Origin of the sequence: Kitasatospora sp. NPDC088134 (genome assembly GCF_044741705.1) — a bacterium.
Lineage (GTDB): Bacteria > Actinomycetota > Actinomycetes > Streptomycetales > Streptomycetaceae > Kitasatospora.
On sequence record NZ_JBIUTD010000024.1, the window covers coordinates 15587 to 70202 of the forward strand.

General features: G+C 74.5%; 57 protein-coding genes and 1 pseudogene (1 of these 58 only partly in view). 34 read left to right on the forward strand and 24 right to left on the reverse strand.

The window, feature by feature from the left end; genetic code table 11:
• Positions 1 to 226: 226 nt before the first annotated feature.
• A complete protein-coding gene (locus ACIOHG_RS28900) occupies positions 227 to 745 on the forward strand; it encodes a hypothetical protein (protein ID WP_400954769.1) in 519 nt (172 codons plus the stop codon).
• A 182-nt stretch (positions 746 to 927) separates the two neighbouring features.
• On the opposite strand, the gene ACIOHG_RS28905 is transcribed toward ACIOHG_RS28900, so the two are convergent.
• Complete coding sequence (locus ACIOHG_RS28905) at positions 928 to 1434, reverse strand: DUF6328 family protein (protein WP_400954771.1); 507 nt, start codon at positions 1432 to 1434, stop codon at positions 928 to 930.
• Positions 1435 to 1616: 182 nt separating this feature from the next.
• Here ACIOHG_RS28905 and ACIOHG_RS28910 point away from each other — a divergent pair, with 182 nt between their 5' ends.
• Genes ACIOHG_RS28910 through ACIOHG_RS28920 form a run of 3 tightly spaced genes read left to right on the forward strand, consistent with a single transcriptional unit; the run spans position 1617 to position 2814 of the window.
• A complete protein-coding gene (locus ACIOHG_RS28910; protein ID WP_400954773.1) occupies positions 1617 to 2300 on the forward strand; it encodes an HAD family hydrolase in 684 nt (227 codons plus the stop codon).
• A gap of 5 nt (positions 2301 to 2305) precedes the next feature.
• Entirely contained in the window at positions 2306 to 2512 is a 207-nt protein-coding gene (locus ACIOHG_RS28915; RefSeq protein ID WP_400954775.1) for a hypothetical protein, read from the forward strand.
• Positions 2509 to 2814: a hypothetical protein gene (locus tag ACIOHG_RS28920; RefSeq protein ID WP_400954776.1), complete on the forward strand. Its 306-nt coding sequence runs from the start codon at positions 2509 to 2511 to the stop codon at positions 2812 to 2814. The genes ACIOHG_RS28915 and ACIOHG_RS28920 overlap by 4 nt, the downstream gene beginning before the upstream one ends.
• 71 nt (positions 2815 to 2885) lie before the next feature.
• On the opposite strand, the gene ACIOHG_RS28925 is transcribed toward ACIOHG_RS28920, so the two are convergent.
• The gene (locus ACIOHG_RS28925; protein ID WP_400954777.1) at positions 2886 to 3971 is read right to left on the reverse strand and encodes an AI-2E family transporter; all 1086 of its coding nucleotides are present in this window, start codon (positions 3969 to 3971) and stop codon (positions 2886 to 2888) included.
• 445 nt (positions 3972 to 4416) lie between these two features.
• Here ACIOHG_RS28925 and ddaH point away from each other — a divergent pair, with 445 nt between their 5' ends.
• From ddaH to ACIOHG_RS28960, 7 genes are read left to right on the forward strand one after another with little or no spacing between them, the layout of a single operon-like run.
• The gene (gene ddaH, locus ACIOHG_RS28930) at positions 4417 to 5346 is read left to right on the forward strand and encodes a dimethylargininase (protein WP_400954779.1); all 930 of its coding nucleotides are present in this window, start codon (positions 4417 to 4419) and stop codon (positions 5344 to 5346) included.
• A complete protein-coding gene (locus ACIOHG_RS28935) occupies positions 5346 to 6509 on the forward strand; it encodes an iron-containing redox enzyme family protein (protein WP_400954781.1) in 1164 nt (387 codons plus the stop codon). The genes ddaH and ACIOHG_RS28935 overlap by 1 nt, the downstream gene beginning before the upstream one ends.
• A complete protein-coding gene (locus ACIOHG_RS28940) occupies positions 6506 to 7015 on the forward strand; it encodes a flavin reductase family protein (protein ID WP_400954782.1) in 510 nt (169 codons plus the stop codon). The genes ACIOHG_RS28935 and ACIOHG_RS28940 overlap by 4 nt, the downstream gene beginning before the upstream one ends.
• A complete protein-coding gene (locus ACIOHG_RS28945; RefSeq protein WP_400954783.1) occupies positions 7012 to 8499 on the forward strand; it encodes a YbdK family carboxylate-amine ligase in 1488 nt (495 codons plus the stop codon). The genes ACIOHG_RS28940 and ACIOHG_RS28945 overlap by 4 nt, the downstream gene beginning before the upstream one ends.
• Positions 8397 to 8984, forward strand: coding sequence for a HemK2/MTQ2 family protein methyltransferase (locus ACIOHG_RS28950; protein WP_400954952.1), 588 nt, complete (start codon positions 8397 to 8399; stop codon positions 8982 to 8984). The genes ACIOHG_RS28945 and ACIOHG_RS28950 overlap by 103 nt, the downstream gene beginning before the upstream one ends.
• A complete protein-coding gene (locus ACIOHG_RS28955; protein WP_400954785.1) occupies positions 8971 to 9336 on the forward strand; it encodes a CDGSH iron-sulfur domain-containing protein in 366 nt (121 codons plus the stop codon). The genes ACIOHG_RS28950 and ACIOHG_RS28955 overlap by 14 nt, the downstream gene beginning before the upstream one ends.
• 21 nt (positions 9337 to 9357) lie before the next feature.
• A complete protein-coding gene (locus tag ACIOHG_RS28960) occupies positions 9358 to 9585 on the forward strand; it encodes a DUF6213 family protein (RefSeq protein WP_400954788.1) in 228 nt (75 codons plus the stop codon).
• Between the two features lie 178 nt (positions 9586 to 9763).
• On the opposite strand, the gene ACIOHG_RS28965 is transcribed toward ACIOHG_RS28960, so the two are convergent.
• Together ACIOHG_RS28965 and ACIOHG_RS28970 are read right to left on the reverse strand one after the other, a co-directional pair.
• Positions 9764 to 9949 (reverse strand): hypothetical protein, encoded by a 186-nt coding sequence (locus ACIOHG_RS28965; RefSeq protein ID WP_400954791.1) that lies wholly within the window; start codon positions 9947 to 9949, stop codon positions 9764 to 9766.
• A gap of 38 nt (positions 9950 to 9987) precedes the next feature.
• Complete coding sequence (locus tag ACIOHG_RS28970; protein ID WP_400954793.1) at positions 9988 to 10188, reverse strand: hypothetical protein; 201 nt, start codon at positions 10186 to 10188, stop codon at positions 9988 to 9990.
• Positions 10189 to 10399: 211 nt separating this feature from the next.
• Here ACIOHG_RS28970 and ACIOHG_RS28975 point away from each other — a divergent pair, with 211 nt between their 5' ends.
• The 3 genes from ACIOHG_RS28975 (at position 10400) to ACIOHG_RS28985 (ending at position 13068) form a co-directional block, all read left to right on the forward strand.
• Positions 10400 to 10771, forward strand: coding sequence for a ClpX C4-type zinc finger protein (locus ACIOHG_RS28975; RefSeq protein WP_400954794.1), 372 nt, complete (start codon positions 10400 to 10402; stop codon positions 10769 to 10771).
• Between the two features lie 286 nt (positions 10772 to 11057).
• Positions 11058 to 11756: a GNAT family N-acetyltransferase gene (locus ACIOHG_RS28980; protein WP_400954797.1), complete on the forward strand. Its 699-nt coding sequence runs from the start codon at positions 11058 to 11060 to the stop codon at positions 11754 to 11756.
• Between the two features lie 79 nt (positions 11757 to 11835).
• Positions 11836 to 13068, forward strand: coding sequence for a hypothetical protein (locus ACIOHG_RS28985; protein ID WP_400954798.1), 1233 nt, complete (start codon positions 11836 to 11838; stop codon positions 13066 to 13068).
• Between the two features lie 46 nt (positions 13069 to 13114).
• Here the strand turns inward: ACIOHG_RS28985 and ACIOHG_RS28990 are convergent, their stop codons facing one another.
• Positions 13115 to 13444, reverse strand: coding sequence for a hypothetical protein (locus ACIOHG_RS28990; protein ID WP_400954801.1), 330 nt, complete (start codon positions 13442 to 13444; stop codon positions 13115 to 13117).
• Between the two features lie 428 nt (positions 13445 to 13872).
• On the opposite strand from ACIOHG_RS28990, the gene ACIOHG_RS28995 reads away from it, so the two are divergent.
• Positions 13873 to 14397 (forward strand): SMI1/KNR4 family protein, encoded by a 525-nt coding sequence (locus tag ACIOHG_RS28995; protein WP_400954802.1) that lies wholly within the window; start codon positions 13873 to 13875, stop codon positions 14395 to 14397.
• 209 nt (positions 14398 to 14606) lie between these two features.
• Here ACIOHG_RS28995 and ACIOHG_RS29000 read toward each other — a convergent pair.
• A pseudogene (locus ACIOHG_RS29000) lies at positions 14607 to 14777 on the reverse strand (ISL3 family transposase); the annotation flags it as partial.
• Between the two features lie 130 nt (positions 14778 to 14907).
• On the opposite strand from ACIOHG_RS29000, the gene ACIOHG_RS29005 reads away from it, so the two are divergent.
• Positions 14908 to 15390, forward strand: coding sequence for a hemerythrin domain-containing protein (locus ACIOHG_RS29005; RefSeq protein ID WP_400954804.1), 483 nt, complete (start codon positions 14908 to 14910; stop codon positions 15388 to 15390).
• 161 nt (positions 15391 to 15551) lie between these two features.
• Here the strand turns inward: ACIOHG_RS29005 and ACIOHG_RS29010 are convergent, their stop codons facing one another.
• The 4 genes from ACIOHG_RS29010 to ACIOHG_RS29025 all read right to left on the reverse strand — a co-directional run bounded on the left by ACIOHG_RS29010 (position 15552) and on the right by ACIOHG_RS29025 (position 18203).
• Positions 15552 to 16232 carry a PP2C family protein-serine/threonine phosphatase gene (locus ACIOHG_RS29010; protein ID WP_400954807.1) on the reverse strand — a complete coding sequence of 227 codons (681 nt, stop codon included), beginning with the start codon at positions 16230 to 16232 and terminating at the stop codon, positions 15552 to 15554.
• Positions 16232 to 16816: a hypothetical protein gene (locus ACIOHG_RS29015; RefSeq protein ID WP_400954809.1), complete on the reverse strand. Its 585-nt coding sequence runs from the start codon at positions 16814 to 16816 to the stop codon at positions 16232 to 16234. Before ACIOHG_RS29015 ends, ACIOHG_RS29010 begins: the two co-directional genes overlap by 1 nt.
• Positions 16813 to 17682, reverse strand: a complete 870-nt coding sequence (locus tag ACIOHG_RS29020; RefSeq protein WP_400954810.1) for a GAF domain-containing protein — start codon at positions 17680 to 17682, stop codon at positions 16813 to 16815. The genes ACIOHG_RS29015 and ACIOHG_RS29020 overlap by 4 nt, the downstream gene beginning before the upstream one ends.
• 83 nt (positions 17683 to 17765) lie before the next feature.
• The gene (locus tag ACIOHG_RS29025) at positions 17766 to 18203 is read right to left on the reverse strand and encodes an ANTAR domain-containing protein (protein WP_400954813.1); all 438 of its coding nucleotides are present in this window, start codon (positions 18201 to 18203) and stop codon (positions 17766 to 17768) included.
• Between the two features lie 158 nt (positions 18204 to 18361).
• On the opposite strand from ACIOHG_RS29025, the gene ACIOHG_RS29030 reads away from it, so the two are divergent.
• Entirely contained in the window at positions 18362 to 19039 is a 678-nt protein-coding gene (locus ACIOHG_RS29030; RefSeq protein ID WP_400954815.1) for a type 1 glutamine amidotransferase domain-containing protein, read from the forward strand.
• A gap of 127 nt (positions 19040 to 19166) precedes the next feature.
• On the opposite strand, the gene ACIOHG_RS29035 is transcribed toward ACIOHG_RS29030, so the two are convergent.
• The 3 genes from ACIOHG_RS29035 to ACIOHG_RS29045 all read right to left on the reverse strand — a co-directional run bounded on the left by ACIOHG_RS29035 (position 19167) and on the right by ACIOHG_RS29045 (position 24317).
• Positions 19167 to 21350 (reverse strand): catalase, encoded by a 2184-nt coding sequence (locus tag ACIOHG_RS29035; protein ID WP_400954954.1) that lies wholly within the window; start codon positions 21348 to 21350, stop codon positions 19167 to 19169.
• A gap of 777 nt (positions 21351 to 22127) precedes the next feature.
• On the reverse strand, positions 22128 to 23591 hold the full coding sequence (locus ACIOHG_RS29040; RefSeq protein WP_400954817.1) for an aminotransferase class I/II-fold pyridoxal phosphate-dependent enzyme: 1464 nt from the start codon (positions 23589 to 23591) through the stop codon (positions 22128 to 22130).
• A gap of 480 nt (positions 23592 to 24071) precedes the next feature.
• On the reverse strand, positions 24072 to 24317 hold the full coding sequence (locus ACIOHG_RS29045) for a DUF6296 family protein (RefSeq protein WP_400954819.1): 246 nt from the start codon (positions 24315 to 24317) through the stop codon (positions 24072 to 24074).
• A gap of 537 nt (positions 24318 to 24854) precedes the next feature.
• Between ACIOHG_RS29045 and ACIOHG_RS29050 the strand changes: the two genes are divergently transcribed.
• The 3 genes from ACIOHG_RS29050 to ACIOHG_RS29060 all read left to right on the forward strand — a co-directional run bounded on the left by ACIOHG_RS29050 (position 24855) and on the right by ACIOHG_RS29060 (position 27427).
• A complete protein-coding gene (locus tag ACIOHG_RS29050) occupies positions 24855 to 25280 on the forward strand; it encodes an XRE family transcriptional regulator (RefSeq protein ID WP_400954957.1) in 426 nt (141 codons plus the stop codon).
• A gap of 82 nt (positions 25281 to 25362) precedes the next feature.
• Entirely contained in the window at positions 25363 to 25941 is a 579-nt protein-coding gene (locus tag ACIOHG_RS29055) for a ParH-like protein (RefSeq protein WP_400954820.1), read from the forward strand.
• Positions 25934 to 27427, forward strand: a complete 1494-nt coding sequence (locus ACIOHG_RS29060; protein ID WP_400954822.1) for an MAB_1171c family putative transporter — start codon at positions 25934 to 25936, stop codon at positions 27425 to 27427. Before ACIOHG_RS29055 ends, ACIOHG_RS29060 begins: the two co-directional genes overlap by 8 nt.
• Here the strand turns inward: ACIOHG_RS29060 and ACIOHG_RS29065 are convergent.
• Both ACIOHG_RS29065 and ACIOHG_RS29070 read right to left on the reverse strand, forming a co-directional pair.
• Positions 27394 to 29604 (reverse strand): tetratricopeptide repeat protein, encoded by a 2211-nt coding sequence (locus tag ACIOHG_RS29065; RefSeq protein WP_400954823.1) that lies wholly within the window; start codon positions 29602 to 29604, stop codon positions 27394 to 27396. The genes ACIOHG_RS29060 and ACIOHG_RS29065 overlap by 34 nt on opposite strands.
• Before the next feature lie 136 nt (positions 29605 to 29740).
• The gene (locus ACIOHG_RS29070; protein WP_400954826.1) at positions 29741 to 30949 is read right to left on the reverse strand and encodes a hypothetical protein; all 1209 of its coding nucleotides are present in this window, start codon (positions 30947 to 30949) and stop codon (positions 29741 to 29743) included.
• Between the two features lie 552 nt (positions 30950 to 31501).
• Here ACIOHG_RS29070 and ACIOHG_RS29075 point away from each other — a divergent pair.
• The 3 genes from ACIOHG_RS29075 to ACIOHG_RS29085 all read left to right on the forward strand — a co-directional run bounded on the left by ACIOHG_RS29075 (position 31502) and on the right by ACIOHG_RS29085 (position 33557).
• Positions 31502 to 32158 carry an ArsR/SmtB family transcription factor gene (locus ACIOHG_RS29075; RefSeq protein WP_400954828.1) on the forward strand — a complete coding sequence of 219 codons (657 nt, stop codon included), beginning with the start codon at positions 31502 to 31504 and terminating at the stop codon, positions 32156 to 32158.
• Between the two features lie 2 nt (positions 32159 to 32160).
• Complete coding sequence (locus ACIOHG_RS29080; RefSeq protein ID WP_400954831.1) at positions 32161 to 32919, forward strand: SRPBCC domain-containing protein; 759 nt, start codon at positions 32161 to 32163, stop codon at positions 32917 to 32919.
• Positions 32920 to 32984: 65 nt separating this feature from the next.
• A complete protein-coding gene (locus ACIOHG_RS29085; protein WP_400954834.1) occupies positions 32985 to 33557 on the forward strand; it encodes a dihydrofolate reductase family protein in 573 nt (190 codons plus the stop codon).
• A gap of 155 nt (positions 33558 to 33712) precedes the next feature.
• Here the strand turns inward: ACIOHG_RS29085 and ACIOHG_RS29090 are convergent, their stop codons facing one another.
• The 4 genes from ACIOHG_RS29090 to ACIOHG_RS29105 form a co-directional block, all read right to left on the reverse strand.
• Positions 33713 to 35206, reverse strand: coding sequence for a SulP family inorganic anion transporter (locus ACIOHG_RS29090; protein ID WP_400954837.1), 1494 nt, complete (start codon positions 35204 to 35206; stop codon positions 33713 to 33715).
• Positions 35207 to 35582: 376 nt separating this feature from the next.
• On the reverse strand, positions 35583 to 36164 hold the full coding sequence (locus ACIOHG_RS29095; protein ID WP_400954839.1) for a hypothetical protein: 582 nt from the start codon (positions 36162 to 36164) through the stop codon (positions 35583 to 35585).
• A gap of 255 nt (positions 36165 to 36419) precedes the next feature.
• Positions 36420 to 37169, reverse strand: a complete 750-nt coding sequence (locus tag ACIOHG_RS29100) for an SDR family oxidoreductase (RefSeq protein WP_400954842.1) — start codon at positions 37167 to 37169, stop codon at positions 36420 to 36422.
• A 155-nt stretch (positions 37170 to 37324) separates the two neighbouring features.
• Positions 37325 to 38218, reverse strand: coding sequence for an AraC family transcriptional regulator N-terminal domain-containing protein (locus ACIOHG_RS29105; RefSeq protein WP_400954843.1), 894 nt, complete (start codon positions 38216 to 38218; stop codon positions 37325 to 37327).
• Positions 38219 to 38362: 144 nt separating this feature from the next.
• Here ACIOHG_RS29105 and ACIOHG_RS29110 point away from each other — a divergent pair, with 144 nt between their 5' ends.
• Positions 38363 to 38680: a putative quinol monooxygenase gene (locus ACIOHG_RS29110; protein WP_400954845.1), complete on the forward strand. Its 318-nt coding sequence runs from the start codon at positions 38363 to 38365 to the stop codon at positions 38678 to 38680.
• Positions 38681 to 38768: 88 nt separating this feature from the next.
• Positions 38769 to 39737, forward strand: a complete 969-nt coding sequence (locus ACIOHG_RS29115) for an alpha/beta hydrolase fold domain-containing protein (protein ID WP_400954848.1) — start codon at positions 38769 to 38771, stop codon at positions 39735 to 39737.
• 182 nt (positions 39738 to 39919) lie between these two features.
• Here ACIOHG_RS29115 and ACIOHG_RS29120 read toward each other — a convergent pair whose 3' ends face one another.
• Positions 39920 to 40561, reverse strand: a complete 642-nt coding sequence (locus tag ACIOHG_RS29120; protein ID WP_400954849.1) for a nucleotidyltransferase domain-containing protein — start codon at positions 40559 to 40561, stop codon at positions 39920 to 39922.
• A gap of 292 nt (positions 40562 to 40853) precedes the next feature.
• Here ACIOHG_RS29120 and ACIOHG_RS29125 point away from each other — a divergent pair, with 292 nt between their 5' ends.
• The 5 genes from ACIOHG_RS29125 (at position 40854) to ACIOHG_RS29145 (ending at position 45486) form a co-directional block, all read left to right on the forward strand.
• Positions 40854 to 42332, forward strand: a complete 1479-nt coding sequence (locus ACIOHG_RS29125) for an FAD-dependent monooxygenase (RefSeq protein ID WP_400954852.1) — start codon at positions 40854 to 40856, stop codon at positions 42330 to 42332.
• A gap of 109 nt (positions 42333 to 42441) precedes the next feature.
• Positions 42442 to 42744 carry a cupin domain-containing protein gene (locus ACIOHG_RS29130; RefSeq protein WP_400954855.1) on the forward strand — a complete coding sequence of 101 codons (303 nt, stop codon included), beginning with the start codon at positions 42442 to 42444 and terminating at the stop codon, positions 42742 to 42744.
• 111 nt (positions 42745 to 42855) lie between these two features.
• The gene (locus ACIOHG_RS29135) at positions 42856 to 43833 is read left to right on the forward strand and encodes an alpha/beta fold hydrolase (RefSeq protein ID WP_400954857.1); all 978 of its coding nucleotides are present in this window, start codon (positions 42856 to 42858) and stop codon (positions 43831 to 43833) included.
• A gap of 273 nt (positions 43834 to 44106) precedes the next feature.
• Positions 44107 to 44613: a hypothetical protein gene (locus ACIOHG_RS29140; RefSeq protein WP_400954859.1), complete on the forward strand. Its 507-nt coding sequence runs from the start codon at positions 44107 to 44109 to the stop codon at positions 44611 to 44613.
• 153 nt (positions 44614 to 44766) lie between these two features.
• Positions 44767 to 45486: a YoaK family protein gene (locus tag ACIOHG_RS29145; RefSeq protein ID WP_400954862.1), complete on the forward strand. Its 720-nt coding sequence runs from the start codon at positions 44767 to 44769 to the stop codon at positions 45484 to 45486.
• Between the two features lie 20 nt (positions 45487 to 45506).
• On the opposite strand, the gene ACIOHG_RS29150 is transcribed toward ACIOHG_RS29145, so the two are convergent.
• Both ACIOHG_RS29150 and ACIOHG_RS29155 read right to left on the reverse strand, forming a co-directional pair.
• On the reverse strand, positions 45507 to 46268 hold the full coding sequence (locus tag ACIOHG_RS29150; RefSeq protein WP_400954864.1) for a VOC family protein: 762 nt from the start codon (positions 46266 to 46268) through the stop codon (positions 45507 to 45509).
• A 48-nt stretch (positions 46269 to 46316) separates the two neighbouring features.
• Complete coding sequence (locus ACIOHG_RS29155) at positions 46317 to 46772, reverse strand: DUF6086 family protein (RefSeq protein ID WP_400954867.1); 456 nt, start codon at positions 46770 to 46772, stop codon at positions 46317 to 46319.
• Between the two features lie 104 nt (positions 46773 to 46876).
• On the opposite strand from ACIOHG_RS29155, the gene ACIOHG_RS29160 reads away from it, so the two are divergent.
• Positions 46877 to 47308, forward strand: a complete 432-nt coding sequence (locus ACIOHG_RS29160) for an MTH938/NDUFAF3 family protein (RefSeq protein WP_400954869.1) — start codon at positions 46877 to 46879, stop codon at positions 47306 to 47308.
• A gap of 176 nt (positions 47309 to 47484) precedes the next feature.
• Here ACIOHG_RS29160 and ACIOHG_RS29165 read toward each other — a convergent pair whose 3' ends face one another.
• The gene (locus ACIOHG_RS29165; protein ID WP_400954959.1) at positions 47485 to 48393 is read right to left on the reverse strand and encodes a class I SAM-dependent methyltransferase; all 909 of its coding nucleotides are present in this window, start codon (positions 48391 to 48393) and stop codon (positions 47485 to 47487) included.
• Positions 48394 to 48633: 240 nt separating this feature from the next.
• Here ACIOHG_RS29165 and ACIOHG_RS29170 point away from each other — a divergent pair, with 240 nt between their 5' ends.
• Both ACIOHG_RS29170 and ACIOHG_RS29175 read left to right on the forward strand, forming a co-directional pair.
• Positions 48634 to 49794, forward strand: a complete 1161-nt coding sequence (locus ACIOHG_RS29170) for a hypothetical protein (protein ID WP_400954872.1) — start codon at positions 48634 to 48636, stop codon at positions 49792 to 49794.
• A 302-nt stretch (positions 49795 to 50096) separates the two neighbouring features.
• On the forward strand, positions 50097 to 50738 hold the full coding sequence (locus ACIOHG_RS29175; RefSeq protein WP_400954874.1) for a carbonic anhydrase: 642 nt from the start codon (positions 50097 to 50099) through the stop codon (positions 50736 to 50738).
• Between the two features lie 83 nt (positions 50739 to 50821).
• Here the strand turns inward: ACIOHG_RS29175 and ACIOHG_RS29180 are convergent, their stop codons facing one another.
• Entirely contained in the window at positions 50822 to 53398 is a 2577-nt protein-coding gene (locus ACIOHG_RS29180; RefSeq protein ID WP_400954877.1) for a hypothetical protein, read from the reverse strand.
• 359 nt (positions 53399 to 53757) lie between these two features.
• On the opposite strand from ACIOHG_RS29180, the gene ACIOHG_RS29185 reads away from it, so the two are divergent.
• A protein-coding gene (locus tag ACIOHG_RS29185) for an alpha/beta hydrolase family protein (protein ID WP_400954962.1) crosses the window boundary here: on the forward strand, positions 53758 to 54616 show its 5' portion. 326 nt of this gene lie beyond the right edge of the window; the window shows 859 of its 1185 coding nt (coding positions 1-859); the start codon lies at positions 53758 to 53760; its stop codon lies beyond the right edge, outside the window.

Below are 54616 nucleotides of genomic sequence, written 5' to 3' on the forward strand. Positions count from 1 at the left end.
GCCCCCCGATCCCGGGTGCCCCCGCCCCCCGGGGGGCGGCGGGGGGGGGGGGCGGCCCCCCCGGGGGGGGGGGGCCGGGGCCCCCCCCCCCCCCCGCCCCCCCCCGGCACCCCCGCCGTTCCCGCGTGCCGCGCCGACCCAGCGGTCCCGCCTCTGTCTTCTGCCTTCGCCCTGTCACCACCGCTCAAGCGATGATCGGATCGCCTTTCCCTCCCATGATCGGATCGTGATCCGGCAGAATGCTCGCAGCATCCCGGTCGGATCGGAGGACGACGTGGTGATCCGACCGGACCGAGGAGCCACCGGTTTCCGGGACCGCCGGGACGAGGCGCTCCCGACGACGGACCCGGCGGCGTTCCGGGGCGCGTGCTTCGCGGCGATGCCCGGCGGGCGCTCCCGACCGGGCCGGGTCGTGCCGGCCGACGGCTGCACCTTCCACCTGCTGCCGCTCCCGGACGGAGGCGGACCACCCGGGCTGCGGTCGGCTCTCTGCCACGCCCACCTCCCACTGGTCGCCTTCACCGGGGTCCGGCCCGAACCCGGCAGCCCTCCGTCCGGGTTCCTGGACCCGCCGCTACCGGCCGACGTCTTTCCGGCACACGGGCTGCGAGTGCTGACCACGATCGAACTTGCGACGCCCGTCGAACACTTGGACCTCCACGGGCTCGCCGCGGCCGAACGCGACCAGATCCGGTACTGGCGGCCGCGGAATTACGGCGAGTTGCTCTTCAACTGGTGGGACTGAGCTTCCCCGGGCTTCACCTGTCTTCCCCGGGCTTCACCTGTCTTCCCCGGGCTTCCCCGGGCTTCACCTGTCTTCCCCGGGCTTCACCTGCCTTTACCGGCGGAACGTCGGACCGCCGGGGCGGTGCGGAAACCGCTTTCCGACACCGTGGCGGGGACGGATACGACGGGCGTGCGGCGGGACTATCGGTGGCCGGGGCGGTGGTCGTGCTGGTGGTGGCCGTTGCGGCGCAGCAGCAGCCAGGGCAGCAGGAACCACCACATGGTGAACCAGACCATCACGGCGGCGACGATCAGCCAGGCCGTCAGGGTGCCGGTGGCGAGGTGCAACAGCAGGAGCAGCGCGGAGCCGACGGTCAGGGCCAGCAGAACGACACCGAGGGTGACCACCCGGGCGGTGGCGTCGACGAGTTCGGGCTTGAGGCGGCGGCCGGCGAGCAGCCGGTGGTAGGCGACGGGGGCGATCAGCGCACCCGTGGCCAGGGCGCCGAGGACGACGGTGACCACGTACAGGTTGCGGTCGAAGGGTTCGAGGGTGGCGAAGCGCGGGGTGAAGACGACGCTCAGCAGGAAGCCGAACAGGATCTGCGCGCCGGTCTGCGCGACCCGGACCTCCTGGAGGAGTTCGATCCAGCGCCGGTCGGCGCGCTCGTTCGGGGTCTCGTGCCGGCCCCGGCCGTCCTCGGGCATGGCGGGCCCTCCTTCCGTCCGGGACGTCTGTCCGGACCGACCGGGGCGAAACCGCCGACCTGAGCGGCCGAAAGTGGGCAACCGGTGGCCGGTTCGCGGTGGGTGTGCAGCGCGGCGACCGGGGTAGACGGGACGGCGCGCCCGAAGAGCTCCGGGCGGATCGGCGTGGAGGTGGAATCGGCATGGCAGAGGCCGCGGCCGCACTGTTCGACGTGGACGGCACCCTGGTGGACACCGTGTACCTGCACACCCTCGCCTGGCAACAGGCCCTGCGGCAGTACGGGCACGAGGTGGACGCCGCCCTGATCCACCGGGCCATCGGCATGGGCAGCGGGCAGCTGCTCGACCACCTGCTCGGGGCGGACCGTGACCGCGCCGAGGACGAGGCGCTGTCCGATGCGCACCTCGCGCTGTACGCCTGGCACTGGCCCGGCCTGCGGGCCTTCCCCGGCGCGGCCGAACTGCTGCGGGAGTGCGCCGGACTCGGCTGGCGGGTGGTGCTGGCCACCTCCGCCTCGGGACGTGAACTCGACGTGCTGCGCAAGGCGTTGGACGCCGAGGACGCCCTGTACGCGGTGACCGACGCGGACGCGGTGTCGGCTTCGAAGCCTGCTCCCGACCTGGTGCACAGCGCCCTGGACCGGGCCGGCTCGGCGCCCGACCGGGCGGTGTTCGTGGGCGACAGCGTGTGGGACGTGCGGGCCGCGCACCGGGCGGACACGCCGTGCGTGGCGGTCGAGACCGGCGGTTTCGCCGCGGACGAGCTGCGCGGGGCGGGTGCCCTGGAGGTGCACGCCTCGGTCGAGGAGTTGCTGCGCGGCCTGGACGACAGCGTGCTCTCCCGGCCCCGGGCGGGCGGGAGGTGACCCCGGTGCGAGCGGCGTCGACGAAGCGGCTGCCGACCGCGGTGCAGTGCGGCTGCTACCGGCTGCGGGCCCGGTGCTGGACCCTGCTCGTCCTGCTGGGCGCGCTGCTCGGTACCGCCGGCACCGCTGCTGCTGCCGATACCAGCGGTGCGTCCGGTACGTCCGACGGGTCCGGTGCCTCGGGTGCCGGGGTGGTCGAGGAGTGGCGGTGAGGACGGTGGACGGTGCGGCACTCTCCCCCGGGGAACGCCAGTTGCTGGCGGTGCTGGAGGCCGAGCTGCGGGTGGACGTCGAACTCGACCTGCGGCTGCGGACCATGCGGCACCACCAGGTCCGCGCGGTGCTCGGGCCGGTCTGCCGGGCGGTACTGGCGGCGCTGGTGACGGTGGGGGTCCTGCTGGCGGGAGCGGTCCGGTGGGTCGGGCGGCTGGCGGCGACCGCCTGGGTGATCGTCCGACCATCATTCAATGATGGTCGGACGATCACCCCTCCTCACCGTCCGACCTTCCGATGATCCAGTGGTCTGATGATCTGAAAATGGTGGACGGATCATCAGGACGGAATTCATCAGGTGGGTCGCTCCGATCAGGTCCGCCGTCGGCGCGGTGGCAGTGCCCGGCCGCCGGTACCCTCCCGCGCCCCGGTACCGTCCCGCGTCCCGGGGCGGGCCAGTTCCTGGTGGACCGCCCAGCCGACCGACAGCACCGGCACCGCGACCGCCGCCCCGATCACCCCGCCGAGGGTGCCGCCGACGGCCACCGCCAGCGCCACCGCGACCGGGTGCAGCCGGACCGCCCAGCCCATCACCAGCGGATGCAGCACGTGGCCCTCCAACTGGCCGATCAGCACGATCAGTCCCAGCACCAGCAGGGCCGTCACCGGCTCCCGGGTGGCGAGCGCGACCAGGGACGCCACCGCCAGCGCGATCGGCGACCCGACCAGCGGGACCAGCGCGGCCAGGAACTCCAGCCCGGCCAGCGGCACCGCCAACGGCACCCCGAGCACGGCCAGCACCACCCCGACCAGCAGGGCGTTCGTCCCGGCCACCAGGAACAGGCCCCGGGTGTAGCCGGCGAAGGCGCGCCAGGCCGCGTGCCCGGCCCGCCGCCAGACCCGCCCGGTCCGGGCGGGCAGCAGGGAGGTGGTCGCCCAGTTCCACATCCGCTCCCCCGAGTGTGTGAAGAACACCGCGCAGAACACCGCCAACGCGGCACCCGCCAACGCCTCGACCAGCCATCCGGCACCGGTCACCGCTGTCGACAGCACCGCCTGCCGGTGCGCGCCGATCAGCCCGGCCAGCCGGTGCCGGAAGTCCGTCAAGGTCCCGGCCCGGGCGTGGAACGGCGGCCCCTCCAACCACTGCTCCAACCGGTCCGTACCGCCCCGCACCTGATCGCCCAGCTGCCCGGCCTGCGCGCGCACCACCACGGTGACCAGCAGCACCGCCCCCGCGAGCAGCGCCAGCGCCCCCAGCACCGTCAGCAGTACCGCCAGCGCCCGCGGCAACCTGCGGGCCAACCGGTCCACGGGCGGCCGGAGCACCGCGGTGATCACCAGCGCCACGAACACCGCGACCACCGGCAGGATCAAGCGGCTCACCACCAGGTACCCCGCGTACCCGGCCACCGCCACCACCAGCACCCGCCAGGCCCGCCCCGCCAGCCGGTCCAACCCCGTCGCCCCGCACCGCGAGCACCCACCCCCGCCCCGTACAACCCCCCGTCCACCGTGCCCAGCCATCACCGCACCACCTCCGGCCCTCCCGTCTGCCCGCCCCACGCCGTCGTACCCGAACCACCGGCCATCCCATGCCGTCGTACCCGAACCACCGGCCGTCCCGCCCGCCCCGGTCCCCGCCCGCCGACCCCCGCCCGTCCCGATCGCAGACCACTGGGCCCCTCCCCCGCCCCTGACCGCCTTGCCACTCGCACCGCCCCGCCCGCGCCGACCGCAGGCCATGCCCCTCCCGCCGTCCCCGGCCGCTCCACCTCGACGCACTGGCCCCGCCCGAGCCGACCGCAGGCCACCACCGCTCCTTCCTCTCCCCGTCCGGCGCCCCGGTCCGAGCCGCACGGCAGGCCGTTTCGGGGTGGCGGCAGCCGGACAGACGCGGCGCATGAATCCGGTCCTGGCAGCCCCCGTCCCGGTCCGCCGTGCGGCTCGGCGGCGGCGCTACCTGCTGTGTCCGCCGGAGCACTTCGCGGTGGAGTACGCGATCAACCCCTGGATGGATCCGGGATGCCCGGTGGATCGGCGGGCGGCGCTGCGGCAGTGGGCGGGGCTGGCCGACGTGCTGCGCGGTCTCGGGCACGGGGTGGAGCTACTCGCCCCGGAGCCGGGGCTGCCCGACACGGTGTTCACGGCCAACGGGGCGACGGTGGTGGCGGGCCGGGTGCTGGTGGCACGGTTCCGACATCCGCAGCGGGCCGGGGAGTCGGCGGCGCACCGCCGCTGGTTCACGGCCGCGCGGTTCCGTGAGGTGCGGACGGCGGTCGAGGTGAACGAGGGCGAGGGCGACCTGCTGGTCGCGGGGCCGCGGCTCCTCGCCGCGTCCGGCTTCCGGACCACCCCCGCCGCGCACCGGGAGGCCGAGCGGGTGCTCGGACTACCGGTGGTGACACTGCAGTTGACCGATCCGCGGTACTACCACCTGGACACCGCGCTGGCCGTGCTGGACGAGTCCACGGTGATGTACTTCCCGGACGCGTTCACGCCCGCCACCCGTCGCCTGCTGCGCCGGCTCTACCTGGACGCGCTCCTCGCGGACGCCCGGGACGCCGCCGCGTTCGGCCTGAACGCCGTCAGCGACGGGCAGCACGTGGTGCTCCCCGACGGGGCCAGGGCCCTCGCCGACCGGTTGCGGGCGGCCGGGTTCACCTCGGTGCCGGTGGCCGTACCGGAACTGCGGAAGGCCGGCGGCGGCCCCAAGTGCTGCGTCCTGGAACTGCGTTCACCCTCGGACCTGCCGGCCCCACCCCCGACCCCACCCTCGGCTCCGCCACCGACCCCGCCGCCGACCCCGTCGCCGACCCGAGGTGATGCCTGATGTCGGCCGGACCTGCCCCTGCTCCTACGCCTGTCTCACCGACCCCGGGCCCGCCGCTGCCCGCGCCCCGCGGCCCGCTCTCGGAGCTGCTGCTCACCGCCCTGCGCCACCCCGCCCCGACCGGGCTCCCGCCCGCCGCGCTCACCGCGCTCACCGCCGGACGCACCGCGTCGCTCGCCGCTCCTGATCCGCCGGCGGTCTCCGACCCCTGGGGCGAGGACGTCCAACTCGCCCTGTACGTCTGCTACGAGCTGCACTACCGGGGGTTCGCCGGAGTGGACGAGGAGTGGGAGTGGGCACCGTCGCTGCTCGCGCTGCGCAAGCAGTTGGAAACCGCTTTCCTGCTGGCGCTGCGCCGGGCGGTCGGGCGGCCGCCGCCACTGGCCGAGGTGGTGGCCGGGCTGCTGGCGGAGCCCGTGGACGGTGACGGCCCGTCGCACCACCTGCTGGCCGCCGGTACCCGGCCGCAGGCCCGCGAGTACCTGGTGCACCGGTCGCTGTACCACTTGAAGGAGGCCGATCCGCAGATGTGGGCGGTGCCGAGGCTGCCGAACCCGGCGAAAGCCGCGCTGGTCGCCGTCCAGTACGACGAGTACGGGGCGGGACGGCCGGAGCGGGCGCACGCCGAACTGTTCGCCGACGCGATGGCCGACTTCGGCCTCGACCCGGCCTACGGTGCCTACCTGGACGTCGTCCCGGCCCCGGCCCTCGCCGTGGTCAACACGATGTCGCTGTTCGGGTTGCACCGTTCCCTGCGGGCCGCACTGGTGGGCCAGTTCGCGGCCGTCGAGCTCACCTCCTCGCCCGGCTCCGCCCGCCTCGCGGCCGCGTTCGAACGGCTCGGCGCGTCACCGCGCGGGACGCTCTTCCACCGCGAGCACGTCCTCGCCGACGCCGTCCACGAACAGTTGGTCCGCCGCACCGTCCTCGCCCCGCTGCTCGCTCCCGCTCCGCCGTCCCGTGCCGCCGCACCGTCCCACCCCGAGGACGACCGGAGGCAGGCCCGCCGTCCGGTCGGACCGGACTGTTCCGAGGCCGGGATCGCCTTCGGCGCCCTGGCCCACGCCCGTACCGAGGACCGGCTCGCCGCGCACCTGACCGCCGCCTGGCGGGCCGGTACGTCCTCGCTCCGCACCCCGCTTCCCGAGGAGCGTCCCCGATGAGCACCGATGCTGCCGACCGTCCCGCCGACGCCTTCCTCGGGCTGCTCGACCAGCCGGTGTACGTGGTCACGGCCGAGGCCGACGGGACGCGGGCGGGCTGCCTGGTCGGGTTCGGCTCGCAGTGCTCGATCCGTCCGCTGCGCTTCGCGGTCTGGCTGTCCCCGGAGAACCGCACCCACCGGGTGGCGTGCCGGGCGTTCGCCCTGGGTGTCCACCTGCTGCCGCCGGACGACGCGGGGCGGGCCCTGGCGACCCTGTTCGGCGGCAGTTCCGGCGACGACATCGACAAGTTCTCCCGCGCCTCGTGGCATCTCGGCCCTTACGGCGTACCGGTGTTGACGGGGGCGGCGGCCTGGTTCGTCGGGCGGGTCGTCGGCCGCGCCGAGGGCGGCGACCACACCGCGTTCCTGCTCGAACCGGTCACCGGCGGGGGCGCCGCGCTGCTGCCGCTCTCCGTCCTCGACCAGCGGGCGGTGGCCCGCGTCGACCCCGGGCACCCCGCATGACCCCCCGTCCGCGACCCACCGGCCGGCCGCCCGACCCGCCACCTGAACGGGCGCGCGAACAAGCGCACGAGCAGGCGCACGAGCTGGCGCACGAACCGGCGGCCCGGTGGCCGCCCCCACCGCGCCTGCTGCGCTTCGGCGTCGAGGAGGAGTTCCTGCTCACCGCGCGGCGCAGCCGGACCACCGTGCCGGCCGCGGCGGCGGTGGTCGCCGACGCCGCGCGGACGCTCGGGACGCGCGCCCAGCACGAGTTCCTCGCCACCCAGGTCGAGGTCTGCACCCGTCCGGTGGCCACCGCCGCCGAGCTCCGGGACGAACTCGCGCTCGGACGTGCGGTGTTGGTTGCGGCCGCGGAGCGGGCGCAGGCCCGTCTGACCGCCTCCGGGACCGCCGTACTGCCCAGCCGGCACCCGCTCCCGGTGTCAGCCGGGCGCCGCTACCAGCAGATCGCGTCCATGGTGAACGGGATCGCCGACCAGGTCGGCGCCGAGATCTGCGGCTGCCACGTCCACCTGGGCGACCTGACGCTCACTCAATCCCTTTGCCTCAGTGCCAGGTTGCGCGCCTGGCTGCCGATCGTGCAGTCGTTCTGCGCCAACTCACCTTTCTGCGAAGGCATCGACCGGGGCACCGCCGCCATCCGGCCCGAGCGGTACGCCCGTTGGCCGACCTGCGGACCCGCGCCGGTGCTCGACCCGCACGGCTACCGCACCGCCATGGACCGGATGGTCGAGGACGGGGTGATCCTCGACCGGCGGATGCTCTACTGGTACGCCCGGCCGTCCGAACACCTGCCCACCTTGGAAGTCCGGGTCGCCGACACCTCCGCCGACCTCGACACCGCCCTGCTGCTGGCCGTACTGCTGCGCGGACTCGCCCACACCCTGCTCGACCCGCGCACCCGGGTCCGGCCGATCGCCGACCTCGCCCTGCGGCTCGCCCACCGCGCCGCCGCCGAAGCCGGGTTGGCCGCCGAACTCCCCGACCCGCACACCGGTGAACTCCGGCCGGTCCGCCAACTCCTCCCGGAGGCCGTCGAGTTCGCCGCCCCCGCACTGGCCCGCACGCACGACCTCACCCTGGCCCGTCACCTCACCGGCCACCTCCTCGCCCACGGCAGCGGCGCCGACCGCCAACGCGCGGCGCTCGCCCGCCACGGCCACCTCTCCGCCGTGGTCGACGACCTGACCCACCGCACCGCCGCAGCCGCCCCCGCCACCCGCCGCTCCGGACACGGGCCGATCCACGTATCGGCCCACCTACCAGTCCATGTGTGGGTCCACGTGTCGGTTCGGGCGCCACGGGCATACGCGTGGCCATGCTGCTGCTCCGACCTCCCGGCGTGTACCCCGTGCAGGGGGACACCGCGCTGCTGCTGGACGTGCTGGGCCGCGAACCCCTGCGCCCCGGCGCCCGCTGCCTGGACCTGGGGACGGGATGCGGCGCGCTCGCCCTGGCCGCCGCCCGGCGCGGGTGCCGGGTGACGGCGGTCGACGTGTCCCGGCTGTCGCTGGCCACCGCCTGGCTGAACGCCCGCCTGCACCGCCTCCCGGTACGGCTGCGGTGCGGCGACCTGGCCGCGCCCGTCCCGGACGGCCGGTTCGACCTGGTGCTCAGCAACCCACCGTACGTGCCGACCCGCCACGAGGAGCCACCCCCGCGCGGCCGGGCCCGGGCCTGGGACGCCGGACCGGACGGACGCCTGCTGCTCGACCGGCTGTGCCGCCGGGTGCCGCCCCTGCTCGCCCCGGGCGGGGTACTGCTGCTGGTGCAGTCCTCGCTCTCCGGACCGGCCGCCACGGTAAGGAAGTTGCAGGCCGCCGGACTGCACACCACCGTGGTGGCACGGCAGTTGCAGGGCTTCGGCCCGGTGATGTCCGCCCGGGCCGCCTGGTTCGAGGACGCCGGCCTGATCGAACCGGGCGTCCGCACCGAGGAGTTGACGGTGGTGCGCGGTGTCCGGCACTGACCGACCGCCCCGGGTGCTGCTCCCCGAACGCGGCCCGCTGCTGATCGACGGCCCCGTCGACCTGGTGCTCCCGGACGGGACGGAGCTGCACTGCGAACGGCCGGTGGTCGCCGTTTGCACCTGCCGCCGCAGCCGCCACTACCCGCTCTGCGACACCAGCCACCGCCGCCACACCCGTCCCGCCACCGGCAACCCCGACGGCTCCGGAACCGACCGCGCCGACCGTCCTGACCGCCCTGACCGTCCCGGCGCCGATGCCACCGCCGGCGGCGCACCGCCGTTTCCGCCCGACCGCTCCGGGCAGACGCTCGGACGAGCGCAGAACGCCCGGCGGACGAACGCCGAAGGATGAACGCAGAAGGAGGTGGACACCGTGGGACAACTGAGCGTTCCGGTGATCTGCGGAGACTCTGGCAACCTCGCCATTCCCGCCCTGCAGGTGGTCCAGCTGCTTCCGTCCCTGCCCGACGACTGGGAGGACTGGGCGGGCCGCGACGACAACGGGCTCGACCCCGTGACCACCGGCGCCCTCGCCGACTTGGTGCGCCAACTCGCCGACCAGATCGACCTCGCCTGCATCGCCATCGCCAGCGAGGACTGAGCCAAGGCCCGCGGCCCGCCCCTCCCCGCTCCACCGACCCGCCGGCCCGCTCCACCGACCCACCGGCCCACCGGCCCACCGGCCCACCGGCCCACCGAGCCGTGGCGCGTGTGGCGCGTGACGAATCCCCGCAACGGGATCAGCCGCTGCGGGGATTTCTCGGATCGTCAGGGCTCCGTCAGGGGCCGGCGCCCGGTCGGCCGACGCAGCCGTACTCGTACCCGTTCCCGTAGCGGGACCGGGCCCGGCGGCACAGCGGGGCCGGGTAGCGGGCGCGCCCTCGCAGGGCGAGCGGGTTACGACGGCCCGGCCGGTGCGCGGGCACCTTGGCGGGGATCGTCGACGAGGTCCGGCGCGGCCGCATGGTTCCTCCCGGGGCTCGGCCTGCTGTCACCCGGACGCCTACCCGGCGCCCCGGAGCGGAATCACCTCGGCGAGCGGCCTGTCCTCGGCCGACGCCCGCCGCACCACCCGCCCGCAGCGCACCGCCTCGACTGCGTACAGCCTGCCGACGGCGACCGCGCCGAGCGCGAGCACCGCCAAGCCCCGCCACCACCGGCCCCTGGGCCGGCACAACGCCTTGGCTGCTCGGCACCCGCTCATGCCCCCACGCTCCCTCGACGGCCTCGACCGTGGGCGGCGCCGCGCGTACCCGTGGCCGGGAACACCGATCGGGGCAGCGGGCGCTTGTCAGGTATGCCCTGACGTCCGTACCCTGAGCGTCAGGTGCGCCCTGACAAGTCGGACCGGACCGGACCGGACCGGACCCGACCGGGCGCGGAGAAGACACCGGGAAACCGGGAAAGGGGCCGACATGCCCACCGAGACGATGGACCGCGGCAGCCGGGCGTGCTCGTTCTGCGGCAAGGACGAGCAGCAGATCGCCAAGCTGATCTCCGGGCCTGGCGTGAACATCTGCGACGAGTGCGTCGACCTCGCCGGGTCCATCGTGGCGGAGTACCGGCCGGGGCCCGTCGAGCTGCGGATGCCGGTGTGGGGCGAGCTGACGGACGCCGACATGCTGTCCCGGTTGCCGAAGGTCGCCGCCGTCGCCGACCAGGTGGCCGCCGACCTGCGCACCTGGGTCCTGGAGTTGCGGCGGCGCGGCGTCACCTGGGCCCGGATCGGCGAGGCCCTCGGCATCACCCGGCAGTCCGCCTGGGAGCGCTTCTCCGGCGAGGAGTGAACCACCGCCGCCCCACCCGAACGGGCTGCCGACCAGACGGCCGAGCAAATCGCCGGACAGACCACTGGACGAACCACCGGGCGGACCCCGAACGGACCACCGGACATAGCTGCTGAACATGTCTGCCGGTAAAGCGACTTGACGACAGGTCGACGATCCGACGAACAGTCGGCGGCCCGCCCGGACCGGACTCCGCGGTAACCGGCGGGCCCCGTAGACTCCCGCCTGCACGAAACCCGGCCGACCTGGCCGCACAGTGCTCCGAGGGGCGGGGGACGACACACGCATGGTCTGGCCACGACTGCGCCGCAGGCGCGCCACGCCCGGCCAACCGCCGCTCGGCCCGTGCGGATCGGGGCGGCACGCGCTGCGCACCGAACGGCTGTTGCTGTTCAGCCCGGAGAACAAACTGGACCTCGCGGCGGCGCTCGCCGCCGCGTCCGACCCGGTGGCACAGCACTGGCTCGGCTGGACCGAGAGCGTGGTGGCCGACGCACGGGTCCGCGAGGCGCTGGTGCAGGTCCGGCCGGGCGACCCGGGTTCGCTGCGCTCCTCGCCGCTGTTCCAGCGGCTGCTGGCAGAGCCGCTGCTGCCGGGCGATCTGGAGGGCGGCTGGCTGGTCGCGGTACGCGCCGACGACGGGCGCTACGCCGGGTGCGCGCACGTGCACCCCGAGCGCGGCGAGCTCGGCGGCTGGCTGGCGCCGCACGCGCGCGGCGAGCGGCTGGGCAGCGAACTGTTCCGCGCCGCCGTGCACTTCGGCCACACCCACCTCGGCCTGCCCGTGCTGCGCGCGGGGCACGAGCGGATGAACGCACCGAGCGGACGCGCCCTGGAGGGCGCCGGCCTGGCCCCGTCCGACGGCCCGGCGCTGTTCACCCTGGCGAACGGCCGCGAGACCGAGGTGCGCTGGCTCCAACACACCGCCGCCGAACCGGCCACCCGCTGCCCGGGCACGCCCGTCCCCGCACCCGTCCCCGCCTGAACGCCGCAGCCGTACCCGCAGCCGCACCTGTCGCCGTCCACCCACCCGTTCCCGGCCCCGTCCGAACGACAATGGTCCGGTGACACGACAAACACCGGGCGCCCGGCTGTCCCTCGTCCTCGACGCGCTCCGCGTCTCCGGCACCGGGCCGGCGGCCCGTCGGCTGGTGGCGGCGTTCGGGGGTGCCCCGGCGGTGGACCGGGAGAGGTCCGTCGGCGAACCCGCCCACCGGTCACGGCGGTTGGTGTTCGCCTCCGGCGGGGAGATCGTGCTGCACGACGGCTCGGTCGCCGCCGTGCTCCTGCACTTGGTGCCGACGCCGACCGCCCCGCACGGCCTCGACCTGGCGGAGTGGATCGCGGGCGCGGACAACGCCGCCACCCTGGACGTGCTCGCGGCCGCCCTCGGGGCCCGGCCCGGCTTCGCGGGGATCGGCACGCCGTACTTCGCGCTCGCCCCCGCCGCCTACGTGCGGCCCCGCTTCGCGGACGACCGCGGCTGGAACGACCCGGGCCGCCTTCTCGGCCTCACCTTCACCGCGGAGCAGCCCGGACTGGCCTGCCGCCCCGAGGACGACGACTGCCCCGCCTGCGGCGACCTCCTGGTCCGCGAAGGCGGGGACCGCTCCGACGACACCGACCGCACAGGTCGCACCGACGACACCGGCCGCGTCGACCCGGCCGGCACCGTCGACGCGCTCTCCCGAGCACTCGCGGCCGGCCTGCTCACCGAGGACGCCCACCGGGTGGCGCTCGCCGACCTGTTGGCGCTGCACGCCTCGGGGCTGATGGCGCGGGTGGAGAGCCAACTCACCTGCCGGGCCTGCCGACGGGTCGTCTGCTTCACCCTGTTCCGCGACTCCGCCCCGACCTTCGGGTACCACGTCCCGAACGACGCGCGCCGGCGCCCGCTCGAACCGGTCCCACCCGTCGAGCGGTGGGGCGACGCGGACCGGATCGCCCGGGACCGCGACCCGATGCGCTACGTGGACCACGAGCCCGGGGCGTGGTTCCTCGTCGAGGAGCGGGGCGTCCTCCTCCTGGACGCCCGGTACAGCTACAGCGCGGTGATCGACGACTCCGTCCTGATCCGCCTGGAGCCGTCCGAGGTCGAGGCCCACCGCACCGGCGGCCACGCCTACCTCTCCGAGCTCGCCGCCCGCATCCAGCACAGCGCCCCCTACCGGCAGGAATCCCCTTACTACCGGCGGAACCTGTACTCCGGCCCGGACGCCGGGAAGTACCGCGCCTCGGTCAGCGCCGCGATCACCGACCACACCTGGCTCGCCCAGCAGCGCCACCGGAACCCGTGACGGGCCCGCCCGGGCAGACCCGGGCACACCCGGCAGATCCGGTCGGTCAGTCGGGGCGGCCGTGCGGAACGACGACGGCCTGGTGCTCGTCCTCGTAGAGGATCTTCCCCGGATCGACGGAGCGCAGGGCCTCGCATCCCACCCCGTGCGCGGCCAGGATCTGCAGGTGTCCGTCGACCTGCTCCAGGTGGCGGTGGGCGGATGTCTTGAACCAGGCCTCCGCACCGGGGTTGAGCTCGCGGTCGTAGACCGCGGGGTCGACGTGGGAGGGATTGACCAGGTTCGCGTCGTACCAGTCGTAGCTGGAGCGCCGGAACGCCTCCTGCTCGGCGGTCAGCGCCCCGCTCGCCGCCAGCCCGTTGACCAGCGCGAACACGCCCGGGAAGGTCCCGCGTCGATTGGGCTCCGTCGCCTGGAACCGCACGTACAACTCCGCCTCCCGATCCGCCGACCTGATCTGGCCCGACCCCTGATCTGGCCCGACCCCACCCTGAGCGGCCCGGCCGAGCCGCTCCGGGATCCTGCCACATCCGCCCGTCGCCGGGGTGCACCGGCCGGTTCCGAGCCCCACGGGAAAGCGGTTTCCGAACGCAGCCGGGTTCTGGTCCAACTTCTGTGGTGCGGTGACAGCGAGTGTTGACGGCCTCCGAAAGCGGCTGCTGATCGGTCGGTCGAGGGATGGCGAGGCTGCAAAAGTCGGGGCCGGTCTCGATCCGGGTGGGCGCCGGGCAACGGGTCGGCAGCTCGTATGCTGCCGGTGCGGGTGCTCCGGCCAGGACGTCCGCAACCTGGTGGAAGGGCGCAGTGGTGGCATCGTTCTCGGAGGTTCGGTCGCTGTTGGGCGAGCCCGGGTTCAACTGGTCGGATCCGGCGCCGTGGACGGAGATGGAGCGGGAGTTCGGGTTCGAGTTCCCGGCGGACTTCCGGGAGGTCGTGGACGCCTACGGGTCAGTCCTGATCAACAATCAACTGTACCTGGAGCATCCGGCCGGCCATCTTCTGCACAACCTTCAAAAATCCGTCCGCGACAACCTCGAGTTCTGGCAGGAGGAGGACTCGACAGAGTTCCTGCCCAGCCCTGCGGGGGCGAGGCCCGGCGAGTTGATGCCGATCGCGACAGGCCGGACCAGGGAGACCGTCTTCCTCCGCGTTCCGGCTGAGCCCTCCTCACCCTGGCGCGTCCTCATCCAGGAGTTCAACAGCTTCTCCTGGGTTCTCTATGAGATGACGTTCGGCGAATGGCTCTTGGCCTACCTCCGGGGCGAGGACGTGATGGCGGGCTCCCGAAACTTCGCGCCCGACGGCGCTTTCTACGAGCCCCTGTCCTGAAGCGAGCACGGCGTCAGCAGGTGGGAGGAGTTCGACACGTCCGGACTCTCCGGTACTCGGATGACGTTCCACCTCGACCCGTCGTACTTCGGCCCCGACGAGGCCATCGCCTGGTCGTTGCTCGCCGATGAGCTGCATGGTCACGAGTGTGACGACCTCCCTCACCAGTGACGGTTCCGATTCGCGACCTGCGCGCAGAAACCACGAACTCAGCCGGCGAGTAGGACTCGTTTCCGCAGCAGTGCGAACCCCGCTCGTCCGTACATCTGTCGCTTCAGCATCTTGATCTGGTTGACGTGGCCCTCGACGACGCCCGAGCTCCAGGGCAGGGTCAGGCCGACGGTGACGGCGGCAAGATCTCGTTCCAGGCCGTTGGCGACGGTTCCGGCTCCGGTGGGAAAGCGGTTTCCGCATGCGCCGGGAGCACGGTTTCCGCACCCGGCCGTCGGGCAGACGCGCCGCAGGGTCCCGGGACCGAGGAACGGGGCCAGGAGTTGGAGGCGCGCGACCATGGCGGCCGATCCGGAACTCGACCTGCTCGAACAGCTGACGACGGACCACGAGGTGCTGCGGGTGCGGTTCAGCGAACTCGCGGGCCTGCCGCTGGGCGATCCGCACCGCGACCGGCTGGCCCTCGTCACGACGGACACCCTGGTCCGGCACCTGACAGCCGAGGAGGAGCACCTCTACCCGATCGCCCGGCACGGCCGCCCGCGGGGGGACGGCGTGGTCGACCACGGGCTGCAGTCGCACGCGGCGTTGCGCGCACTGGTCCGGGAGTTGCGGGCGGCACGGTCCGGTTCGGCAGAATTCGACCGCCTGCTGGCCCGGCTGGTCGAGGAGGCGACCGGGCACTTCGGCCAGGAAGAGACCCTCCTGTTCCCGACCGTCCGGGAGCACACCGACACGATGCGGATGAGCGCGCTGGGCGCCCAGGTCCGGGCCACCGAGCGGGCCACCTCGGGAGAGCCTCACCCCGGGCCGAGGACCTGACCGCCGCCGGACGACCCCGTCCCGCCCGAACTGCCGTGGCGCGAACGGATGGGCCGCCGTTTCCGGTTCGGCGACACCCGGGAGGACTGAACGACCCCGCGCCCGCTGTCCCATCACCCGGCCTTCAGACCCCCGCGGCCCCTTCAGTCGCCCCGTCCCCGTCAGCCGTCCCCCGTCAGGCCGATCGCCAGCAGGCAGGTGTCGTCGAGCGGGTTGGGGGCGTCCAGGCGGCGCAGCAGGTGGTCGAGCAGGCCCTCCAGGCCGGGGGCCCGGTAGTCGACGCAGGCGCGCAGCAGGCGGTCGACGCCCGCGCCGAGGTCGGTGCCGCGGCGTTCGACCAGGCCGTCGGTGTAGAACAGCAGCCGGTCACCGGGGACGAGTTGCTGTTCGGCGGTGACGTAGCGGGCGGGGGGGCGACGCCGAGCACGATGCCGGGGGGGCGGGGCGAGGGGGCGGACGGTTCCGGCGTGCAGCAGGACGGGCGGCAGGTGGCCGGCCCGGGCCCAGACGAGGCGGCCGGTGCGGGGGTCCAGGCGGGCGACGGCGACGCTGGCGAGGTGGTCGGCGCGCTGGTGGCAGAGAATCCGGTTCAGTCGGTCGAGCATCCGGTCGGGCGGGGCACCGTCATAGGCGATCCCCCGGAGGGCGTAGCGGAGTTGGGACATCGCGGCGGCGGCCGGCAGGCCGTGTCCGGAGACGTCGCCGACGGCCAGCAGGAGGTTGCCGTCGGGGAGGTCGAGCAGTTCGTACCAGTCGCCGCCGACCTTGCCGTCCCGTTCGACGGGCAGGTAGCGGAAAGCGCTTTCCACCCCCTTGACGGGACGCCCGCCGGGCGCGTTCATCAGGGCTTCCTGGAGGGACCGGACGATCCGCTGCTCGTCGCCGGTGCGGCGGCGCTGATCGGCGAGGCGGTCCCGGGTGTCGCTGAGGGCCTGTTCGGCGCGCCGCCACGGGGTGACACGTCCTGGACGACGCCGCCGACCGCGAGCAGGCGGCCGTCCGCGGCGACGGTGGCCTCGCCGAGGACGCGCAGGCTGCGGTAGCCGTCGGCCCCCCGGACCGCGAAGTCGACGGTGGCCGGGCTCCGGCCGGCCAGCAGTTCGTCAGCGGCGAGCGCGGCGAGCGGGTCGATCCGCCCGACGCCGCCGGGCCCACCCGGAACGCCGACGCCGCCGGTGCCGCCGGGCCCGCCCGGAACGCCGGTACCGTCCGACGCGCCCGGAACGCCGCTACCTCCCGACGCGCCGAACAGGGCCGGGACGTCGGCGGAGCAGGACACTTCGCGGGCGCCGGGCCGCCACTCCCAGGTGCCGATCCGGGCCAGCCGGGCGGCCTGCGAGACCTGGGCGAGCTGCCGGTCCTGCTCGTCGTGGGCCCGCCAGGTGAGCAGCAGGCCGTCCTGGAACGGGGTCGCGCACACCGTCATCGCGCTGGCCCGGGGCTGCCGCCGACGGTCTCCACGTGCTGCCGCGCGGCCTCGCCCCGGTACGGAACGGCCTCGGCCGCGGCGGCGCGCAGCAGGTCGAAGACGCCGGAGGAGACCATGCCCGGGTACAGCTCGGACAGCCGCCGCCCGCGCAGTTCGGCGGCGTCCCGCCCGGCCAGGTCGACGGTGACGGCGTTGGCGTGCTCGACCAGTAGGTCGGCGACCTCGCCCCCGGGCCCGTGGATCGCGCGGAGCACCAGCACCGGGTCCAGCAGCCCGTCCAGCGCGGCCCGGAACCAGGGCGCACCGGCCGGGTCGAGCACCTCCGCGAGCGAGAAGGCGGCGGGTGCGGGGTCCGGTGCAGGGGCGGCGGGCGGGGCGGGGGTCAGGCGCAGCAGCGTGTCGGCCGCGAGGTCGGCGAGCGCGGCCAGGTGCGCCCCGACGGCCGGGCCGGGGCGGTGGCGCCGGAACCAGCCGATCTTCAGCGCGCCGAGCAGCCGCGAGTCGGCCCGCATCGGCAGGGCGCACACGGCCGCGCCCGGTACCAGGTCGTCACCGCCGAGGTCCGGGTAGCGGGCGGCGAACTCCGCACGGTCCTCGGCCCAGACCGGCCGCCCGGTGCGGACCGCCTCGGCCAGCGGCAGCCCGGTCTGCGGCGGGATGCGCTGCCACTGGCTGAACTGACGGGCCGTCACCCCGTGCGCACCGACCAGCCGCAACGCCCCGTCGGGTTCGCGCACCGCCAGTACCAGCGCCTGCGCGCCGAGCGGGGCGAGGGCCGCCCGATACAGGCGCTCGGCCAATTCGTCGGGCCCGGCGGCGGTGGCGAGCGTGGCGGCGGCCAGGTGGAACCTGGTGGCGAGCACGGCCTCGTCCTCCGGCTCCTCTCCCGGCTCCTCTCCCGGCCGGGCGCCCGGCGCGGCTGCCGAACCGCGCCCCGGCAGCTGCTTCAGCGTCCGCTCCGGTACTTGCTCCGCTTCGGGGCCTCGACGCCGAGGGGGTCGGACCCGGGGGCGCTGGCCTCGCGGACGTCGACGTCGGGGCTGTCCTCCGCCGTGGAGCCGTCCTCCGTGACGGAGCCGTCGTCCGTCACGGGGCGGGCGGCCGGGCGCGGGGCGGCACCGGCGACCAGGTCGGCGGCGAGCTGCGCGAGCTTGCGGTTCTCCTGCTGGGAGCGGCGGCCGAGTTCCCGGAACGCCTCCTCGGGGGTGCAGCCGAGGCGTTCCACCAGGACGCCCTTGGCCTGTTCGATCACGGCGCGGGTCCGCATGGCGATGCGCAGGCCCTCCAGCTCGGTGCGCATCCGGTCGACGGTGGCTTCGAGCGCACCCCGCTCGCCCTCGCGCCCCTGCGCCTGCTCCCGCTCGTCCGCGCCCCCGTCCTCCACCGCGCTCTCATCTCCGTTCCGTCCCCTGGGGACTCTCACCCGAATCAAGCCTATTCCACACGATTAGCTGATATTCGAATTTCATGGTGGTTTGCCAGCGTTTTCGACCGGTCAGACGCGCTCCGACAGGGAATCCGTCACTCCTGTGGGGAGCCACCATGAACGACCCGAGCCGGGCGAACGAACCGAACGAACCGTCCACGCAAAGCAGTACCGACAACGGCAGCAGCGGCAACGGCAACGGCAACGGCAACGGCGGTAGCGGCGCCGACGACCTCGCCGGGCTCACCGTCGCCTTCCTGGCCGCCCCCGAGGGCACCGAGCAGGTGGAGCTGACCTCGCCCTGGCAGACCGTCCTGGACCACGGCGGCGCCCCGCGGCTGATCTCCACCGAGCCGGGGCAGATCCGCGCCTTCCACCACCTCGACCGGGGCGACCCGTTCATGGTGGACGGGACGGTCGGGGCGACCTCGGCGGACGACTTCGACGCCCTGGTGCTGCCCGGGGGCGTCGCCAACCCGGACTTCCTGCGCACCGACCCGGACGCGGTGGCCTTCGTCCGGGGCTTCTTCGAGGCGGGCAAACCGGTCGCGGTGATCTGCCACGGCCCGTGGACGCTGGTCGAGGCGGACGTGCTGCGCGACCGCACCCTCACCTCCTGGCCGAGCCTGCGCACCGACCTGACGAACGCGGGCGCGGAGTGGGTCGACCGCGAGGTGACCGTCTGCGCGAACGGCCCCAACGTCCTGCTCTCCAGCCGCAAGCCGGACGACCTGCCCGCCTTCAACCGCGCCCTGGTCCACACCTTCGCGGGCAGCGGGGCGGACGCCGCCTGACCGGCCGCCAGGCCACCGCCACCCGCCCGCCCGCCCGGCCCAGGGGCCCGCCCGACGCTTCCGGTTCGCTCCGGTGCGTCGGGCGGGCCCCTGGGCGTTCGGCCGAGCGTCCGGCTTCGCCCCCGCTTCACTCCCCTCCGGTCGGTTCCCCGCCGGTCGGCTCCCCTTCGATCGCGGAGCGCGCCGGAAAGCGCTTCCAGACCCGGTGCTCGGCGAGGAGTTCGACGACCTGGCGCAGCACCTCCACCGGGTCGGTGCCGAGGACGATGCCCGGCCCGTCCAGCGGGAGACCGGCCGCGGCGAACGCGTCCGGGGCGGTGTCCCAGCCGCCGATGGCCTTGGCGTGGCGCCAGGTCTCGGCGAGCAGCAGCACCAGTCGCGGGTCGAGGGTGGCGTGCGGGCCGGCGGCGCGGGCGTCGCGCGCGGGATCGGCGTCGGCGGCCGGGCCGGGGCTGCCGGCCAGCACGACGGCGTCGAACTCGACGGAGCGGGCGGTGGCGAAGCTGCGCTGCACGGTGGCGGGGTCGCCGCCGCGGGGCGCCACGACCAGGGGGACGAGCCCGGCGTCCCGCGCGGCCGCCCGGACGGCGTCGACGGCGGCCAGGTCGGAGTCGGGTCCGGTCAGGATGCCGAGGGTGCGTCCGGTGACCGGCCAGCGGCGGCCGAGCTGCGAGAGGGCGGGGCTGGCCGGGGGCGGCGTGTCGGCGGACGGCTCGTCCGGTTCGGGGGCGGGCAGGCCCAGGCCCTGGGCGACCTGGGTGCACAGGAGCGGGTCGATGTTGGCCAGGACGCGCAGGGTGCGCTCCTTGACGGCCGGTTCGTAGCACTTGCCGAGTTCGAAGGTGTAGGCGGCGATGATGTGTTCGCGCTCGACGGGCGTCATGGCGGCCCAGAAGAGCCGGGGCTGGGAGAAGTGGTCGTCGAAGTCGGCGGGCGCCTGCCGGACCTTCGCGGACTCGGCCACCGGCAGCGGGTGTTCGACGAAGGCGTGGTCGTCGGCCCCGGCGAAGAACGGGCAGCCGCCGTCGAGCGAGTTCGGCTGGTAGGGGGCGACGCCGCTGTGGACCGCGTCCTGGTGGAAGCCGTCGCGGAGCATGTCGTTGACGGGGGCGTGAGTCCGGTTGATCGGGATCTGGGCGAAGTTGGGCCCGCCGAGCCGGGTGATCTGGGTGTCGAGGTAGGAGAACAGCCGGCCGGAGAGCAGCGGGTCGTCGGTGATGTCGATGCCGGGGACGAGGTGTCCGGGGTGGAAGGCGACCTGTTCGACCTCGGCGAAGAAGTTCGTCGGGTTGCCGTTCAGGGTGAGCAGGCCGAGGGCCTGCACGGGGGCGAGTTCCTCGGGGACGAGCTTGGTCGGGTCGAGCAGGTCGATGCCCTCGAAGGTCTGCTCGGGCGTGTCGGGCATGACCTGGACACCGAGTTCCCACTGCGGGAACGCGCCGGCCTCGATCGCGTCGTACAGGTCGCGCCGGTGGTAGTCGGGGTCGAGGCCGCCGATCAGCTGGGCCTCGTCCCAGGTCAGCGAGTGGACGCCGAGCTTCGGCTTCCAGTGCCACTTGACCAGACAGGTACCGCCCTCGGCGTCGACCAGGCGGAAGGTGTGGACGCCGAAGCCCTCCATCGTCCGGTAGGAGCGCGGGATGCCCCGGTCGGACATGTTCCACAGCGTGTGGTGGGTGGCCTCGGTGTGCAGCGAGACGAAGTCCCAGAAGGTGTCGTGGGCGGACTGGGCCTGCGGGATCTCCCGGTCGGGGTGCGGCTTGGCAGCGTGCACGACGTCCGGGAACTTGATGGCGTCCTGGACGAAGAACACCGGGATGTTGTTGCCGACCAGGTCGAACACGCCTTCGTCGGTGTAGAACTTGGTGGCGAAGCCGCGGGTGTCGCGGACGGTGTCCGCCGAGCCGCGCGAGCCGAGCACGGTGGAGAACCGGACGAAGACGGGAGTGCGCGCGCCGTCGGCGAGGAACGCCGCCCGGCTGATCCGGGCGCCCGATCCGTAGCTCTCGAAGACGCCGTGCGCGGCGGCGCCGCGGGCGTGCACGACACGCTCGGGGATGCGCTCGTGGTCGAAGTGGGTGATCTTCTCCCGCAGGTGGTGGTCCTGGAGCAGGACGGGGCCGCGCGGGCCGGCCTTCAGCGAGTGGTCGGAGTCCGGCAGCCGGGTGCCCTGGGCGGTGGTCAGGTACGCGCCGTTCTGGGTCCTGGCGTCCTTGCCGGCACCGCTGCGGCCGGTGGCGGAGAGCGGGGCGGGCGCGGACCGGTCGGGCTTGGGCGGCAGCGGCTCGCGCGGCTCGACCGGCTCCTCCAGCGGCGGGGCGGCGGCGGCGGGCCCACCGGGGACCTCGGGCGTGTCACCGGTGGGCGCGCCGGGGACCTCGGGCGTGTCGTCGGTGGGGCGGCCGTCCGAGCGGTCGGAACGGGGGGCGTCGGAATTCACGGGTCTCCTCCGGGAGCGGACGGGAAAGCGGTGGTGGTGCGGGGACGTCGGGAGGGGGTGTCACCGATGCGGCTAACCCGCCCGGCGGAGCGGAAACGGTCATTCCGCCGGTGATCGGAATCTCCGCGGACGCCCGCGGGCCGTTTCCGCTCCGCCGGGCTCGGCCAGACGCGATGCGACGCGACGCGGCTGTGGAGCGGACGGGCCCCGGGAGCGGACAGCCCCGGTGACGGGCGGCCCTGGTGACGAGCAGCCCGCGCGGGCTCGGGCTGCTGATCGCCGAGGAGGTGGCGCGGCGCGGCTGCCGGGCGGCGGTCCGTACCCGCGACGCGGACGGACTCGGACGGCCTCGCTTTCGCCGGGCGGAGGTGAGCCCGGCGGTCCGGACCACGACCGTCTACGAGGAGACGGGGGGCTGCGCGGTGGTGTCACGCGATCGCGCCCTGCCGACCCGGGCGTTCGTCAGGAACGCACCCGACCGGTTGCTGCCGCTGCCGGCCACGACCCCGGCCCCGGCTACCGTCCTCGCGCTGCTGGACCGCCGGAGCCTGACGTCTCATCACCCCTCGCCCTGAGCCAGGTAGGTACGGCCGGAAGCACGAACCCGGCTCCCGGGCAGGGGAGTCGCCGGGCACCGGCCGGACGGCCTCAGGACGCGGTCACCCGGACGGTGCGCAGCTCGGGGTCGGCGGCGTCGGGGACGAGCATGCCGGCGGCGCGGCCGCTGCGCAGGTAGTCCAGGACGGGCCGGTTCAGGCGTTCCCCGGGCAGTGCGGCGGGGATGCCGGGCGGGTAGGGGGTGAGCATTTCGGCGGCGGTCCGGCCCTCGGCGTCGGCGAGGTCGACCGTCTCGACCGGGCCGAAGAACGCGTCCCTCGGCAACGCGACCTGTTCGAGCCGGAGTTCGGCCGGGTCGGGGATGTCGACCGGGCGGGCGGGGGCCAACTCCGATGCCTGCTCGACGAGTTCGGTGAGGGCACCGAGCAGGGCGCCGGTGGTGGCGGGGTCGTCGGCGTGGGTGAGCTGGGCGCTGACCCGGCGGTGGTCGCACAGGTGGGCGGTGATCTGCCGGTGGGCGCGCAGCCAGTCGCCGGCCCGGTAGCCGGTGGTGCCGAGGGCGCTGATGTCGACGACGATCTGCAGCGGGTCGAGGTCGGCGGCGAGGCCGGGCCCGCAGAACTCGTCCCGGCCGTGGACGTGCAGGCCGTCGAGGGCGCCGATCCGGTCCCGGGTGCGCCGGGCCAGGTCGAGGGCGGCGCGGTAGAGCCGGGGGCCGTGCTGCACCATCTGGCGGCGCCAGCCGTCGAGCACGGCGTACACGAGCACGCTGGGGCTGGTGGTGCCGAGCAGGTCGGCGCGCTGCCGGAGCACCTCGGGGGCGACCAGGTCGCCGCGCAGGTGGAAGACCGAGCTCTGTTCGAGGCCGGAGCCCATCTTGTGGACGGAGGTGACGCAGACGTCGGCGCCGGCGTCCATCGCCCAGGTGGGCAGTTCGGGGTGGAACGGCAGGTGGGCGCCCCACGCCTCGTCGACGATCAGCGGGACGCCGTGCCGGTGGCACTCGTCGGCGATCTCCCGGAGCTCGGCGCAACTGCCGTACGGGGTGGGCGAGGTGACGAGGGCGCCGCGGGCCTCGGGGTGCGCGTCCAGGGCGGCTCGGTAGGCGGCGGCGCGGGGCGGGTGGGCGAGGTGCAGGCGGGCGTCCCAGGCCGGGTCGACCCAGATCGGGCGGATGCCGGCGAGGATCAGCCCGGCGATCACCGACTTGTGGGCGTCCCGGCCGACGATCAGGTGTTCGTGCGGCCCGGCGACGGCGAGCATCGCGGCCTTGACGGACAGCGAGCTGCCGCAAGTGGAGAAGAAGGTATGGTCGGCGCCGACGGCCTCGGCCATCAGGCGCTGGGCGTGGTCGAGGACGCCGTGCGAGTCGGTGCGGTCGTCGAGCCCGCCGGTGGCGAGCACGTCGGAGGCGAAGAGCCGTTCGCCGAGGACATCCAGGACGCGCGGATCGGTGCCGCGCCCCTGCTTGTGGCCGGGTGGCGTGAACGCGGTGAGCGGGTTGGCGTGCAGTGCGGAAAGCGCTTCCAGCACGGGAGCCTGCGACTGGTCCATGCGGCGCGCCTGCCCGCCCCCGACCACTGAAAACCGCCCGCTCGAAGGGTGGGGTGATCGCACACCGTACGGGCCGGGACAGCCGTGGCCGGTGCGCCGCGGCCTGCTCCTGGCGCAGGGCGTCACGGAGGACGGGGCGGAGCGCTGGGTGCCGACGGCCTCACTGCCGCACTCGAACGGGGACGCGATGGCCTTCGCGGTGTCGGGCGGCCGGATCTTGGGGGCGCAGACGGGCCGTGAACCGGGTGGACCAGGCGGGCCGGGGGCGGCTCGGCCCGGAGGGCCGGTCCGGTCGGCAGGCCGACCACGCGGGCGACCGGCTGACGGTGCCGCTGGTGCGCCGGGGGCAGGCGGCCGGTCGAGACGGTCCGGGACACGGCGATGGGCCTGGTCGTCGAACGCTCGCCGAAGCTGCCGACGGAGCACGGCCCGGGACGTCGCGGCACCGGGGCAGCGCGACACCAGGAAACTGACGCCCCGTCAGTCACCGGCCAGCGGATAGGCGTAGCCGTACGGGTGGTTCAGACCCTCCGGGTAGGGCTCCAGGAAGCAGGCGACGGCTCCGTGCACCGTCACCCGCAGCCCGCCCTCCCCCAGGTAGACGACCAGGCCGTCCGGGGTGGTCTCGGCGGAGCGGTACACCACCACCGTCGACTGCGGAGCGTGCGCCCCCGGCTGCCCGGGGACGGCGATCCGGTATCCGTGCACACTGTCCAAGACGTCCATGACTCCACCTCGACCGACTCCACCGCGGCCCGACCCGGCCCGGCCGCCGCGGGCCCGCCCCGCACGCATACCCCGGGGGTGTTCCCCTCAATCGGCCCGGCGCGGCACCCGACTCGGGCCGGACGGAGCGGGTATCGGCGCAGCAGGGGGCCGGCTCGGGGAGGACCGATGACGTTCCCGCCGCACCGGCGGTTCCCCTCCCCCGCCTCGCCGACCTCGCCGACCTCGTCGCGGAGCCGGGTGCGGGCGCGGACGCGGGTGCGGGTGCGCGTCAGTGTCCGGCCGAGCATGTTCTTGCCCGTCCCAGCCGCCGCACCACTGCCGCGACCGGTTTCATCCACCGCCCCGCGCACCACCCTCGTGCACCGCCCCGCGCCCGGCGTCCCCCCTGCTCGCGGGGCGGGCGAACAACTAGGATGAGGCCCCGTCGTGGGTGGTCCACCTGTGCACGCACCGGGCGTGGGCACGGGGTGAGAGGTGAGGTGCGCCGTGTCCGAGTCCGTGTCCGAGTCCGAAGCCGCTTCCGGTGCGTCCACCGTGCCCACTGCGTCCACCGCCTCCACCGCGTCCACGCTCGCGGCGAAGCTGGACCGGCTCTTCGACGTGGTCCGCCGTCCCGACCGCGAGCAGTACAGCCACGAGGAGGTGGCCCGGGCCTGCCGCGAGGCGACCGGCGAGAGCTTCTCGGCGACGTACGTCTGGCAGTTGCGGACCGGCCGCCGGGACAATCCGACGAAGCGTCACCTGGAGGCGCTGGCGCAGTTCTTCCAGGTCCCGCCGGTGTACTTCTTCGACGACCGGCAGAGCGCCCGGATCACCGAGGAGTTGGCGCTGCTCGGGGCGCTGCGCAACGCGGGGGTGCGGGAGGTGGCGCTGCGCGCGGTGACGCTGTCGCCCGAAGGGCTCGGCACGATCAGCGACATGATCGAGGCGATCGCCCGGCGCGAGGCCGGCGGCAGGTGACAACGTTGCCCGCCGGGTGGATTCCCACCGGGAGGCCGCGTCCGTAGTATCACCTCCCGGTCGACTGCCAGGGGGCGAAATCGTGGGGTATCCGGGTGGGGTCGAGCAGGCGCTGCTGTGGCAGCGATGTCGCGGGGTCGCGGAGTCGATACCGCTCCCGGAGCCGTTCGGCATACCGGAGTTGACCCGGGCGCTGGCCCTGCGGCGCGGCCGGCCGATCGAGCTGGTGCCGCTCTCCGGGCCGGACCAGTCGCCGTGCGGGGTGCTGATCAGCACCGATCGGGCGGACTACATCGGCTACCCGTCCGACACCACGGCGCTGCACCAGCAGCACATCGTGCTGCACGAGATCGGGCACCTGCTCTGCGGCCACGTCGGCAGCGCCGCGGAGCACGGAGGACCGGCGGGCACCGGGCTGGGTGCCACCGTGGCGCAGGTCCTGACGCCGGGGCTGTCGGAGGAGTTGGTGCGCCGGGTGCTCGGCCGGTCCGGGTACACGGAGCGGCAGGAGCAGGAGGCCGAACTGGTCGCCTCGCTGGCCCTGCAGCGCGCGGTGCACCGCCCGCGTTCGACGGCGGTGGGCCAACTGGCCGAGCAGGTGGGCCGGTTGCGCCACCTGTTCGGTCGGCCGTTACGGCTCGGGGCGGCCCGCCGTGGGTGACGGGGTGGTGTCGGCGCTGTGCTGGTCGGCCGCCTCGGTCGCGCTGCTGGGCACGCTCTGGAAGGTCCTGCTGGACTGCGGGCGCCGCTCGGACCGGGCGCTGCGCTACGGCTACGCCTGCGGGGGGCTGATCGGGGCGGGGATGGTGTCGAGCGCCCCCGGTACGGCGGCGGCGCTGTCCGCGGTGCTTCCCGATCCGGCCCAGCTCACCCTGCTGGCGGACCAGTTGAAGACCGTTGCGGCCGGGGCGCTGGCCATGATGGCGCTCTCCACCCGGCCGCCCGGGGCGGCCCGGCGCGCGCTGCGCCGACAGGCCGCCCTCACGACCACCGCCGTGCTGCTGGGCATCGCGGTCTTCACCGCCGCCGGGCCGGTCCGGGCGGGGTCCGCACTGGGCGTCGGGAGCGCGGACCGGCCGGTGCTGGCGCTGTACGTCGCGCTGTTCGCCCTGCACGCCGCCTGGTGCCTGACGGTGTTCGGCGTGCTGATCGGCCGCTGTGCGCGCTGCCTGCCGCCGGGGACGCTGCGGCTGGGCCTGCGCCTGATGACGCTCGGCGCGCTGGCGGGTCTGCTGTGGACGGCGGACAACCTGCGCGACCTGGCGGAGGTGCTCGGCGCGGGCCGGGAGAACGGCGCGGAGAGCGGGGTCTCGGCGGTGGCGGCGGCGGTCTGCGTCACGCTGGGGCTGGCGGGGGCGACGGCGGCGGCCTGGGCCGACTGGGGCGGGCGGCTGCGGGCCCGGCGCGACCACCGCCGGCTCGGCCCGCTCTGGTCGGCGCTCCGGACGGCCCTGCCGGAGATCGAACTCCTCGCGCCGGAAGGCCGGTTCGAGGACCGGAGGCGCCGACGGGGACGGCCGGGACAGCAAGGCGGGGACGCCCGGTTCGCGCTGTACCGGCGGATCATCGAGATCCGGGACGGCCAGCTCGCCCTGCGGCCCCACCTGCATCCGGCGGTGGCGCTCTGGGTGGGCGAGGCGGTCGGCCGCCCCGACGCCGTCCGCTCGCTGGGGCCGCTCTGCGCCCCCGGGCTGCTCCGCTCCGCCGGTTCGGTCGGGCTCGTCCGCGCCGTCGGGGCGGAGCACCTGGCGGCCACGGTCGAGGCCGCGGCCATCGCCGCCGCGCTGGAGGCGGCGACGGCCGGGCACCGCTTCGCCGCCGGTCCGGGTGCGCGGTGCGGGCCGCACCCGGTGGCGGCCGGGGTGCCGGAGGAGGCGGCCTGGCTGGTCAAAGTGGCTGCCGCGTACGCCGGTTCGCCGGCCGTGGCGCACGTCCGCCGCCGGGTGCGGCAGGAGTTGGGCCCGCCGGCGCCCCCGCCGGCGCCCCCGGTGTCGGGCCCGCCGGGCCCCGCCCCGGGGCAGGCTCCGACGCCCGGTCCGGGTCAGGCCCCGAATCCCCGCCCGGGTCAGGCTCCGAATCCCCGCCCGGGTCAGGCTCCGAATCCCCGTCCGGGTCAGGCTCCGGCCAGCTCCGGCATCAGCGCGTAGACCTGTTCGGCGGCGTCCGGGTCGGCCGCCAGGCAGGCGAGCAGGTCCTGCCGGGCGGTGTCGGCCCGGTCCAGGCCGATCAGGCAACGGGCCCGCTGCAGGCGGGCGTCCACGTCCTCGACCGCGCCGAGCACCTCGTCGAGGAGCGGCAGCGCGTCCCCGTAGCGTCCGGCGTCGTGGTGGACCACGGCCAGGTTGAACCGCATGCCGGGGTCGTCGGAGAGTTCGACGGCGCGGGCCAGGTCGGTGCCCGCACCGTCCAGGTCGCCCTCCTGGTAGCGGAGTTCACCGCGCAGGGCCCAGGCCTGGGCGTACTCGGGGTCGGCGGCGAGGGCGGCGTCCCAGGCCGCGGCGGCCGCCGTCGCCTCGCCCTCGGCGGCCAGCAACTGACCCTTGAGCGAGAGGAGTTGCGCGCTGTCGGGGTCGGCGGCGAGGCCGGTCTCGATCTCGGTCCGGGCGGCCGGGTAGCGGCCCGATTCGATCAGCAGGGCGGCCCGGTTGAGCCGGGCGTCGGCGAACTCCGGGTCGAGCTGGAGGACGTAGCCGAAGTCGGCGGCGGCGGCCTCGGTGTCGCCCATCTCGGCCAGCACGTCGGCCCGGTTGAAGTACGCCTCGGGGAACGGCGGCGAGAGCCGGATCGCCCGGTCGTAGTCGGCCAACGCCCGCTCGGGGTCGCCCAGTTCGCGCCAGAGCATGCCCCGGTCGAAGTAGTACTCGGCGTAGTTGGGGTCGCACTCGATCACGGCGGTGTAGTCGGCCACCGCCTCGGCGGGCCGACCCAGACCCGCGTACACCTGGGCCCGGTTGTAGCGCAGCACGGACCGGTGCAGGGCGTGCTCGTGGTCCTCCAGGGTCTCGTCCAGCCGGGCGATGCAGGCGTCCAGCAGGGACAGCGCCTCGTCCAGGCGGCCCTGGTGCACCTCGATCAGGGCGAGGCCGTTGCGGTTGAACACCACCCGGGCCTCCCGCTCCTTCGGTTCGGGGTGCCACTTGGCGAAGGCGATGGCCTGGTTGACCCAGCTGCGGGCCAGCTGGTGGTCGCGCCGGTCGGCCTCGAAGTGCCGGGTGTGCAGCATCGCGGTGGCGTAGGCGGCCTGCATGTGGACCTCGGGCGAGCTGCTGAGCGCCCGGGCCTCGTCGTACAGCGGCAGCGCCTCGTCGGCGAGGCCGAGGGCGGCGTACGAGGTGGTCATCTTGGTGGTGAAGGCCCACCAGTGGTCGGGGTGGCTCTCGTGGGTGACCAGGCGGCGGCCGCGCTCGCCGAGGTCGAGGACGGCGTGGTAGTAGCCGAGGTCCATGCAGTGGTCGAGCGCGTGGCGCAGGACGTCGGCCCCGGCGCCGGACGGGTCGCTGCCGTGCTCGGCGTGCCAGGCGATGGCGCCGAGCCGCAGCGAGGACTCGCCGGCCGTCTCCAGCTCGGCCCGCCGCAGGTCGTGCAGCCGGGCCCGCTCGTCGGACGGCAGGGCCAGGTAGGCGGCGAGCACGTCCGGGCGGTCGCCGACGCCGTCGCGGTCGATGTGCTCGCGGCCCGACACGGGGCCGCCCGCGGCCAGGGCCGACTGTTCCGCGGCCGGGTCCGGGTGCTCCGCGGGGCCGGACTGCGCGCACCGGGTGGCGAGGGCGGTCGGGAGGTCCTCGCCGCCGAGGCCGGCCGGGCGGCGCGGGGGTTCGCTGCCGGTGGTGACGACCACGGTGAGCAGCGCGGGGTCGATGCGGCGCAGCAGGACGGCGAGGAACTCGGCGTCGGTGGGGTCGGCCCGGTGGGCGTCGTCGACGACCAGCGTGCGCGGGCCGGAGTCGAGGACGCGCAGGTACGCCTCCAGGAACTCGACCAGGCCGTGGGCGATCCGCAGGGTGCGCAGCGCGGAGTAGAAGCGGGTGCGTTCCCTGGGCACGGCCAGCGAGGTCAGGGTCTCCCGGGTGGCGGGGACCAGGGCGCGCAACTCCGGTGTGGTGGAGAGGATTTCGATGTCGTGCCCGGTGACGGTCTCGGGGCAGCGGGCGAGCGCGTCCGGGACGATCGCCCGCAGCAGCGAGCCGACCGCGGTGTAGGGGCCGCGCAGGCGGCGGTCGGCGTTCACCGCGGCCAGCAGGGGCGGCAGGCCGAGCCGTTCGCGGGCGTCGGCGCGGGCGGCCGCCCCGGCGGTGCGGACCCAGTGGTGGCGGTGCTCGGCCATGACACAGCTGCCTTTCGTGCGGTGGCGCGGGAGGTGGCGGTCGGTACGGGGGTCTCGGGCGGTACGGGGGGTCTCGGGCGGTACGGGGGGTCTCGGGCGGGCCAGGTGACCCGACGCCCGTGGGCGGCAAGGGGTTTCAGGTGGCCCGGGCAGCGCGGCGTTCGCGGGCGGCGAGCACGATCACGGCGGTGGTCTGCGCGAGGCTGAGCAGCATCAGGGCGAGCGAGTCGAGCCGGCCGGCCAGCGAGGCCTGGCCGGTCAGGCGCAGCCACATGTCGTGCAGCATGCGGTAGGCCGTCGGCACGACGACCCCGGCGAACATGGTGAGCGTGAAGGCGTAGCCGACCAGCATCAGCCAGGCGTACCAGCGGGCGACCCGCCGGTCGACGGGGTGGTGGGCGGAGAGGTCCAGCGGGGGGCGGCCGGTGGCCCGGCGGGCGGCGTTGCGCAGCACGTCGGTGGCGGCGGCGTGCAGGTCCACGCAGCCCAGGACGGTGCTGAGCAGGACGTAGAGGTCGGTGCGCAGGTAGAAGAAGCCCTGCCAGGCGAGGCGCAGCGCCGTGGCGTAGGCCATCGCCAGGCAGAGTTCGGCGGTCAGCGGGCTGCCGGACCGGGTGGCGTCGGCGACCAGGGTGAGGACGGCGATCACCAGGGTGTCGGCGAGCATGCCGGCCATGATCGGCAGGTAGCGCTTGCGGCGCGGCACGCCGACCAGCCCGTCCAGGGAGGTCTCCAGGACCAGGTAGACCAGGCGGCGGCCGACGGAGAGCCGGGAGCGCAGGCCGAGCCGGCGGCCGGCCAGGGCGTGGAAGGCCTCGTGCAGGGCGAGCAGCGGCAGCTGGCCGACGAACAGCATCAGCACCACCAGGGTGTAGGAGGAGCTGAAGAACAGGTTGTCGACCCGGGGGACGAGCGCGGGCACCCGGATCATCTCGGCGACGGCGAGGGCGGTGATCAGCGCGTAGCCGGCGAGGGCGGGCGGGGCGAAGACCAGTCGGCCGAGCCGCTGCCAGCGCACCGGTGCGGTCGGCCCGGCGGCGGTGGACTCCCCGGCGGGGCGCACCAGTTCGAGGTCGACCAGGACGTCGATCAGGTCGGCGATGTCGACGCTCTCGCCGTGCGCGTCCTCGTACTGCGCGGCGGCTTCGCGGGGCGTGCGGCCCTCGGCGAGCATCCGGACCAGTTCGGCGCCGTCGGCGGGGAAGACGGCGTAGGTGTCGGTCTCCGGGCTGCCGATGGTGACCTCGTCGGCCTCCGGGAGGTAGACGAGCCGGCGGAGCGCCAGCGGCCGGTCCAGGTCGGGGCCCGGGCCGGGGGTGGCGCTGCTGTCCGTGGCGGAGTGCACGGCTCCTCCTGCGCGGGGTGGGCGGCGGGTCGAACGGAGCGGTGCCGGCCGGACCTCACGGCCGGCCGGCACCGGGGGTCCCCCCGGTCCGGGGGGATCGATCAGTTCTGCACGACGCAGGACCACGGCAGGTACAGCGCACGGGCCGCGCTGGTCAGGCGAACCGGGCCGGCCTTGCGGACGACGATCTTCTTCATCGCACACACCTCCTTCGGTAGCTGTTCCTCGGTGACGCCATTAGCTGAGATGAATGCCGATCGGCTCAGAATCCACATCAGCGGTGGCGACGAGCCAAGAGTGATGACCGTGTGGTGACCGTGTCAAGGGAGCCGGGAGCCCTCGATCGGAGCCAACTCGCCGACACGGCAAGGAAAGCGCAGGCCGGGGGCATCGCCGTCCGCCCGGGCATTCGGGATCAATGAATAAACTGAAAACTCTCTACGGCTTTCTGTTCATTCACCTTGGCTGACGATTGCCGCCCCGGCTGCCCCCACCGCCCCCGACAGCAATTTCCTCCTTGACAAAAAAATTTGTCGGCGGGACGCTGGAGGCGTGCTGGACGTAGCAGTGATCGAAGACGCCGCGGCGGCCGAGGCCTCGCTGGACCCGATGCGGGCCGGCCTCCTCGCCGCCCTGGCCGAGCCCGGCTCGGCCGCCATGCTGGCCGCCCGCCTGGGCCTGCCGAGGCAGAAGGTCAACTACCACCTGAAGGAGCTGGAGCGGCACGGCCTGGTGGAACTGGTCGAGGAGCGCCGCAAGGGCAACGTGACGGAGCGGGTCTACCGGGCCACCGCCCGGTCGTACGTGATCTCACCGGTCGCGCTGGCCGCGGTCAGCCCCGACCCGGCCCGCTCGCCGGACCAGCTCTCGGCCCGTTGGCTGCTGGCCCTCGGCTCCCGCCTGGTCCAGGAGGTCGGCACGCTGCTGACGGGCGCCGCCCGGGCCCGGCAGCGGGTGGCCTCGTTCGGGATCGACGCCCAGGTCCGGTTCGCCTCGGCGGCCGACCGGGCGGCGTTCGCCGAGGAGTTGGCGCAGGCGGTCACCGCCCTGGTCGGCCGCTACCACGACGAGTCCGCGCCGCAGGGCCGCACCCACCGGGTGGTGGTCGGCCTGCACCAGGTGCCGACGGCCTCCGCCGGGCCGCCCAGCACGTCCCCCGACCCTGCATCCGCCCCCGACCCCGTGTCCACCCCCACCGAGGAGAGCTGACCGTGCCCCATCCCTTCGAGCTGGAATTCGAGTTGGCGCTGCCCGCCGACCCGGAGCAGGTGTGGGAGGCGATCGCCACCGGCCCCGGCATCGACTCGTGGTTCATGGGCCGCAACGCGGTGGAGCCCCGGGTCGGCGGGACGGCCTCGATGGAGACCGGCGGCCACCTGGAGACCTCGACGGTCACCGCGTACGAGCCCGGCAAGCGCTTCGCCTTCCGGACGGACCCGGCCCCCGACGGCCGCTTCATGGCCTTCGAGTACCTGATCGAGGGCCGCGACGGCGGGAGCACGGTGCTGCGGGCGGTGCACAGCGGCATGCTCGGCGACGACTGGCAGGACGAGTACGACGCGCTGCGCAGCGGCTGGCCGTTCCACCTGCACACGCTGCGCGAGTACGTGACGCACTTCGCGGGCCGCCGGGGCGTCCCGGTGTTCGCCGTGCAGCCGGTGCCCGGGCGCCCCGCGGCCGAGGTCCGGGCGGCGCTGACGGCCGCGCTCGGCCTGCCCGCCGATCCGCCCGTCGGCCGCCGGGTGCGCGCCGACCTCCCCGGACTCCCGCCGCTGGACGGCGAGTTGGTCTGGTCCGACGGCGAGCGCTACGAAGTCCGCACCGCCGACGGGCTGTTCACCTTCCTGCACCCGCCGGGCGTGGTCCTGCTGTTCCACCACCTGTTCGACGACCGGGCGTTCGACGGCCTGGTGGCCGACGCCGCCGAACCGGCCTGGCAGCAGTGGCTGACCGCCCTGCTCTCCTCCTGAACTCCCTTCCCCACCCATCGACTTCATAGGCAGCACGCCCGCACGCACAGAACGAGGTACCGGAAATGCACACGTTGATCAGCACCGCCTTCGTCTCCCTCGACGGCGTGATGGAGGCCCCGGGCGGCGAGCCCGGCTACCGGAACGCGGGCTGGACGTTCAAGGACATCGAGTTCGTCCCGGCGGCCTTCGAACTCAAGGGGCAGGAGCAGGAGGAGGCCGCGGCGCTGATGCTGGGCCGGGTCAGCTACGAGGCGTTCAGCCAAGTGTGGCCGGGCATGCCGGAGTTCGCCCGCTACAAGGAGCTGCCCAAGTACGTCGTGTCGACCACCCTCGGCGCGGACGAGCTGGTCTCCGACTGGGGGCCCACCACGATCCTGCGCTCGCTGGACGAGGTGGCCGCGCTGAAAGAGACCGAGGGCGGCCCGATCCTCGTGCACGGCAGCGTGGAGCTGAACCACGCGCTGTCCGACGCGGGCCTGATCGACCGCTACCACCTGCTGGTCTTCCCGCTGCTGCTGGGCGCGGGCAAGCGCCTGTTCAGCAGCACCGACAAGGACACCCAGCACCTGAAGCTGGTGGAGTCGGCCGTGTACGCCAACGGCATCCAGAAGAACGTCTTCGACGTCGTCCGCTGACCGCCGGCACCGACCACCACCGACCAGCACCGACCTCGACCGACGGCCACCGAGCCGGACCGACCCGACCGACGAACGACCCCAACGCCGCTGCCCGAACGCCGCTGCCCGGCCGACCTGTTCACGCGGACAGGAGTCGGCCGGGCAGCGGATCGTCAAGGGGTGCGGGCGAGTTCGGGCCGGTCGGCGACGGGGGTGACGGTCACCGGCAGGCCGCGGCGGCGGTGCTGCTCGGCCCAGGCGGTGAGGGCCTGGCGGCAGGCGGCGTCGAGGTGGGTGAGCGCGGAGAGGTCGAGCTGCACGGGGCCGGTGGGCGAGACCTCCTCCAACCGGTCGACCAGGGACGGGAGTTTGAGGAAGGTCGCGTTGCCGTGCACCCGGACCACGGTGGCCTCGGGGGTCTGCTCGACGTGCAGGCGGATGTGCGTGACGTCCCAAGCGGTCTTGGCGAGCGCGGCGACCAGGCCGATCACCACGCCCTCCAGCAGGTTCGTGACGACGATGCCGACGGTGGTGGCGAGCAGCACCAGCGCCTCGGACCGGTCGGTGCGCCACAGCCGCAGGCGTTCCCGGGGTGCGACCAGCTTGGCCCCGGCGTGCACCAGCAGGCCCGCCAGCGCGGCCAGCGGGACCAGTTCGAGCAGGCCGGGCAGCGCGAGGGTGAACAGCAGCAGCCACACCCCGTGCAGGACGCGGGACGCCTTGCTGCGGGCCCCGGCCTGGACGTTGGCGGCGCTGCGGACGATCACGGCGGTCATCGGGAGCGCGCCGAGCGCGCCCGCGACGGTGTTGCCGACGCCCTGCGCGACGAGTTCGCGGTTGTAGGAGGTGCGCGGCCCGGCGTGCATGTGGTCGACGGCGGAGGCGCTGAACAGGCTCTCGGCGGACGCGATCAGCGCGAACGCCAGGATGGTGCCCCAGATCTCGACCCGGCCGAGCAGCCCGAACTGTTCGGCGCCGGGCGGCTGCAGGGCACCGAGCAGGCCGCCGACGCCGACCGTCGGCACCGGCAGGTGCAGCAGGCGGACGGCGGCCGCGGCGAGCACCACGGCGACCAGCGGGCCGGGCAGCAGGGCGAGGCGGCGCGGCGCCCGCTTCCACAGCACCAGGACGGCGATCACGCCCGCGCCGACCGCGCACGAGGCCGCGCCGGGTCCGGTCCCGAGGGCGCGGACGGCCGCGGCGGGCAGCCCGGCCAGGTCGGCAAGCGCTTTCCCGTGGGATTTCCGGGCCAGCAGCACGTACGCCTGGGAGGCGATCAGGACGATCCCGATGCCGGCGAGCATCCCTTCCACGACGGCGGAGGAGACGGCGCGGAACCAGCGGCCCAGCCGCAGCACGCCGAGCAGGATCTGCAGCAGCCCGGCGGCCAGCACGACGACGCCGAGCGCGGGCAGGCCGTACGCGGTGACGGCGGAGTGGACCAGCACGGTCAGGCTGGCGGCCGGACCGCTGACCTGCAGGCTGCTGCCGGGCAGGGCGCCGGCGACCAGGCCGCCGACGATGCCGGTGACCAGGCCGAGTTCGGCGGGCGCGCCGGAGGCGACGGAGACGCCGACGCAGAGCGGTACAGCGACCAGGAAGACGGTGATCGAAGCGGGCAGGTCGGCACGCAGCACGCTGCGCGCCTCGGTGGTGTTCCAGGGCATGGCGGGTCCTCGGACTCGTCGTGACGGGGACTTCCGTGGGTTACGCGGGCGTTCCGGGCCGGGGGGAGCCCGGCGCGGGATCCCGGCGCGGCGGCCGGTCGCGGGTACGGGTGTTCGCGTGATTCCGGGGTGCGCGACGGGCCGGACGGCCGGTGGGCGGTCCGGTGGGTCGCGCACGTGTTTCGGACGGGCGGTTCGTGGGGGCGGTTCGTGGGGGCGGTGGTCGGTGTGCCCGGCGTCCCTCGCCGCCGCTCGACGGTGCGTCGGGCTCCGGCGGTCCTGCGTCCGGCACCGGGCCCGGGAGCGGGATTCCGGTGCGGTCCGGCTCCCGGCAGGGATCAGGCCCCGGTGGGCGACGGGCGGGCGGGGGCGGGCCTCAGCAGCGGAACACCCGGAGTTCGGCGGGGCCGCGCGGTCCGGCCGCCGAACGGGAACCACCTGCCGGTCCGGCCGGGGCCTGCGGGTGGATGGCCGGGGCGGACCGGCGGACCGCCGACCGGGCGGCGCGCCGGTCCTCCCCGTGCGGTTGCGGGGTGGCGGTGAGCGCGGAGCAGACCCGTCGCCCGCGCACGGCGGCGACCGGTTCCTCCTCCGCCACTCCGCTCCCGGCACCGCCCGGACGACCGGGGTTGCCGCTCCGGCCGGGACCTCGGCCGGCCGAGGTGTCGGCCTCCCCGGCAGTCCCGGCCGCCCCCGCGTCCGGCACCGGCACCGGCAGCGCGCCCCACCCGGCCGGGACGCCGTCGGAGCGCCCGGGGTCTTCGGCGCCGCCACCCGGAGTGACCGGAGTCGGGGCGGCGGAGGCCGCAGCATCGGGCACCACGGCGTCCGCGAACGCCGCCGGACCGACCGCGACGGCCCGCGCGCGCTGCCCGGACGCCCCGAGGAACTGGCCGGGCGTCGGGCCGACGAGCAGCAGGGACAGCAGCAGAGCGAGCAGCAGCGTGACGCGGCGCATGCCCAACCTCCCCCGGCCGCAGCGGAACTGACGTCACGTCATGGTATCCGCGTCCCCGCTGCCGACGTGTTGCCACCAGATGTACGCAGCGTTATCGGCCAGCTTTTGTCCGGTTCCCGGCCGCGCGCACCGCGCACGCAGCACGCCCGGACCTCCCCACCGTCCCTCCCGGCGCCCGACGGCGGGCCGACCCGGCGCGTGGGCGCCGGGCCGGCTCCTGGTGATCGGTCCGGCGTGACCTTGGCCGCCGGCCGATCACTTCGCCTGGGAGAGCGCGACCGCGTCGGGGCCGGCGGGGAATCGCAGCTGGCCGGTCGTGTCGTGCACGGCCCGCCACACCGTCTCGGCGACGTCGCTCTCCTTGGTGAACAGGTCCTGGCCCGTGAAGTCGGCCATGGCCTGCTTCGCCCACGGTGCGTAGGGCGCCGGGACCGGTTCGTCCGGCGAGGCGCCCTTGGCCGCGTTGGCCGCGAAGTTCGTCGTCAGGCAGGCGCCCGGCTCGACCGTCTTGGCCTGCACGCCGAAGGGCGCGAGTTCGAGCGCGAGGGAGGCGGTGAACCCCTCGACGGCCATCTTGCTCGCCTTGTAGACGGCCGTGAGCGGCATGTGGCCCAGTACCACGCTGGAGGTCACGTTGACCACCACGCCGGAGCCGCGCTCGCGGAACTGGGGCAGCACCGCCTGCGTCGTCGCCATCACGCCGAACGTGTTGGTGTCGAAGACTTCCCGCACCCGGGCCATGGGGGTGCCCTCGAACACGCCGATCGACGGGACGCCCGCGTTGTTGACCAGGACGTCGACGGGCCCGGCCGCCTCGAACGCGGCGGTGATGCTCCGGGGCTCGGTCACGTCGAGCCGGACGATGCGGAGCCGGTCCGACTCGGGCAGGACGCCCGCACGCGGCGTCCGCATCGTGGCGATGACGTTCCACCCCTGCGAGTGGAAGTACCGGGCGGTCTCCCGTCCGTATCCGGACGAGGCACCGGTGATCAGAACGGTCTTCATGGGGCGCTCCTCGCGAGGTGGTGGGATCCGCGGACGGACAGGCATTTTCCTGCCCCGCGGAAGAACCGGTGATCCCATTGAATCGCTCTGACCTGCTGGAACAGTAGAACTATCGTCGCTTCGTCTTGCACGATCCTCCCTCGTGGTCCGGCCGCTCAGGGAAGGACGCCCGCAGTGCTCCGCAGGCGGGCCGCGTCCCGGCTCGGGGGTGCGCCGAACTGGCGGCGGTACTCGCGGCTGAACTGCGACGGGTTGTCGTAGCCGACGCGGTGGCCGACTGCGGTGACGTCGCCCGGGTGGGTGGCGAGCAGCAGCCGGGCCTCCTGGAGCCGGATCTGCTTCTGGAACTGGATGGGGCTCATCGCGGTCACCGCCTGGAAGTTGCGGTAGAACGCGGAGACGCTCATCCCGGACAGCCGTGCCACGTCCTCGACCCGGAAGGGCTCGGCGTAGTGCTCGCGGATCCAGCGCACGGCCCGGGCGACATGGCTGAGGCCGCTGTCGGCGAGGCCGAGCTGGCGCACCGTCGCGCCCTGCTCGCCGGTGATCAGGCGCCACAGGATCTCGCGCTTGACCAGCGGGGCCAGTACGGCCCGGTCGCGGGGCTCGTCGAGCAGGCGCAGCAGCCGGACCACCGCGTCGAGCAGCGCGGGCGGGGCGTCGCTGACGGCGATCCCCGGCGGAGTGCCTCCGGCGGGGCGGGGGATGTCGCCGGGACCGGCTTGCAGGAGCAGTTCGGCGACGGCGGTCGGTTCCAGCGTCAGGCCGAAGCCGAGGGCCGGCTGCTCGGGGGCGGCCCGGGTGAACTGTCCGGTGACGGGCAGGTCGACGGATGCGACGAGGTACTGCCCGGCGCCGTACGCGTAGACCCGGTCGCCCAGCGCGAGGCGTTTGGCGCCCTGGGCGATGACGGCGAGCACCGTGCCGGACATCGAGGGCGCAGGCGGGTCCGGCCGGTCGACCTTGGAGACGAGGACGCCGTCGATGGCGGTGGTCCAGTCGGGCCGGGCGTGCCGGGCCAGCAGGGTGCGGAGCTCGTCGAGGTGCATGCGTCCATTGCAGCACTGTCCTGTGCCGCGGTTCCCGTGCTCGCCAGGATCGTGCAAGTACCGGCGAGCATCGTTCTAACGTTTGCGCAGTTCACGGCAGTTGAATGGAACCACCGCACTCCGTCGATGCAGAAGAAGGCCACCATGATTGCCACGTACGGTTTCAACGCCACGCTGACCGCCAGGCCCGGCATGGGCGACCGGCTCGTGGACCTGCTGCTGACCGGACTGGACGAGGGCAGCCCCGGCGCGAGCGAGTACTGCCTCGTCTACCTCGTCTCCCGTTCCGCGTCCGCCCCCGACGTCGTCCACGTCACCGAGGGCTGGACCAGCGAGGAGGACCACCACCGGATCTTCGCCGGCGAGGCCGCCCGGGCCATCGTGGCGCAGATCGGCGGACTGCTGGCCAAGGAGTCCGAGTACACCGACTACGTGCCGGTCCGTGGCAGGGCCGCCTTCTGACCCGCCGAACACCACGCGCCCCGGCCTCTGCCGAGGCGGGCCCCGTCCTCGCCCGACCGTCCGCCACCACCCGTGAAAGGCAACGACCGTGACCACGGCACGCCCCTCCCTCGACCCCGAACTGCAGGAACTCCTGGCCGACCTGCCGCTGATGTCCCGGCTCGGTCATGAAGTGCTGGCCCAGGTACGCCCCTTCTCCTCGATGCCCGTCGAACCCCTCCTGGAAGGTCGCGCCATCGACAGGCGCGAAGTCACCGCCGCGAGTCCGGACGGCACCCCGATCCCGCTGTCCGTCTTCAGCCCCGCGAACAGCGATCGCACCACTGCCGCACCCTGCGTCTACTGGATGCACGGCGGCGGGATGGTCATGGGCGACCGCTTCTCGCAGCTCGACATCCCGCTGGAGTGGCTCGACGAGTTCGGCGCCGTCGTGGTCTCCGTCGACTACCGGCTCGCGCCCGAGTCCACCGGTACCGTCCCGGTCGACGACTGCTACCGGGGGCTGCTCTGGATCGCCGAACACTCCGAGGAACTGGGCATCGACCCCGCCCGGATCGTCGTCGCGGGCGCCAGCGCGGGCGGCGGCCTCGCCGCCGGCGTCGCCCTGCTGGCCCGTGACCTCGGCACCCCGACGATCGCCGCCCAGGTCCTGATCGGCCCCATGCTCGACCACCGCAACGCCACCGCCTCCAGCCTCCAGTACGCGGACGGGCCCGGCGTGTGGACCCGCGAGATGAACGGATTCGGATGGCGCTGCCTCCTCGGCGACCTCACCGACGACGAGGTACCCGCATACGTCTCGCCCGCCCTGGCCGACGACCTCGCGGGCCTGCCGACCGCCTACATCGACACCGGCTCCGCCGAAGTCTTCCGCGACGAGGACACCGACTACGCCACCCGCATCTGGGCGGCCGGCGGCCAGGCCGAACTCCACGTCTGGGCAGGCGGCTTCCACGGATTCGACGCCCTGTACCCGCAGGCCCACCTCTCGGCCACCGCCCGCCGGACCCGCACCGACTGGCTCGCCCGGCTCCTGCCCCCGCACCCCGCCGCGTAGGGGAAGTCGGCGGGTTTCGCTCGTACGCTTCGGCCTCGGACAGGACCTCGGCTCCCGTCGTCCGCGACGGCGTCGACGGCCCGCAAGCCGCCCCCGGCAACGATCCGGGCTCAGCACCGGTTCTCGTTCCGATGTTCCAAGAGGTTCCAAGAGGTTCCAAGAGGCCACCGGCAGACGGTCGGCTACAGGCCCACGATCCAGGGATGCCCGGGGTGTACGCGGGCGAGCAGGTCGGTCAGGGTCGCGCGCTGAGCCGGGGTCAGGTGCGGGACGGTCGCGTCGAAGTCCGACTGGTCCTTTCGGCGGACGTGTTTGGCCTTGAACAGCAGGACCAGCTCGGGTGCCAGGTACGGGATGCCGTCCTGGCTGCGGTGGACGATGTCGCTGTAGGGAAACCGGATCCCCTCATCGCGTCGGCAGATCCAGGTGCCGCCGTCGTGGGGCTCGCGGAACACGTCGAGCAGGTAGTTTCCGGTGACCGGATCGCGAAGCCATGTCTGGTGCACGGCGGCCAGCACCTCCGGTGTGGCGTCCTCCCAGATCCGGCCGCTGCCCACCCCGTCGAAGGCGTACCCGGAGAAGCGGTGGCGGATCTCGGGAAAGCTCGCGGCCGGAATCCCGATCTCGATGTCCCCATGAGCGCGCGTCTGCCCGCCGCGGAAGAGGTCCAGCGCCCAGCCCGCAGCCACGTACCAGGGTGCGCCGACCCCGGCCAGCCGCTGCGCGACCTCGCTCGGGGTCCAGCTGGACGACCACCTGGCATCGAGAGCTTCGATCTCGTCGGGTGACAGCTCGATTCCGCCGCCGGGCAGTTGCTCGTTCACCGCAGCAACCTACCAGCGGCTCGAAGGTCTCGGCCGTGTTCGATGCGGAAGACGGTGGGACCTGGAATCGTGCACTGCTGACGATCGGACAACATCACCGGGATGTCGGACTCCACGGGGAACCGGCGACAGTCGAACACGAGAGCACACCAGTATCCACCCCCGGGGCCGGGAGGGGCAGCAGAATGTCCGCTCGGTGCGGAGGCGGACGAGAAGTCCGTTTCACCCGACAGGTGCGGGAAACTGACGAAAACCGACGGAAAATCACTTGCTGTGCTGTTCGGGAGAGTTGATGATCGACGTGATCGTGGTCGGCGGCGGGCCGACGGGGTTGATGCTGGCGTGCGAGCTGCGGCTGCACGGGGTGGAGGTGGTGGTTCTCGAACGGCTGACGGCACCCACCGGGGAGTCCCGGGGGCAGGGCCTGCACGCGCGCAGCGTGGAGGTGATGGATCAGCGCGGGCTGCTGGAGCGGTTCCGGGCGGTGAGCCGGGAGTTCCGGGCCGGCGGCCTCTTCGCGGGCGTGGCGAAGGAGTGGCCGGAGGGGATGGACACGGCGCATCCGTACGGGCTCGCCACGCCGCAGCCGGTGACGGAGCAGTTGTTGCTGGAGCGGGCCGGGGAGTTGGGCGCGGAGGTCCGGCGCGGTTGCGAGGTGGTGGGTCTGGCGCAGGACGAGGAGGGTGCGGAGGTCGAACTCGCGGACGGTTCCCGGTTGCGGGCGCGCTGGGTGGTGGGGTGCGACGGCGGGCGCAGCACGGTGCGCAAGCTGGCGGGCGTCGCGTTCCCGGGCGAGCCGGCGACGGCGGAGACCCTGCTGGGGCAGTTGGAGGCGACGGAGGCGACGGAGCGGATCGCCGAGGTGGTGGCGGAGGTCCGACGGACGGAGCTGCGGTTCGGGCTGCACCCGGAGGGCGAGGGCGTGTACCGGGTGATCGTGCCGGCGGAGGGGGTGTCGGAGGATCGGGCGGCGCCGACGCTGGAGGAGTTCCGGGGGCGGCTGCGGGCGGTGGCGGGCACCGATTTCGGGGTGCACTCGCCGCGCTGGCTGTCGCGGTTCGGTGACGCGACCCGCCAGGCGGAGCGCTACCGGGTCGGCCGGGTGCTGCTGGCGGGCGACGCGGCGCACATCCATCCGCCGACGGGCGGTCAGGGTCTGAACCTCGGGGTGCAGGACGCGTTCAACCTGGGGTGGAAGCTGGCGGCCGAGGTGGCGGGCTGGGCCCCGCCGGGGCTGCTGGACAGCTACCACGCGGAGCGCCACCCCGTGGGGGCGGCGGTGCTGGCCACCACCCGGGCGCAGTTCACCCTGCTCGGGACGTCGCCGGGCGCGGTGGCGCTGCGCGAGCTGTTCGCCCGGCTGATGGAGTTCCCGGACGTCAACCGCCACATCACCGGCATGATCACGGCAGTGGACGTGCGCTACGACTTCGGCCCCGGCCCGGAGTTGCTCGGGCGCCGCCTGCGCGACTTCCCGCTCGGGCCGACCCCCGACGCGCCGGACGGCTCCCGGCTGTACGAGCGGATGCACGCGGGGCGCGGCCTGCTGCTGGACGGGACGGGCAAGCTCTCCACCGGGGGCCGGGCGGACCGCGTCGACGTCCTGCATGCCGACGCCCTGCATGCCGACGCCCTGCACGCCGATGTCCCGGGGCCGGACGCCCCGGCGGTGCTGCTCCGTCCGGACGGCCACGTCGCCTGGCTGGGCGAGGACGCGACGGAGCTGGAAGCCGCCCTGGAGCGCTGGTTCGGCGCGCCCGCGCCCGCGTAACGCCCCCGCGCCCACACCCGCACCGGCACCGGCGCCCGCACACCCCCTGTGGGAGATTTTGCCGAACGGTCGACCAACGGGCGGCGCGCGGTGGGTAGCGTCCTCGGCCATGAGCCCGATCAACGTGTGCGAGACGGCGGCCGAGTTGCCGCAGACCTGGCGTTCCCACCTGCTGGGGCGGTTCGGCGACGCCCGGCTGAAGGTGCTGCGGATGGACGAACTGCCGGTGGTGGAGGAGGCGCACGCCGAGGCCGAGGCGCTGCTGGTGCTGGACGGAAGGCTGGAACTGGTGCTGGCCGGGCAGCCGGTGACGGTCCGTCGGGGAGAGCTGTGCGTGGTCCCGGCGGGAGTGCCGCACGCGGTGGCGGCGGGGAGCGGCGGCACCCTGCTCCTCGTCACCACCGGGGACTGACCCCCCGAACGGTCGGCGCCCGAACCGGAATCCGGAACTCCCGCACCGGGTGCGCGCGTTCCGGCATTCGACAAGGGGCCGGAGGCCCACCGTTCGGACGGGGAGCCGGAGTTGAGCGACAGCGTGAAGAGTGTCAGGCACAGCGAGGTCGAGGTGAACGGGGTGCGGCTGCACCTGGCCGAGCAGGGCGAGGGGCCGCTGGTCCTGCTGCTGCACGGGTTCCCGGAGAGCTGGTACTCGTGGCGGCACCAGTTCGGACCGCTGGCCGAGGCCGGGTACCGGGTGGTCGCGCCGGACCAGCGCGGCTACGCCCGCAGCGCGCAGCCCGCGGCGGTCGACGCGTACACCCTGCTGCACCTGGTGGGTGACGTGACGGCGCTGATCGGGGCGCTGGGCGCGGAGTCGGCGGTGCTGGTCGGGCACGACTGGGGCGCGCCGGTCGCGTGGACGACGGCGGCGCTGCGGCCGGACCTGGTGCGCGGGGTGGCAGGGCTGAGCGTCCCGCCGCTGCCGGTGGGCGGGCCGCCGCCGCTGGACACCCTGCGGGAGTCGTTCGGGGAGGGCTTCTACCAGGTCTACTTCCAGGAACCGGGCCGGGCCGACGCCGAGTTGGCGGCGGACGTCCGCTCCAGCCTGCGGCGCATCCTGTCCGGCAGGCAGCCGGACGGCGTGCCGCGCCCGTGGGTGATCCCGGCGGGCGGCACGCTGCTCGACACGATCCCCGAGCCGGAGCGGCTGCCGGACTGGCTGACCGAGGAGGCCCTGGACGCCTTCGTCGCCGACTACGCCGGGCACGGGGAGCGCGCGTTCACCGGCGGCCTCAACTGGTACCGCAACCTGAACCGGAACGCCGAACTGCTCGCGCCGTTCACCGGTCTGACGGTGGAGGTCCCGGCGCTGTACGTGGCGGGCGAGCAGGACCTGGTCCACGCGATGCTCCCGCCGGGGGCGCTGCCCTACCTGCTGGGCAGGCTGCCCCGGCTGCGCGACCACGTCCGCCTGCCGGAGACCGGCCACTGGACGCAGCAGGAGCGCCCCGCCGAGGTGAACGCGGCCCTGCTGGACTTCCTGGCGCACCTCGACGGCTGAACCACCCTCGCCTCTTCATCGGATCACCCCTCGCCCCATCATCGGATCAACTGCCCGGCCCCGCCGTGCCCGCCGCAGCTCGGCGGGAACGGCGGGGCCGTCGGCACGACGGAGCAACGATCCGTCACCCTTCGGAGTGGATCGATCACTTTGGGTGCGGGAACGCGGTAAGCGGACGGGCCGGCGGGACTCATCTCCTTCGAGCCGGTGAGCAGCCGGTCCCGTTCGCGCCGCCCCGCCGGGGAGGCGCCCGTCCCGGAAGGGGACACGTCCATGACGGTCGTTCCGCTCGACCCCGCCTCGCCCGCCTCTCACGCCGTCGGCATCGACTTCGACCAGACCCTGGTCGCGCACGACGACGGCTGGCAGGACGGCCGGATCTACGGCAAGCCGATCCCGGGGGCGATGGAGTCCCTGCACGCGCTCAACCGGGTCCGGTCGGTGTTCATCATGACGGCCCGCCCACGCCGCTACCACCCCGCGGTGGCCGGGTGGCTGCGCGAGCACTCGGGCCTGGAGACGCTGGTCGACGAGGACCCGGAGCGCGCGTACTGGCAGGGCGATTCGCTGCTGGTGACGAACAAGAAGCTGGGCGCGGCGGTGTACATCGACGACCGGGCGATCCGCTTCACCGGCGACTGGGTCTCCGCGCTGACCCAGGCCCGGCACGCGATCGGCCTGCCACCGGCGGCCGGACGCCCGGCCCGCCCGGCCCCGGCCGCCGGCCCGGCGCTCGCCCCGCAGACGGACTTCGCGCGCCACTTCCCCGACCGCTGCTGACCCGGCGCCGCCGACCCCGCCGGGGTCCGCCCCGCCGCCGACAGCCGTCCGCCGACCCGCCGCCGGGGCGTGCTCCGGCGGCGGGCGCGGTGCGCCACACTGCTGAGGGACCGTCGATCCGGCGGTACGGGAACGGGAACGGAAGGAGCCCCGATGTCCGCATCCCCCACGCCCTCCCCGCCCTCCCCGCCCTCCCCGCCTCCGCCCGCACCCGCCCCGGCGGCGGGCCGGCTCCCGGACGGCGACCCGCTGGTGCTGGCGCTGTTCGGGCTGACGGTGGTGAGCGGGATCGTCGACGCCGTCAGCTATCTCGGGCTGGGGCACGTGTTCGCCGCCAACATGACGGGCAACGTGGTCGTGGTCGGGTTCGCCCTCGCGGGCGCGCCCGGCTTCTCGGTGCTCGGGTCGGTCACCTCACTGGCCGCGTTCCTGCTGGGGGCGGCCCTGGCCGGACGGTTCGGCCGGGGCCGGCTGCGGACGGCCCTGCTCGCGGAGATCCTGCTGCACCTGGCGGCGGCGGGCGTGGTGTTCGCGGCCGGCACCGACGGCGACGTCCAGTACGCCGTGATCGGGCTGCTCGCCCTGGCGATGGGCATCCGCAACGCGACCGTCCGCAGCCTGGGCGTCCCCGACCTGACCACCACCGTCCTGACCATGACGCTCACCGGCCTGGCCGCCGACGCCACCGCCCCCGGCCACCGCTCTCCCCGCCAGCGCCGCCGCGTCCTGTCGGCCCTCACCATGCTGGCGGGCGTCGTCCCGGGCGCCCTCCTGGTGCTCCACGGCCGGACCGCCTGGGCCCTGGTCGCGGCCGCCGCCCTCACCGCGGCCGCCCTCGCCACTGCTGCCCCCGCGATCCGCCGCAGGGGCTGAACCGGCCGGCCGACGGTCCGTCAGTGCGGGGACGGGGCGAGCACGCAGAACTCGTGCCCCTCGGGGTCGGTGAGCACCGTCCACGGGGCGTCGCCCTGCCCGAGGTCGAGGTCGGCCGCCCCGAGTGCCCGCAGCCGTGCCACCTCGGCCGCCCGGACGTCCCCGGCGCCGCCCTCCGGGAGCAGGTCGAGGTGGACGCGGTCGGGTGCGGTCGGCGCTCCCGCCACGCGCGGGACCCGCAGGAACTCCAGGTAGGGGCCGGTGTCGGCGGCGGAGCGCAGCGAGGCGAAGTCGCCGGTCGCCCGGCGCAGCGTCCACCCGGTGGCCGCGCCCCAGAACCGGGCCGTCGCCACGGGGTCCGCGCAGTCGACCACGACGGCGGCGACCGGCCCGGTGTCGCGGTAGACGTCCCGGGGCTCCAGCACGCAGAACTCGTTGCCTTCCGGGTCGGCGAGCACCGTCCACGGCACCTCACCCTGCCCGACGTCGACCGGGGTGGCACCCAACTCCCGCAACCGGTCGACCAGTTCGGCCTGATGCGCGGCAGAGGTGGTGGCCAGGTCGAGGTGGGTCCGGTTCTTGACGGCCGTCTTCGCCCCCGGCACGGGCACCACGTCGATGCCCAGCACCTCCGGATCCGGCCAGACCATCCCACCGGACGGCCCCACATAGATGGTCGCCCCGGCCGGGTACGCCCGCCACCCCAACGCCTCGGCCCAGAACCGGCCGACCACCGCATGATCGAGCGCCTTGATGTTCACCTGAGCGGGTCGCAGGGCCATGCTCCCGATCCTAGGAGACCGCCGGGCGGGCAGGGCGCGCCCCGCCCCTTAGCGCGCCATGCACCGGTCCAGCTCCCGGACCTTCCGGCGGAGTTCTTCGTCCAGACCGTACGGGTCCTCGTCCACGAGGGAGTGGGCGCCCGCCAGAACCTGCACATCCCGGAGCACAGCAGCCGGGGCGGGGCCGGAGGAGGCGGGAGCGGACGGCTCCTCGAACACCTCGATGCCCGACCGCTCTGCGAGGGCCAGCACGGTGAGGAGGAATCCCTCGGTCAGGGCGCGCATGACGGCGTGGCGGATCTGTCGCTGCCGGGCCAGCAGGGCACGGGCGAAGACCCCGAACGCGACCGGGTCGATCCGGCACTCGTCCGCCTCCATCGGGCCGATGCCGGACGGGAGACCGAGTTCCTCCTCGAAAACCGCCACCTGCCGCAGGAACAGCCGGGACGCCCCGTTGGACGGGTTCCAGAGGGTCTCGCCCCCCAGCTCGTAGTACTGACTCATCCGCCGCCTCCCGGTCCCTCGCAGCGGCCAGCCCAAACCGATGATCGTCCGACCGTCCGCATACGGCGGGACGATATCGCACCGGGGCTGTGAGAATCGCCCGCATGAACGACAGTTACGGCAGCGACGGCAACGGCAACGGCTGCAGCAACGCCGACGGGCGGGCAGCGGTCGGCCACTCCCCGCAGGTGCTGCGGCTGGTGTGGGGCGGGATGGAGGTCGAGGGCCTGGCGCCGGACAAGGACTTCGCGCTGTACCCGGGCGGCGGCCACCCCTGGGACTGGAACGTCCACGGCACCCGCCACAGCCCGGGCGTCCAGCCCGGTGACGTGCAGGAGTTGCTCGACCGGGGCGCCGAGGTGGTGGTGCTCAGCCTCGGCATGGACCGGGTGCTGCGGATCGACCCGGCGACCCTCGAACTGCTCGCGGCGGCCGGAACGGAGGTCCACCTCGCCGACACCCGCGCCGCCGTCGGGCTCTACAACGAGCTGGCGCGCTCCCGGCGGGTCGGCGGCCTCTTCCACTCCACCTGCTGACGACCCGTCACGCCAGCTAGAGGCCCTCCGTTCAGTGACACCCCATAACTCTCTCTAGGGGCAATCACTCTACTAACACCTAATCACTTCCGTTAGAGCATCTCGCTCGCCAACAGGCCGTCACTTCCGCCAGAAGGCCTTCCTCCACCGACACGCCATCACTCCCGTTAGAACCTCTAACGGCCTGTCGCGCCAGGTGTCGTCCGGCCATCCGGCCGCCAGATCGCCACCTCGGTGTCCGGCTGCCGGACCGCGAACCGGCCGCCCGGGGAGGTCTCCCGAAGCAGGGCGCGCAGGCGGGACTCGAACTCCGGCAGCCGGGGGCCGAACAGGTGCGGCGCGGAGAAGGACATCGAGAGGACCCCGGCGACCACGTCGTCCTCGTTCCGCTCCAGCACCTGCCCGCCGGGGACGAGCAGCCGCTGCGGGCCGCGGAAGCCCGCCGCCGCGAGGATCTCCGCCTCGCCGCCCGGGGTGCCGTCCCGCAGCACGCCCTGCCCGGCGCGCCGGAGCGGACCGAGGAACTCCCGCACCAGGCGGGCGATCCCGTCCTGCGGCGGGACGGGGGCGGGCAGGCCGCCCGGCAGGCCCGCCCCGCCCTTCCGGTCCGCAATGTGGACCAGTGCCCCGCCCGGGCGGAGCATGCCCCGGACGGTCGACGCCATCCGCGCCCGGTCCGTCCAGTGGAACGACTGCGCGAACACCACCACGTCGAACGTGCCGAGCCCGCCCGGCAGTTGCTCGGCCCGCAGGCACTCCCAGCGGGTCCGGTCGGCGACCCCGGCCCGCCGCGCCGCCCGCGCCGCCGCACCGATCATCCCCGCGTCCGGATCGACCCCGACCGCCGCGTCGAACCACCCCACCAGCCCGTCCGAACCGGCCGCCCCGGACACCCCCAGCGCGGCCGCCCCCAGCACGACCGTCCCCGGCCCGCACCCGACGTCCAACAGCCGTCCCGTGCCGTCGAGTCGCAGCGCGGCGCCGATCGCCGCCGCCAGCCCGGGGGCGTACGGCAGCCGCCCGCGCGCGTAGTGCTCGGCGGCTCCGGCGAACAGCGTCGCGTCCCACTCCCAGCCCTCGACCATTCCGACCGACCGCCCTTCCGTCCGCTCCTCGACCCGCCCCGCCACCCAGCGGAGCATCACCTGTGCTCCACTCAACTCCCCTCCTGCACCAAGGGTTTCGCCGGCATGGGCCGGACGCCTCGACTTCGTCACGGTCGGGCCACACCCCGGCCGCCGACGGTCCGTTCGGCTCCCGCTCCGGAAAGGATTCCCTCACACTTCGAACGCGGACCATTCGGCGACCAACGGAACGGCAGGACAGTGGAGTTCACCATCAGCGGGCGCATCCGGCAGCGTGGCCGGCGCCAGATCGGCTGGTCGGTACCGGGCATCGCCGGCAGTACGGCGTGGGCGCTCACCGCGGGGGGCGAGTTGCGCGGCACCGCCCTGTTCGCGCTCGGCTTCTGCGTCGTCGTCCTGCTGCTGGGCATCCACGAACTGCGCCGCCTGCGAGAGCCGTTCCGGCTGCGGCTGGACGAGTACGGCGTCGGCCTGCACGACGTCCGGCTGCCCTGGGACTCGGTCGATTCGATCGCCCTGCGCCACCGGGAGCGGCCCACCGAGGAGCACCAGGCGTCCCCCCGGCCGCCCCGCCTGGTGCTGCGGCTCACCCCGGAGGCCGCCCCGGCCGCCCCGGCCGCCCCGACCGCACCAACCGCACCGACCCGCACCGACGCCCCGGGGGCCGCGGCCGCCCGGAAGAACCGTCCGTACCCGTACCCGTTTCCGATCACCCGGTCGGCCGCCGGAACCGGCGACGAGCTGACCCTGGTCAACTGCGCGGACCTCGACCAGTCGCTCGCCGAACTCGTGGCCGCGCTGCACGAGTTCGCCGGCCACCGGTTCGAGAGCGCGCCGCGGAACGTGCTCCCGGCGGGGGCGCGTGACCGCCACGACCCGCGACCGGGCGGCGCGGAGCGGCGGTTCACGGTCGAGGACGGGAACCCGGCCCGGCTGCTGCTCCTGCCGGCCGCCACCGCGGCGTCCCTCGCGCCTTTCCTGGTCCGGTACTCGGGCGGCACGATGCCCGGCCCGGAGGCGCTGTACGGGGTGTGGGCGCTGCTCGCGCTGCTGTTCGGCGGGTTGAGCTTCCGGGCGGGGCGGCGCCGGCGCCGTCCACTGCGGCTGCGGATCGGGCCGGACGGCATCGGGCTGCGCGAGCCGGGCGGCGAGGAGGTGTTCCTGCGCTGGGCGGACCTGAGCGCCGTCACCACCGCGCCACTGCCGGGCAGCCTGGACCGGCGCCCGTTCCTGACGGTGTACGCCGCGCCCGGCACCGACCTCCCGCTCACCGGGCCGTTCCTCAGCGACGGGCACCGCGGGTACGGGCTGATCCGCCTGGACCGGCTGCCCGACCAGGGCCAGGGCGTACCGGCAGCCCTGCGCGCCTTCGCCACCGACCGCTGCGCCTCCCGCCCCTGACGGCCGCCGAGGGCGGAGCGGCAAAGCGGCGGTGCCCCGGGCCCCGGCACCGGGCCCCGGCGCCGCCCCCGCCGACCGGGACGCCCCCGGCCCCGCCGACCGGGGACGCCCCCACCGACCGGCGGACGACGGTACCCGCACGGCTCCCCGCCGACCGGCCGCGATTATCGCTGCCATAGCGCCGTTATCCGGACAATCAGGGCCGTGATCACCCGATTGATCAGGTTTTGGGACCGGCCGGAATCGGTCCAGCTCGTGGCCCGGGCGAGACCTGCACGGGAGTGGGGACATAGTCTGCGGTCATGACTGACGCCACGCACCTCACTCCCCGGGCCGCCTTCGAGATGCTGGTGGCGGGCAACGGCAGGTTCGTCGCCGGTACTCCCCAGCACCCGAACCAGGACGCCGCCCGCCGCGCCCAGACCGCTCCGTCCCAGGCCCCGTTCGCCGTGCTGTTCGGCTGCTCCGACTCCCGCCTCGCCGCCGAGATCATCTTCGACCAGGGCCTCGGCGACCTGTTCGTGGTCCGCACCGCCGGTCACGTGCTCGGCCCGGAGGTGCTGGGCAGCATCGAGTACGGCGTGGCCGTGCTCGGCACCCCGCTGGTGATCGTCCTCGGGCACGACTCCTGCGGCGCGGTCGGCGCGACCCGCGAGGCGGTCGCCGCCGGGACCTCCGGCGAGGGCTTCGTCCGCGACGTGATCGAGCGGGTGACGCCGAGCGTGCTGGCCGCGAACGCCGCCGGCTACACCGACAACTCCGACTTCATCGACGAGCACATACGCCACACCACGGCCCTCCTGCTGGAGCGCTCGCACACCCTCGCCGACGCCGTCTCCGCAGGCCGCGCCGCCGTGGTCGGGCTCTCCTACCGCCTCGTCGACGGCACCGCCCACCTGGTGACCACCCGCGGCCTGGACGTCCCCGCCCCGGCCGCCGCCTGACCCGCCCCCGCAGTACGGCGGAACGCCCCGCCCCCGGAACCGACCGGGGGCGGGGCGTCCTGCGTGCGGGGCCGGTGCGGGGGTCAGTCCTTGCCGGGCACCGCCAGGATGCAGAGCAGGGAGCAGGCCACCGCCGCGGACGGGGCGGTGGTGGTGGGGGTGGTGCCGGCGGGCGAGTTCGCGGCGACGAAGCTCGCGGAGGCGGTGTTCTTCAGCGGGAGCGCCAGCAGCAGGGAGTCGCAGTACACGGCGCGGCTGGTGCCGGCCGCGAGGGCGAAGGTGCCGGCGGCCTGCCGGCAGGCGGGCGTGGTCGGGTCGTTGACGGTGACGGACGCGGCGTCGACCGGCCCGGCATTGCTGACGGTGATCCGCCAGTGCGCGGTGCCGAGCAGGCCCAGCAGGCCGACGGGGCTGGTCTTGGCCCAGGGGCCGGGTCCGCCGGGCAGGCAGTCGTGGGAGTTCGCGGAGCCGCAGATCTCCTTCTCGACGGTGACCTGGGGCTGGCAGCCGGTGCCGGGCGCGACGGCGGTGGTGACGGTGTTGGAGGTGAGGGTGCCGGTCGCGTCGCTGCCGTTGGCGGTGTTGGTGACGGCGGTGGCGGTGCAGGCGGCCGCGACGGTGGTGCGGAAGCAGATCTGCGGCCCGTCGCCCCGGTACTCGACGACCAGGGTCGGGTGGTGGCCGTTGGCGAAGTCCGCGGAGGTGGTCAGCACCAGTTGCGCGGTGACGGTGAGCGCGGGGTGCGCGGCCACGGGGATGCCGGACAGGTCGACGGTGCCGTCCGCGCCGAGCGCGGGGGTGGCGACGGGCGTGCCGTCGGGGTCGGTGACCAGGACCCGGGACGCCGACAGGACGACGTGCGAGAGGTCGATGTCGGTGAGCCGGACCTTGTCGTAGCCCTGGACGTGGCCGCTCGCGCCGTCGCAGTAGAAGTCGCCGGGCTTCAGGGTGACGGCGGCGCCGCTGTGCACGCAGGGGCTGGCGCCGGTGGCCGGGTCGAGCGAGAACAGCACGCCGCCGTCGCCGAGGCCGATCAGGCAGCGGGTGGTGGAGTCGTAGCTGTAGCCGTAGTCGCGGGTGGCGCCGCCGTTGGCGTTCGGGTGCCCGGCCGGGAGCGGGAAGCCCGCGCAGGGGGCGTTGGCGGTCCAGTCGTGGCAGACGGTCGCGCCGGCCACACTGCCGCCCCAGGCGGGGAAGTAGCTGCGGGTGCCGGTGTCGGTGGTGACGGTCTCGGGGTTGAAGGTCAGGACGTTGCCGGCCAGCGCGCCGAGGCTGCCGGGCGCGGCGTGCGCGGAGCCGTCCAGGCCGTAGCAGGTGGTCTGGACGGTGGCGCCGCCGACGGTGCTGGCGCAGACGCCGTCGGGGTGTCCGGCGGTGTCGTACGCGGCGTAGGCGTTGTAGGTGTAGTAGCCGGCGTTCGGGCCGACGGGGTGCGGGGTGCCCCAGCCCGCGCAGGCGGTGAGGGTGGCGGTGTCGAAGCAGCCGAGCGCGGGCGGCCCGGGGACGGTGGAGCCGCCGGACTGCGGCGAGCTGGAGGCGAAGACCTGGCCGCCGACGGCGGTGAGCGCGCCCAGGTAGAGCCCGTTGGGGGTGCTCGGCAGGTCGTGGTTGGCGGGGACGACGGGCGCGTAGGGCTGCCCGGCGCAGGGGGTGCGGGTGGCGAGGGCCAGGCAGAGCGTCCGGCCGTCGGTGGCGACGCCGTACAGGTTGTCGCCGGAGCGGACCAGGCCGCCGAGGCTGTTGACGCTGCTGGGCGAGCCGCCGGTGGCGGCGAGGGCGGTGAAGCCGCAGTTGGCCTGGGCGTCGAGGTCGAGGCAGCCGACGCCGACGGCGGTGGCGGTGACGGCGGGGTACAGCACCTGGCCGGGGTGCGCCGGGTCGAACACGTACTGCGGGGTGAGCGGGCTGCCGATGTCGCCGGTGGCGCCGCTGCCGAGCGGGCCGGGGGCGGTGTTCAGCGGGCGCGGCCAGGGGCCGCCGGTACAGGGCTGGCCGGCCGTCAGGCTGAGGCAGACCACCTGCGGGGCGGTGCGCCCGGCGTGGTGGTAGATGTTCCAGGACTGGATCTCGCCGGTGGCGGTCCGGTGCAGGATCGGGGTGAACCCGTCGCCGCCGGTGGACTGCGCGGTCGGCTGGACGGGGGCGAGCAGCAGCGGGGTGACGCCGGTGCCGACGCCGCGCAGCACCGGGTTCTCGGCCCGGACGGCGGTGGTCGCGGTGCCGGTGTCGGTGGCGCCGAAGGTGCTGCCGTCGGTCGACCAGGACGGCGTCCAGCCGGGCGGGACCTGGAGCGAGCCGGGCACGTAGGTCTGGGCGGCGCCGGCGCCGGTGATCGGGTCGGTGACGACGGCGGGCGCGGGGCTGTCGCCGGTGCTGCCGCTGCGGTAGGTGACGGCCCAGTTCAGGGTGTCGCCGTGCTCGGCGGTGGCGGCGCCCGGGTGGGTGGCGTTCTGCACGGTCTTCACCAGTGCGGACGTCCCGGCGGTGTCGGCGGGGGCCGCGCCCGCGCCGGTGGCGGCGCCGCCCAGGCCCAGCAGCAGGAGCGCGGAGGTGACGGCGGCGGCCGTGGCGGCGCGCAGCGGTCGGCGGGCACCGCCGTTGCGGGCGGCGCGGCGGTTCCGGAGGGGGATCGGCTTGGGGGGACGCGGGCTTCTCAGCACTGGTTCTCCACCTCTGATCGGCGGCCGACCTGACGGGTCGTCAGGGCGGGCCGTCGATCAGGGTAAAGGCGCGGTAAGTACGAGCCGGACTCACTTTTTCGTATTGGTCACATCGTGAACGAATATGACTCGCCATCTTCTCCTACCTGTCCGACCGGATGCTCCGGGGCGCCCGGCGCCCTCGAACCTAGCTTCGATGACCGATCATCCTCTCGGCCGAGCCTCCCTCCTCCCGCGCCCCTACCCGCCGCCCCCGTCCCCCTAGGGGGCCGCGACCTCTTCCCGGCGCCCGCTCGGTGGCATCCCCTACGCCTCTGACGCGACGTCAAATCCCGTACGAACGACCTAATCTGCGGGACATTACCGGACTCCGTCGCACCGCCGCGGCAGCCGCGCTGCTGCTCGCCCTCCCGCTCTCCGTCACCGCCGCCGCGCCTGCCTCCGCCGCCGCACTCGCCACCGCCGCGCCCGCCTCCGCCACCGCACCCGCCGGGCTGCACGTCGAACTGCCGCGCCCCACCGGGCCGTTCGCGGTCGGGCGGGAGATCCTGGAGCTGGTGGACCAGGGCCGGACCGACCCGTGGGTGCCCTCGGCGGGGCCGCGCCGGCTGATGGTGTCGGTGTACTACCCGGCGCGGCCGGGCACCGGCGGCCCGGCCCCGTACATGACGCCGGAGGCGGCCCGGCTGCTGCTGGACGGCAAGCTGCCCGGCAACACCGTCCCCACCGAGGCGGTCGCGGGGGCCACCACCTGGTCCCGCGGCGACGCCCGCCCGCGGCCCGGCCGGTACCCGCTGGTGGTGCTCTCCCCCGGCTTCACCATGCCGCGCACCGAACTGACCAGCCTGGCCGAGGACTTGACCAGCCGCGGCTACGTCGTCGCGCTGGTCGACCACACCTACGAGAACACCGGGACGACCTTCCCGGACGGGCACACCACCACCTGCCCGGTGTGCCACACCCTGACCACCCCCGAACAGTGGAAGGCCCTGGACGCGAGCCGGGCCACCGACATCTCCTTCGTCGTCGACCGGCTCACCGGGCACGGGCCCGCGTCCTGGCACTACTCCCGGCTGATCGACCGCGACCGGATCGGCACCGGCGGGCACTCGGCCGGCGGCGCGGCGGCCGTGCCCGCGCTGCTCGCCGACGACCGGCTCCGGGCCGGGGTCGACCTGGACGGCTCGATGGACTACGGCGTCCCCGCCACCGGCCTCG

What these genes read in the sequence shown, in the direction of transcription:
- ACIOHG_RS28905 (WP_400954771.1), bottom strand. Translation starts at nt 1,434, where the DNA reads ATGCCCGAGGACGGCCGGGGCCGGCACGAGACCCCGAACGAGCGCGCC.
- ACIOHG_RS29005 (WP_400954804.1), top strand. Translation starts at nt 14,908, where the DNA reads ATGGCGGCCGATCCGGAACTCGACCTGCTCGAACAGCTGACGACGGAC.
- ddaH (WP_400954779.1), top strand. Translation starts at nt 4,417, where the DNA reads ATGAATCCGGTCCTGGCAGCCCCCGTCCCGGTCCGCCGTGCGGCTCGG.
- ACIOHG_RS29100 (WP_400954842.1), bottom strand. Translation starts at nt 37,169, where the DNA reads ATGAAGACCGTTCTGATCACCGGTGCCTCGTCCGGATACGGACGGGAG.
- ACIOHG_RS29160 (WP_400954869.1), top strand. Translation starts at nt 46,877, where the DNA reads ATGAACGACAGTTACGGCAGCGACGGCAACGGCAACGGCTGCAGCAAC.
- ACIOHG_RS28970 (WP_400954793.1), bottom strand. Translation starts at nt 10,188, where the DNA reads ATGAGCGGGTGCCGAGCAGCCAAGGCGTTGTGCCGGCCCAGGGGCCGG.
- ACIOHG_RS29110 (WP_400954845.1), top strand. Translation starts at nt 38,363, where the DNA reads ATGATTGCCACGTACGGTTTCAACGCCACGCTGACCGCCAGGCCCGGC.
- ACIOHG_RS29015 (WP_400954809.1), bottom strand. Translation starts at nt 16,816, where the DNA reads ATGACGGTGTGCGCGACCCCGTTCCAGGACGGCCTGCTGCTCACCTGG.
- ACIOHG_RS28910 (WP_400954773.1), top strand. Translation starts at nt 1,617, where the DNA reads ATGGCAGAGGCCGCGGCCGCACTGTTCGACGTGGACGGCACCCTGGTG.
- ACIOHG_RS28980 (WP_400954797.1), top strand. Translation starts at nt 11,058, where the DNA reads ATGGTCTGGCCACGACTGCGCCGCAGGCGCGCCACGCCCGGCCAACCG.
- ACIOHG_RS29030 (WP_400954815.1), top strand. Translation starts at nt 18,362, where the DNA reads ATGAACGACCCGAGCCGGGCGAACGAACCGAACGAACCGTCCACGCAA.
- ACIOHG_RS29045 (WP_400954819.1), bottom strand. Translation starts at nt 24,317, where the DNA reads ATGGACGTCTTGGACAGTGTGCACGGATACCGGATCGCCGTCCCCGGG.
- ACIOHG_RS29090 (WP_400954837.1), bottom strand. Translation starts at nt 35,206, where the DNA reads ATGCCCTGGAACACCACCGAGGCGCGCAGCGTGCTGCGTGCCGACCTG.
- ACIOHG_RS28965 (WP_400954791.1), bottom strand. Translation starts at nt 9,949, where the DNA reads ATGCGGCCGCGCCGGACCTCGTCGACGATCCCCGCCAAGGTGCCCGCG.
- ACIOHG_RS28935 (WP_400954781.1), top strand. Translation starts at nt 5,346, where the DNA reads ATGTCGGCCGGACCTGCCCCTGCTCCTACGCCTGTCTCACCGACCCCG.
- ACIOHG_RS29040 (WP_400954817.1), bottom strand. Translation starts at nt 23,591, where the DNA reads ATGGACCAGTCGCAGGCTCCCGTGCTGGAAGCGCTTTCCGCACTGCAC.
- ACIOHG_RS29105 (WP_400954843.1), bottom strand. Translation starts at nt 38,218, where the DNA reads ATGCACCTCGACGAGCTCCGCACCCTGCTGGCCCGGCACGCCCGGCCC.
- ACIOHG_RS29085 (WP_400954834.1), top strand. Translation starts at nt 32,985, where the DNA reads ATGCACACGTTGATCAGCACCGCCTTCGTCTCCCTCGACGGCGTGATG.
- ACIOHG_RS29095 (WP_400954839.1), bottom strand. Translation starts at nt 36,164, where the DNA reads ATGCGCCGCGTCACGCTGCTGCTCGCTCTGCTGCTGTCCCTGCTGCTC.
- ACIOHG_RS29165 (WP_400954959.1), bottom strand. Translation starts at nt 48,393, where the DNA reads ATGGTCGAGGGCTGGGAGTGGGACGCGACGCTGTTCGCCGGAGCCGCC.
- ACIOHG_RS29140 (WP_400954859.1), top strand. Translation starts at nt 44,107, where the DNA reads ATGACGGTCGTTCCGCTCGACCCCGCCTCGCCCGCCTCTCACGCCGTC.
- ACIOHG_RS28975 (WP_400954794.1), top strand. Translation starts at nt 10,400, where the DNA reads ATGCCCACCGAGACGATGGACCGCGGCAGCCGGGCGTGCTCGTTCTGC.
- ACIOHG_RS29175 (WP_400954874.1), top strand. Translation starts at nt 50,097, where the DNA reads ATGACTGACGCCACGCACCTCACTCCCCGGGCCGCCTTCGAGATGCTG.
- ACIOHG_RS29155 (WP_400954867.1), bottom strand. Translation starts at nt 46,772, where the DNA reads ATGAGTCAGTACTACGAGCTGGGGGGCGAGACCCTCTGGAACCCGTCC.
- ACIOHG_RS28940 (WP_400954782.1), top strand. Translation starts at nt 6,506, where the DNA reads ATGAGCACCGATGCTGCCGACCGTCCCGCCGACGCCTTCCTCGGGCTG.
- ACIOHG_RS29145 (WP_400954862.1), top strand. Translation starts at nt 44,767, where the DNA reads ATGTCCGCATCCCCCACGCCCTCCCCGCCCTCCCCGCCCTCCCCGCCT.
- ACIOHG_RS29130 (WP_400954855.1), top strand. Translation starts at nt 42,442, where the DNA reads ATGAGCCCGATCAACGTGTGCGAGACGGCGGCCGAGTTGCCGCAGACC.
- ACIOHG_RS28945 (WP_400954783.1), top strand. Translation starts at nt 7,012, where the DNA reads ATGACCCCCCGTCCGCGACCCACCGGCCGGCCGCCCGACCCGCCACCT.
- ACIOHG_RS29010 (WP_400954807.1), bottom strand. Translation starts at nt 16,232, where the DNA reads ATGAACGCGCCCGGCGGGCGTCCCGTCAAGGGGGTGGAAAGCGCTTTC.
- ACIOHG_RS29065 (WP_400954823.1), bottom strand. Translation starts at nt 29,604, where the DNA reads ATGGCCGAGCACCGCCACCACTGGGTCCGCACCGCCGGGGCGGCCGCC.
- ACIOHG_RS29125 (WP_400954852.1), top strand. Translation starts at nt 40,854, where the DNA reads ATGATCGACGTGATCGTGGTCGGCGGCGGGCCGACGGGGTTGATGCTG.
- ACIOHG_RS29150 (WP_400954864.1), bottom strand. Translation starts at nt 46,268, where the DNA reads ATGGCCCTGCGACCCGCTCAGGTGAACATCAAGGCGCTCGATCATGCG.